Source organism: Streptomyces sp. BBFR51 (assembly GCF_044591655.1).
Lineage (GTDB): Bacteria > Actinomycetota > Actinomycetes > Streptomycetales > Streptomycetaceae > Streptomyces.
Map to the genome: position 1 here is coordinate 55,820 of NZ_CP172448.1, position 57,492 is coordinate 113,311.

General features: G+C 71.0%; 43 protein-coding genes and 5 pseudogenes (2 of these 48 only partly in view). 18 read left to right on the plus strand and 30 right to left on the minus strand.

Annotated elements, in window-relative coordinates; all coding sequences use genetic code 11:
• The 3 genes in view from ACGH7X_RS00300 to ACGH7X_RS00310 are tightly spaced (each overlapping or abutting the next) and all read right to left on the minus strand, a layout consistent with a single transcriptional unit that may run on beyond the window.
• Nucleotides 1-896, minus strand: the 5' portion of a protein-coding gene (locus tag ACGH7X_RS00300) for a saccharopine dehydrogenase NADP-binding domain-containing protein (protein WP_399880067.1). 256 nt of this gene lie to the left of the window's left edge; 896 of the gene's 1,152 nt are visible here — the first part of the coding sequence; it begins with the start codon at nt 894-896; its stop codon lies off the left edge, out of view.
• On the minus strand, nt 893-6,448 hold the full coding sequence (locus tag ACGH7X_RS00305; protein ID WP_399880070.1) for an amino acid adenylation domain-containing protein: 5,556 nt from the start codon (nt 6,446-6,448) through the stop codon (nt 893-895). Before ACGH7X_RS00305 ends, ACGH7X_RS00300 begins: the two co-directional genes overlap by 4 nt.
• Nucleotides 6,445-13,068, minus strand: a complete 6,624-nt coding sequence (locus ACGH7X_RS00310; RefSeq protein WP_399896667.1) for an amino acid adenylation domain-containing protein — start codon at nt 13,066-13,068, stop codon at nt 6,445-6,447. The genes ACGH7X_RS00305 and ACGH7X_RS00310 overlap by 4 nt, the downstream gene beginning before the upstream one ends.
• A gap of 275 nt (nt 13,069-13,343) precedes the next feature.
• Here ACGH7X_RS00310 and ACGH7X_RS00315 point away from each other — a divergent pair, with 275 nt between their 5' ends.
• On the plus strand, nt 13,344-15,008 hold the full coding sequence (locus ACGH7X_RS00315) for a (2,3-dihydroxybenzoyl)adenylate synthase (RefSeq protein ID WP_399880073.1): 1,665 nt from the start codon (nt 13,344-13,346) through the stop codon (nt 15,006-15,008).
• A 75-nt stretch (nt 15,009-15,083) separates the two neighbouring features.
• On the opposite strand, the gene ACGH7X_RS00320 is transcribed toward ACGH7X_RS00315, so the two are convergent.
• The 5 genes from ACGH7X_RS00320 to ACGH7X_RS00340 form a co-directional block, all read right to left on the minus strand.
• Nucleotides 15,084-16,658, minus strand: a complete 1,575-nt coding sequence (locus ACGH7X_RS00320) for an ABC transporter ATP-binding protein (RefSeq protein WP_399880076.1) — start codon at nt 16,656-16,658, stop codon at nt 15,084-15,086.
• Nucleotides 16,655-17,515 (minus strand): ABC transporter permease, encoded by an 861-nt coding sequence (locus tag ACGH7X_RS00325; RefSeq protein ID WP_399880079.1) that lies wholly within the window; start codon nt 17,513-17,515, stop codon nt 16,655-16,657. Before ACGH7X_RS00325 ends, ACGH7X_RS00320 begins: the two co-directional genes overlap by 4 nt.
• Entirely contained in the window at nt 17,512-18,462 is a 951-nt protein-coding gene (locus ACGH7X_RS00330; RefSeq protein ID WP_399880082.1) for an ABC transporter permease, read from the minus strand. The genes ACGH7X_RS00325 and ACGH7X_RS00330 overlap by 4 nt, the downstream gene beginning before the upstream one ends.
• Nucleotides 18,459-20,045 (minus strand): ABC transporter substrate-binding protein, encoded by a 1,587-nt coding sequence (locus ACGH7X_RS00335; RefSeq protein WP_399880085.1) that lies wholly within the window; start codon nt 20,043-20,045, stop codon nt 18,459-18,461. Before ACGH7X_RS00335 ends, ACGH7X_RS00330 begins: the two co-directional genes overlap by 4 nt.
• Nucleotides 20,046-20,195: 150 nt before the next feature.
• The gene (locus ACGH7X_RS00340; protein WP_399880088.1) at nt 20,196-20,417 is read right to left on the minus strand and encodes a ferredoxin; all 222 of its coding nucleotides are present in this window, start codon (nt 20,415-20,417) and stop codon (nt 20,196-20,198) included.
• 159 nt (nt 20,418-20,576) lie between these two features.
• Between ACGH7X_RS00340 and ACGH7X_RS00345 the strand changes: the two are divergent.
• The 3 genes and pseudogenes from ACGH7X_RS00345 to ACGH7X_RS00355 all read left to right on the plus strand — a co-directional run.
• Nucleotides 20,577-21,786, plus strand: a pseudogene (locus tag ACGH7X_RS00345) (FAD-dependent monooxygenase); the annotation flags it as partial.
• Between the two features lie 35 nt (nt 21,787-21,821).
• Nucleotides 21,822-22,055, plus strand: a pseudogene (locus ACGH7X_RS00350) (oxidoreductase); the annotation flags it as partial.
• Nucleotides 22,056-22,445: 390 nt separating this feature from the next.
• Nucleotides 22,446-22,904 (plus strand): SMI1/KNR4 family protein, encoded by a 459-nt coding sequence (locus ACGH7X_RS00355; RefSeq protein WP_399880091.1) that lies wholly within the window; start codon nt 22,446-22,448, stop codon nt 22,902-22,904.
• A 192-nt stretch (nt 22,905-23,096) separates the two neighbouring features.
• Here ACGH7X_RS00355 and ACGH7X_RS00360 read toward each other — a convergent pair.
• Nucleotides 23,097-23,586 (minus strand): annotated as a pseudogene (locus tag ACGH7X_RS00360) (transposase family protein).
• 172 nt (nt 23,587-23,758) lie between these two features.
• On the opposite strand from ACGH7X_RS00360, the gene ACGH7X_RS00365 reads away from it, so the two are divergent.
• On the plus strand, nt 23,759-23,929 hold the full coding sequence (locus tag ACGH7X_RS00365) for a hypothetical protein (protein WP_399880094.1): 171 nt from the start codon (nt 23,759-23,761) through the stop codon (nt 23,927-23,929).
• A gap of 85 nt (nt 23,930-24,014) precedes the next feature.
• A complete protein-coding gene (locus ACGH7X_RS00370; RefSeq protein ID WP_399880096.1) occupies nt 24,015-26,165 on the plus strand; it encodes an MMPL family transporter in 2,151 nt (716 codons plus the stop codon).
• Between the two features lie 208 nt (nt 26,166-26,373).
• Here ACGH7X_RS00370 and ACGH7X_RS00375 read toward each other — a convergent pair whose 3' ends face one another.
• From ACGH7X_RS00375 to ACGH7X_RS00385, 3 genes are all read right to left on the minus strand, one after another.
• Nucleotides 26,374-27,831: an ATP-binding protein gene (locus tag ACGH7X_RS00375; protein WP_399880099.1), complete on the minus strand. Its 1,458-nt coding sequence runs from the start codon at nt 27,829-27,831 to the stop codon at nt 26,374-26,376.
• A complete protein-coding gene (locus ACGH7X_RS00380) occupies nt 27,828-28,520 on the minus strand; it encodes a response regulator transcription factor (protein ID WP_399880101.1) in 693 nt (230 codons plus the stop codon). Before ACGH7X_RS00380 ends, ACGH7X_RS00375 begins: the two co-directional genes overlap by 4 nt.
• Nucleotides 28,521-28,586: 66 nt before the next feature.
• Nucleotides 28,587-28,850 carry a hypothetical protein gene (locus tag ACGH7X_RS00385; RefSeq protein WP_399880103.1) on the minus strand — a complete coding sequence of 88 codons (264 nt, stop codon included), beginning with the start codon at nt 28,848-28,850 and terminating at the stop codon, nt 28,587-28,589.
• A gap of 80 nt (nt 28,851-28,930) precedes the next feature.
• Between ACGH7X_RS00385 and ACGH7X_RS00390 the strand changes: the two genes are divergently transcribed.
• Both ACGH7X_RS00390 and ACGH7X_RS00395 read left to right on the plus strand, forming a co-directional pair.
• The gene (locus ACGH7X_RS00390) at nt 28,931-29,197 is read left to right on the plus strand and encodes a hypothetical protein (RefSeq protein ID WP_399880105.1); all 267 of its coding nucleotides are present in this window, start codon (nt 28,931-28,933) and stop codon (nt 29,195-29,197) included.
• Between the two features lie 46 nt (nt 29,198-29,243).
• On the plus strand, nt 29,244-29,648 hold the full coding sequence (locus ACGH7X_RS00395) for a hypothetical protein (RefSeq protein ID WP_399880107.1): 405 nt from the start codon (nt 29,244-29,246) through the stop codon (nt 29,646-29,648).
• A gap of 315 nt (nt 29,649-29,963) precedes the next feature.
• Here ACGH7X_RS00395 and ACGH7X_RS00400 read toward each other — a convergent pair whose 3' ends face one another.
• The 3 genes and pseudogenes from ACGH7X_RS00400 to ACGH7X_RS00410 all read right to left on the minus strand — a co-directional run.
• Nucleotides 29,964-30,287 carry a hypothetical protein gene (locus ACGH7X_RS00400; RefSeq protein ID WP_399880108.1) on the minus strand — a complete coding sequence of 108 codons (324 nt, stop codon included), beginning with the start codon at nt 30,285-30,287 and terminating at the stop codon, nt 29,964-29,966.
• Nucleotides 30,288-30,475: 188 nt separating this feature from the next.
• Nucleotides 30,476-31,132 (minus strand): hypothetical protein, encoded by a 657-nt coding sequence (locus ACGH7X_RS00405; RefSeq protein ID WP_399880110.1) that lies wholly within the window; start codon nt 31,130-31,132, stop codon nt 30,476-30,478.
• 329 nt (nt 31,133-31,461) lie between these two features.
• Nucleotides 31,462-31,611: pseudogene (locus ACGH7X_RS00410) on the minus strand (helix-turn-helix domain-containing protein); the annotation flags it as partial.
• A gap of 144 nt (nt 31,612-31,755) precedes the next feature.
• On the opposite strand from ACGH7X_RS00410, the gene ACGH7X_RS00415 reads away from it, so the two are divergent.
• Nucleotides 31,756-32,313 carry a DUF3291 domain-containing protein gene (locus ACGH7X_RS00415; RefSeq protein ID WP_399880112.1) on the plus strand — a complete coding sequence of 186 codons (558 nt, stop codon included), beginning with the start codon at nt 31,756-31,758 and terminating at the stop codon, nt 32,311-32,313.
• 119 nt (nt 32,314-32,432) lie between these two features.
• Here the strand turns inward: ACGH7X_RS00415 and ACGH7X_RS00420 are convergent, their stop codons facing one another.
• Nucleotides 32,433-33,002, minus strand: coding sequence for a DUF308 domain-containing protein (locus ACGH7X_RS00420; RefSeq protein WP_399880115.1), 570 nt, complete (start codon nt 33,000-33,002; stop codon nt 32,433-32,435).
• A gap of 212 nt (nt 33,003-33,214) precedes the next feature.
• On the opposite strand from ACGH7X_RS00420, the gene ACGH7X_RS00425 reads away from it, so the two are divergent.
• Nucleotides 33,215-33,826, plus strand: a complete 612-nt coding sequence (locus tag ACGH7X_RS00425) for a TetR/AcrR family transcriptional regulator (protein ID WP_399880117.1) — start codon at nt 33,215-33,217, stop codon at nt 33,824-33,826.
• Between the two features lie 45 nt (nt 33,827-33,871).
• Complete coding sequence (locus ACGH7X_RS00430; RefSeq protein ID WP_399880119.1) at nt 33,872-34,486, plus strand: TetR/AcrR family transcriptional regulator; 615 nt, start codon at nt 33,872-33,874, stop codon at nt 34,484-34,486.
• Nucleotides 34,487-35,186: 700 nt separating this feature from the next.
• Here the strand turns inward: ACGH7X_RS00430 and ACGH7X_RS00435 are convergent.
• Both ACGH7X_RS00435 and ACGH7X_RS00440 read right to left on the minus strand, forming a co-directional pair.
• Entirely contained in the window at nt 35,187-36,038 is an 852-nt protein-coding gene (locus ACGH7X_RS00435) for a MerR family transcriptional regulator (protein ID WP_399880121.1), read from the minus strand.
• A 119-nt stretch (nt 36,039-36,157) separates the two neighbouring features.
• On the minus strand, nt 36,158-36,373 hold the full coding sequence (locus tag ACGH7X_RS00440; RefSeq protein ID WP_399880124.1) for a transposase: 216 nt from the start codon (nt 36,371-36,373) through the stop codon (nt 36,158-36,160).
• Between ACGH7X_RS00440 and ACGH7X_RS00445 the strand changes: the two genes are divergently transcribed.
• On the plus strand, nt 36,366-36,512 hold the full coding sequence (locus ACGH7X_RS00445; protein WP_399880127.1) for a hypothetical protein: 147 nt from the start codon (nt 36,366-36,368) through the stop codon (nt 36,510-36,512). The two genes, ACGH7X_RS00440 and ACGH7X_RS00445, sit on opposite strands and share 8 nt — an antisense overlap.
• A gap of 31 nt (nt 36,513-36,543) precedes the next feature.
• Here the strand turns inward: ACGH7X_RS00445 and ACGH7X_RS00450 are convergent, their stop codons facing one another.
• Together ACGH7X_RS00450 and ACGH7X_RS00455 are read right to left on the minus strand one after the other, a co-directional pair.
• Nucleotides 36,544-37,848: an MFS transporter gene (locus ACGH7X_RS00450; protein ID WP_399880130.1), complete on the minus strand. Its 1,305-nt coding sequence runs from the start codon at nt 37,846-37,848 to the stop codon at nt 36,544-36,546.
• A 57-nt stretch (nt 37,849-37,905) separates the two neighbouring features.
• The gene (locus tag ACGH7X_RS00455) at nt 37,906-38,643 is read right to left on the minus strand and encodes a GNAT family N-acetyltransferase (RefSeq protein WP_399880133.1); all 738 of its coding nucleotides are present in this window, start codon (nt 38,641-38,643) and stop codon (nt 37,906-37,908) included.
• 385 nt (nt 38,644-39,028) lie between these two features.
• Here ACGH7X_RS00455 and ACGH7X_RS00460 point away from each other — a divergent pair, with 385 nt between their 5' ends.
• Nucleotides 39,029-39,682 carry a hypothetical protein gene (locus tag ACGH7X_RS00460; RefSeq protein WP_399880135.1) on the plus strand — a complete coding sequence of 218 codons (654 nt, stop codon included), beginning with the start codon at nt 39,029-39,031 and terminating at the stop codon, nt 39,680-39,682.
• A gap of 425 nt (nt 39,683-40,107) precedes the next feature.
• On the opposite strand, the gene ACGH7X_RS00465 is transcribed toward ACGH7X_RS00460, so the two are convergent.
• On the minus strand, nt 40,108-40,728 hold the full coding sequence (locus tag ACGH7X_RS00465) for a TetR/AcrR family transcriptional regulator (protein ID WP_399880138.1): 621 nt from the start codon (nt 40,726-40,728) through the stop codon (nt 40,108-40,110).
• Between the two features lie 193 nt (nt 40,729-40,921).
• Here ACGH7X_RS00465 and ACGH7X_RS00470 point away from each other — a divergent pair, with 193 nt between their 5' ends.
• Together ACGH7X_RS00470 and ACGH7X_RS00475 are read left to right on the plus strand one after the other, a co-directional pair.
• Nucleotides 40,922-41,509, plus strand: a complete 588-nt coding sequence (locus tag ACGH7X_RS00470) for a siderophore-interacting protein (protein ID WP_399880141.1) — start codon at nt 40,922-40,924, stop codon at nt 41,507-41,509.
• Nucleotides 41,510-41,520: 11 nt separating this feature from the next.
• Nucleotides 41,521-43,686, plus strand: a complete 2,166-nt coding sequence (locus tag ACGH7X_RS00475; protein WP_399880144.1) for a pyridoxamine 5'-phosphate oxidase family protein — start codon at nt 41,521-41,523, stop codon at nt 43,684-43,686.
• Between the two features lie 516 nt (nt 43,687-44,202).
• Here ACGH7X_RS00475 and manD read toward each other — a convergent pair.
• Nucleotides 44,203-45,444 (minus strand): D-mannonate dehydratase ManD, encoded by a 1,242-nt coding sequence (manD, locus tag ACGH7X_RS00480; protein ID WP_399880147.1) that lies wholly within the window; start codon nt 45,442-45,444, stop codon nt 44,203-44,205.
• A 166-nt stretch (nt 45,445-45,610) separates the two neighbouring features.
• Nucleotides 45,611-46,576 (minus strand): annotated as a pseudogene (locus tag ACGH7X_RS00485) (sensor histidine kinase).
• 389 nt (nt 46,577-46,965) lie between these two features.
• Here ACGH7X_RS00485 and ACGH7X_RS00490 point away from each other — a divergent pair.
• The 3 genes from ACGH7X_RS00490 to ACGH7X_RS00500 all read left to right on the plus strand — a co-directional run bounded on the left by ACGH7X_RS00490 (nt 46,966) and on the right by ACGH7X_RS00500 (nt 48,824).
• Nucleotides 46,966-47,127 carry a hypothetical protein gene (locus ACGH7X_RS00490; protein WP_399880150.1) on the plus strand — a complete coding sequence of 54 codons (162 nt, stop codon included), beginning with the start codon at nt 46,966-46,968 and terminating at the stop codon, nt 47,125-47,127.
• A 14-nt stretch (nt 47,128-47,141) separates the two neighbouring features.
• The gene (locus ACGH7X_RS00495) at nt 47,142-48,422 is read left to right on the plus strand and encodes an SLC13 family permease (RefSeq protein WP_399896670.1); all 1,281 of its coding nucleotides are present in this window, start codon (nt 47,142-47,144) and stop codon (nt 48,420-48,422) included.
• A gap of 96 nt (nt 48,423-48,518) precedes the next feature.
• Entirely contained in the window at nt 48,519-48,824 is a 306-nt protein-coding gene (locus tag ACGH7X_RS00500; RefSeq protein WP_399880152.1) for a DUF3040 domain-containing protein, read from the plus strand.
• A 630-nt stretch (nt 48,825-49,454) separates the two neighbouring features.
• Here ACGH7X_RS00500 and ACGH7X_RS00505 read toward each other — a convergent pair.
• The 7 genes from ACGH7X_RS00505 to ACGH7X_RS00535 form a co-directional block, all read right to left on the minus strand.
• Complete coding sequence (locus ACGH7X_RS00505) at nt 49,455-50,159, minus strand: DUF2470 domain-containing protein (protein ID WP_399880155.1); 705 nt, start codon at nt 50,157-50,159, stop codon at nt 49,455-49,457.
• Nucleotides 50,160-50,983: 824 nt separating this feature from the next.
• A complete protein-coding gene (locus ACGH7X_RS00510; protein WP_399880158.1) occupies nt 50,984-51,967 on the minus strand; it encodes an ABC transporter substrate-binding protein in 984 nt (327 codons plus the stop codon).
• Nucleotides 51,964-52,761, minus strand: a complete 798-nt coding sequence (locus ACGH7X_RS00515; protein ID WP_399896673.1) for an ABC transporter ATP-binding protein — start codon at nt 52,759-52,761, stop codon at nt 51,964-51,966. The genes ACGH7X_RS00510 and ACGH7X_RS00515 overlap by 4 nt, the downstream gene beginning before the upstream one ends.
• 53 nt (nt 52,762-52,814) lie before the next feature.
• Nucleotides 52,815-53,882 carry a FecCD family ABC transporter permease gene (locus tag ACGH7X_RS00520; protein WP_399880161.1) on the minus strand — a complete coding sequence of 356 codons (1,068 nt, stop codon included), beginning with the start codon at nt 53,880-53,882 and terminating at the stop codon, nt 52,815-52,817.
• On the minus strand, nt 53,879-54,976 hold the full coding sequence (locus ACGH7X_RS00525) for a FecCD family ABC transporter permease (RefSeq protein WP_399880163.1): 1,098 nt from the start codon (nt 54,974-54,976) through the stop codon (nt 53,879-53,881). The genes ACGH7X_RS00520 and ACGH7X_RS00525 overlap by 4 nt, the downstream gene beginning before the upstream one ends.
• A complete protein-coding gene (locus ACGH7X_RS00530) occupies nt 54,969-56,762 on the minus strand; it encodes a siderophore-interacting protein (RefSeq protein WP_399880166.1) in 1,794 nt (597 codons plus the stop codon). The genes ACGH7X_RS00525 and ACGH7X_RS00530 overlap by 8 nt, the downstream gene beginning before the upstream one ends.
• Before the next feature lie 32 nt (nt 56,763-56,794).
• Nucleotides 56,795-57,492 carry the 3' portion of an ATP-binding cassette domain-containing protein gene (locus tag ACGH7X_RS00535; protein ID WP_399880169.1) on the minus strand. It continues 442 nt past the right edge of the window, so 698 of the gene's 1,140 nt are visible here — the last part of the coding sequence; its start codon lies off the right edge, out of view; the stop codon is at nt 56,795-56,797.

The window sequence follows — 57,492 nt, forward strand, 5'->3', positions numbered from 1 at the left end:
GACAGCGCGAAGTCCATGACGTAGTAGGGCTTGCGTCCGGCCCGGTCGAGGTCGGCGGCGAGGATCAGCCGCTCCGCCAGGCGGTCCAGATCCTCCCCGGCCGCGAGGCGGCCGGGGAGGAGGTTGAGCAAGGCGCGTACGGCGGGGCCGGCGTGGACGTTGTACCAGTCGAGGCGGTCGGCGCCCAGGTCGCGGGCGAGGCGTTCGCTCTCGCTGCTGAGGTAGGGCTGCAGGGCGACCCGGCCGGGGAACGCCGGGTGCACGGTGTCCTCGTCGGCGCGCAGGGCGCGCGACACGCGGCGGCCGTCGCGGACGGCCGCCAGGGCCTCGCCGTAGGCGGCGCCGTCCGCGCCCCCCGAGCTGAGGGAGAGCATCAAGTCGTGCGCCACCGTCGGCGAACAGGGCTCCAGGCCCCCGCAGTACGCGGTCAGCGCGGCCACGCCGTCCAGGCCCTGCCCGGCCAGCCAGCGAGGCAGGAGGCTGGAAAGACCGGGCAGGGCTCCCGCCGAGAGGACGACGGTGCGGCCGTCGCGGGCCGGGTCGCCGCCCTTGAGAAGGTCCTCGGCGGCCGGGTCGTCGCCGGCCACGTCGACGCAGTGCGCGCCGGCGTCGAGTGCCGCGAGTGACACGGTGGCGCGGAGCCGGTAGGTGGGGCCGACGCAGTTGAGGACGATGTCGCAGCCCTCGGTGAAGGCGCGCAGGCCGTCGGGTGCGGTGGCGTCGGCCCAGAGCGTCTCGTCGTGGCCGCCGGGATTCTCCTCGGCGACCTCGCACAGGGCCGACGCGGTCCGGCCGCCCAGCCGCAGGCCGCGGTGGCCGAGGGCGCGCAGTTCGCGTACGGCGGCCCGGCCGACCGCGCCGGAGGCGCCCAGGACCCCGATCACGGGTTTGCTCATCGGGTGATCGCTCCCTGGGTCAGCTCGGCGAGGGTCTTGAGGATGCCGGGCGCGTGCTCGACGGACAGGCAGCTGTAGTGGTCGCCGCCGATGTCGACGATGTCCAGGTCTCCCAGGGTGAGTTCCTCCCAGTAGGCGGTGACGGCGTCCTTGCTGCCGGGGAAGGGGTAGGCGCCGTCGTGACGCAGGAAGGTGATGTCACCGGCGTAGGGCTCGGCGTCGTAGCGGGTGATGGCGAAGACACTCTGCCGGAACGCGAGGAAGAGCCGTGTCATGTGGTCGGGTTCGTAGGTGCCGGCCGACGCGGGCACCGCCTCGCACATCCGCGCGATACGGGTGGCGCGGGAGATGCCGGCCAGCTCCCGGAAGCATCCCGCGACGTCCTCGAACTCTTCGGGCAGCGCGGCGAGTCCGCCGTCCGGCACGACGCCGGGGCGGGCGGCCAGGACCGCGTCGGCCGCCGCGGCCACCCGGTACTGGTCGTCCGGGAAACCGAGGTCGGCCGGGTCGATGCCCATCATGACGGCGAAGGAGTACTCGGCCAGCAGCTCGTCGTCGAGCCGGAAGCGAGGGCTGTGGCTGCTGATGACGGTGAGGCTCTCCACCTCCGCCCCGGACTCGGCGAGGTTGCGCGCCACCTCGGTGGCGATCAGGCCGCCCAGGCAGTAGCCGACGACGTGGAAACGGCTGCGGCCGTCGGCGGTCAGGGCGCGGGCGTAGTCGGCCGCCATCTGCTCGATGAGCCCCTCCGGCGGGGCGTCGAGGAAGCCGTTCAGGTCCGGGACCTCCACGCCCACGACCTCGGCGAGGCCCGGTGAGCGGCGCCGGATCTCGGTGATCAGCGCCCGGTACGGCATGATCGTCGCAGTTCCGGCGTGGACCAGGACGGTGGTCGGCTCGTCGTCGGAGCGGGCGCCGTGCAGGTGGATCACCGGGTCCGTGCGCACGACACCGGCGGCCGGCGCGTCGTCGGTGCCCGCGAGCCCGCGCAGGAACGCGGCGAGTCCGGCGACCGTCGGGCGGCGCAGCATGTGGCGCAGCACGACCTCCCACTCCAGGTCCGCGGCCTGCGGTACGCGTTCACGCAGCCGCCCCACCATGCGGGCGACGAGGAGCGAGTCGCCGCCGAGGTCGAAGAAGTCGTCGTTGCGGGTGACACGCTCGACCGCGAGGAGTTCCGACCACAGCTCGGCGAGGCCGCTCTCCAGGTCGTCCATGGGCTCCTCGTCCACGACGGCCGGGCCGCTCTCGCGGGGCAGCCAGCTCCGCAGACGGGCACGGTCGGTCTTTCCGTTGGCCGTGCGGGGCAGGCAATCGACGACCTGCCACACCGAGGGGAGCATGTACTCCGGAAGCCGGGTCGCCGCCGAGCGGGCCAGCTCGCCCACCGGGACGTGGTGGCGGTCGTCCTTCAACGTGGCGAAGAAGACCTCCTGGCCGGTGAGGGCCAGGGCCTCCCCGGCGTCGGGCAACGAGGTGACCTCGGACGCGCCGTGCGCATCGAGGAGTTCGCGCCACTGTGCGTGGGTGAGGAAGGACTGCCCGGTGTGTTCGCGTACGTCGGTCCACGTCCGTCCCGCGACCTCGAGGAACTCCATGGAGACCAGCAATGGCAGGTTCTCGTCGCGGGTGTTCTCCACGAACACGAGCTGCCCGCCCGGCACCAGCAGTTCCCGCAGCCGGCCCACGGCCGCGTCCGCGTCCGCGGCGGCGTGCAGGGTATTGGCGCAGACCACCACGTCGAAGGTGTTGGGCAACAGGTGCTGGGCGCGCGGGTCCTCGTCGACGTCGAAGCGCTGGTAGCGGACCCAGGCGTGGTCGGCGAAGCGCTCGCGGGCTTCGTTCAGGAAGAACGCCGAGGCGTCGGTGAACAGGTAGTCGACGCCGTACTCGGCGAGGACGGGCACCAGTTCGCCGGTGGTGCCGCCGACGCCGCCGCCGACCTCCAGCACGCGCAGCCGCTCCTCGCCGGTGTGGCTCGCGGCGATCTCGCGCAGCGCGGCGACCACCGCGCGGTTGAGGTGCCGGATGGCGAGGTTGTCCCGGTAGGCGGCGTCCGCGGCCTCCGTCGCCGCGCCCGGGAAGAGCAGGTCCCGGATGCCCACCTCCCCGCAGACCAGCTCGGGCAGCCGCTCGGCGCAGGTGCGCATGACGGTGAGCAGTTCGGTGCTCCACCCGATCTCGTGCTCCAGGTCGGTGGCCAGCCGCCACCGGCGCTCCGCCTCTGGCGCGGAGACGGGGACGAGACCGGTGTAGGCGTCGTCGGTGTCCCGGTGGGTGAGCCGGTCCCGGGCGGCGAGGGCCCGCAGCCAGCGGCGCACGATGTGCCGGTGGCGGGGCGTGGCGCGCAGTGCCGTGCCCACCTCCTCCGCCGTTCGCGAGGCGGCGTCCGCGAAGACTCCGGAGGCGTCCAGGACACGGGTCATCTCCGCGAGAGCCACGTCCTCGAGGGCGGCCAGGAACTGCGTGAGCCGTGCGGCGTCGACGGCCTTGGAGGCTTCCCGTACGCCGTCGGCCGCGGCCGCGCGCGCCTGTGTCCGTGTCACCGGGGTTCCGGCGCGGTCGGTGTCCGCGTCCGCCGTGCCGTCCTTGCGGGTCGTCTCCACATACGCGGCGAGGCGCCGGCCTCCGGCTGCGGAGTCGTCGACGATGACGGCGCCTGCGGCGACCCCGGGGTGGGCCTGCACGGCAGCTTCGACCTCGGCCAGTTCGACCCGGTAGCCGCGGATCTTGATCTGGGCGTCCTCCCGGCCCAGGAACTCGATGGTCCCGTCGGGGAGGTAGCGCCCGAGATCACCGGTGCGGTAGAGCCGATCGCCGGTGGCGGGGTCGGTGAGGAACCGCTCCGCGGTGCGGCTCCCGTCGCCGAAGTAGCCCAGGGCGACGCCGGCGCCGCCGATGTACAGCTCGCCCGGGACCCATTCGGGCCGTGGCCGCAGGTGCCGGTCGAGCACGGCGAACGTCTGGTTGGTCAGGGGCTTGCCGTACGGGATGCTCGGGCGGGCGGTGTCCACCTCGCCGATCGGGTGGGCGATGGACCAGATCGATCCTTCGGTCGCCCCGCCGAGGGAGATGATCTGCAGCCCGGGGAGGAGTTCACGGGCCTGGTCCGGCAGGGCGACCGGTATCCAGTCGCCGGATATCAGCGCGAGTCGCAGCGAGGCGTCGTCCGTAGGGGGCTCGGAGCGCAGCCAGTCGCACAGCATGTGGAGCTGGCCGGGTACGGAGTTCCACACCGTGACGCCGAAGTCGCGGACCAGTTCGGCCCAGTGGGAGGGGTCGCCGCGCCGGTCGGCGTGGGGCAGGACGAGGGTGGCGCCGACGGCGAGCGGCGCGAAGAGGTCGTAGACGGAGAGGTCGAAGCCGAGTCCCGCGATACCGAGGACGCGGTCGCGTTCGGTGACGGTGAAGCGGCGATTGATGTCCTCGATCGTGTTGAGGGCTGCTCGGTGGCTGATCATCACACCCTTGGGCGTGCCGGTGGAGCCGGAGGTGTAGATGATGTACGCGAGGTCGTCAGGGTCGCGCCGTGCCGCGTTCGCACCGGGCGTGGCGGCGGCGTCCTCGGGGAGCAGGTCGACGGCGAGTGCCGTGACGCCCGTCGGAAGGTCGTCGATCTCGGCGAGCCAGGACTGGGTGAGGACCGTTCGGACGCCCGCGTCCGCGATGATCGTGTCCCGGCGGGCCGGTGGCTGGGCCGTGTCGACGGGCAGATAGGCACCGCCGGCCATGAGCGTGCCGAAGACGGCGACGACCTGCTCCCAGCCCTTGTCCGCCCAGATCGCCACGGGCTCCCCGGGACGCAGTCCGGACGCGGTCAGTGCCTCGGCGAGAGCGCTCGCCCGGGCCACGAGCTGCCGGTAGGTGAGAGCCAGTTCGGGGGTGCGGACCGCGACGGCGTCCGGTGTGGCCCGGGCCTGGGCGAGTACGGGTTCGTGCAGGAGGGCGTTCGGCAGGGGACGCTCGGTCGCGTTGACCGCGTTGCGGCGCGCCGCCTGTGCCTCGGGAAGCGGGATCTCGGCCGGTGCGTCCCAGGCGGCGTCGCCGGCCTCGCCCTCGGCCGCCAGGGCGCGCACGCATGACGTATACGCCTCGAACATGGCGTCGGCCACTCCGTGGGCGAGGGCGCCCTCGCGAATGTCCCAGGACAGGCTCAGCGTGTCGCCGCGGTGCATGACCTGGCAGTCGAGCCACACCTGCGGGGTCCGGGTCACGGCGTACGTCACCTCGGGGGGCACGCCCTCGGAGGTGGCACCGGTGCCCAGGGCGCTGGTGAAGACGACCGGCATCAGCACCGGGGCGCCGGCCCGGCGCGACAGCTCGGCGAGTACCTCGGAGCCGGTGAACAGGGGATGCGCGAGGTCTTCCAGGAGCTGCGCCCCCACGGAACGCGTCCGCTCCGCGAAGGTGGCCGGGTGGTCCAGGTCCACGGCGAGCAGTTCGAGCGAGGTGAAGTCGCCGACGAGGCCGCCGATGTCCTCGTGCAGGGCGGGCCGGTCCACCGTGGGCACGTTGAGCGTGAAGCGGCTGGTGCGCGACCAGCGGCCGACCGTCTCGGCGTAGGCGGTGAGCAGCGCCGATGAGAGGGTCAGTCCACGCCGCGCGGCCCGCTCGGTGAGGCGGTGCCGGTCGGCCGCGGGCAGCAGCACCTCCAGCCTGCGGAAGGTCACCGAGTCCGCGGGAGCCGGAGTGCGGGCCGTCTCCCCCGGGTCGCTCACGCCCGACTCCCAGGCTTCGGCGAGGGGCAGTTCGGGTGCGGGCGGCAGGGTGTCGAGCCGTTCGGTCCAGTAGGCGCGGTCGCGGGCGTGCGCGTCGGAGTCCGCGAGGGCGCGGCGGGCCAGAACGTAGTCACGGAAGGCGATCCGGGGTGCCTCAGAGAGGGGTTGATCGCCGTGGCTCCGCTGGAACTCCGCGAGGAGGATGCGCAGACTGGCGTGGTCGACGACGAGCATGTCGAAGGAGAGGTGGAGCACGGCCCGCTCCGCGGTCCGGCTCACGTGCACCTCGAAGAGCGGCCACCGGTCGGTGGGCGCCTCGCGTGCGGACAGCCGCGCACGGGTGTGCTCCACCTCCGCCTCGGCGGCGGCCGGCGAAAGGGCGGTCAGGTCGTCGGCCTTGACGACGAGGGCGGGTACGTCGGCCAGGACCTGCTGGTAGCCGTCGTGGTGGATGACGGCGCGAAGCATGTCGTGCCGCCGGACCAGTTCCCGCCACGACGCGGTGACGCGGTCCACGTCCAGGTCGGGGTATTCCAGTTCGACGTAGGCGTGGCAGCCGACACCGCCGTAGGCGTAGGCGTCGGTGCGGCCGATCAGGTAGGCGGCCTGGATGTCCGTCAGCGGGAAGGGCGCGTGGCGGTTGTCCGGGTCGGCCCGCAGGGTCGGTTCCTCCGCCTCCAGGTGGCGCAGGATGGCTTCCTTGTGGGTCCGCAGTTCGGTGCGGTGTCCGTCGGTGAGGCGGCCCTGGGGGGCGCGGAAACGCAGTTGTCCGTCCTGGGCCCACAGCACCACGCCGTCGTCGGTGTAACGGGCCAGCAGTTCAGCGATGTTCACAGCTCTCCGGTCTCGTAGGCGGTCCCGTGGGCCGCGAGCGTTCGAGTGATCTCCGCGGCGAGCGCGGCGACGGTCGGTGCGGCGAAGAAGCGCCGGGCAGGCACGGTGGCCCCGACTCGGCGCTCGATCGCGGTGAGCAGGCGCAGGGCGGTGAGGCTCTCGCCGCCCGCGGTGAAGAAGTTGGCGTTGCGGTCGGGCGTCCAGTGCGGCAGGTACTCGCTCCACAGGCCGGCGAGGGCCCTCTCGGTCTCACCGTGCGGCGGTTCGGCCACCGCGAGCGCCGCTTCCGGTCCGGCCAGAGCGGCCAGGGCTGTCCGGTCGACCTTGCCGTTCGCGGTGAGCGGCAGGGCCGGCAGCAGCTGGATGCGAGAGGGGACCGCGTAGACGGGCACTCGCTCGGCCAGCAGGGTGAAGAGGCTATCGGTGAGGTCGGGGTCCGCCGCAGGTGTGCCGGCTTCGACGGCGCCGACGGGGTCCGCGTGCGTCGGCTCGTGCGGTACGGCGAAGGCGGCCAGGCGCTTCGCGGTACGCTCCCCCACCGCCACGACGGCGGCTCGGGCGACGGCCGGGTGGGACTCCAGCGCGACCTCGATCTCGCCGGCCTCGATGCGGTGGCCGGCGATCTTCAACTGGCTGTCGAGGCGGCCCAGGAACTCCAGCAGTCCGTCTCCCCGGAACCGGCCCAGGTCGCCGGTCCGATACCAGCGCCGCCCGTCCTGTTCGACGAACTTCTGGGCGGTGCGGACCGGGTCGGCGAGATATCCGCGGGCCAGTCCCGCACCGCCGATCCACAGTTCGCCGGGCACCCAGTCGGGGCAGTCCCGTCCGTCCCGGTCGACCACGCGGTAGTGCTGCCCGGTCAGGGGACGTCCGTAGGGGATGGAGACCCACCGGGGGTCCAGCTCCTCGACAGTGAGCGTGTTCGACCAGACGGCGGCCTCCGTCGCACCGCCCATGGCGACGAAGACGCAGCGACGCGCGGTGCGTTCCCGCAGGCGGCCGGGTAGGTCGAGGCCGATCCAGTCTCCGGAGACCAGTGCGGTCCGCAGCCCCGTGAGGCGCCCGCCCTGCGGCGCCTCCTGCTCGTCGGCGTCGAGGAGCAGGTCGAGCAGGGCCGGGACGGTGTTCCATACGGTCACCCCGTGGCGGTCGAGCAGGCTCGGCCAGCGGGCCGGTTCACGACGCTGGTCCTCGGTGGGCAGCAGGAGGGAGCCGCCCGCGCCGAGCAGCCCGAAGACGTCGTACACGGAGAGGTCGAAGTCCAGTGCTGACAGGGCGAAGACCCGGTCGTCGCCGCCGATGCCGTGCCGGGCGGTGATGTCCGCAACCGTGTTCCAGGCGGCCGCGTGGGTGATCTGCACCCCCTTGGGCTCGCCGGTGGACCCCGAGGTGAAGATGACGTAGGCGAGCGCTTCGGGAGACGTTTCCAACGGTGCGGGTGGCGGCTCGTGGCGCTGCGTGTCCGTGACGGACAGGGCACGGAGAGCCGTTCCCTCCGGAGCGGGCCAGTCCCCCACGACGACGGGGAAGGCGGCGGTGGCGCGCACCCGCTCCAGTCGCGCGGCGGGCTGTTCGAGGCTCAGCGGTACGTAGGCGGCGCCGGCCGCGAGGACACCGAGGACCGCGGCGACCTGCTCCGGTCCCTTGGGCAGGGTCACCGCGACCAGGTCGCCCGGAGCCACGCCGGCGTCACCGAGCGCAGCGGCCGTGCGCAGCGCCCGGTCGGCGAGGGTTCCGTACGTCACCTCCTCCCCCGCGGTCGTGACGAGAGCGGTCCGGTTGGGGGCGGCCTTCGCGTGGGCGAAGAACGCCGCGTGCAGCGGGCGCGGGACCGCCGGTTCCAGGGCGGCCTCCCGTGCGGCGGCGGCCCGCCGTTCGATGTGGGGGGCGGGCAACAGGTCGGGCAATGGTGCGGCCCAGTCAGCGGCGACGACGTGCCCCAGCAGCCTTTCGTAGGCGCCGAACATCGCGTCCAGCACGTCCTCGGGGAAGAGTTCCTCGACGGCGTCCCAGGTGACGACCAGATTGCCGGACTCCTCGGTGACCTGGTTGTCCAGGCACACCTGCGGGGACTGCGAGATGCCCCAGACCTTCGCGGGGAAACCGGTGCCCGGTCCGGCCAGCGTCGCGTCACCGACGCCGATGGCGCTGGTGAACACGACGGGCGCGGCGGCGTCCACGGTGCCCGTCCGGCGGCCGAACTCCCTCAGCAGCCAGTCGATCGGGACATTGAGGTGGTCCAGGTCCTCCGCCTGGCGGTGCTGCAATGCCTTGGCCGCGGCCAGCCAGGACGCGCCGTCGCGCCGGTGTCCGGCCAGCGAGAGGGAGGTGAAGTCGCCCAACACCCGGTGGATGTGCGGGTGGACGTCGCGGCGGTTGAAGAGGGTGAGCGTGACGGTCAGCGCGTCCGTCCCGCTCCAGGTCTCCAGGACCTCCGCGTACAGGGCCAGCAGAACGGTGGACGGGGTGAGGCCGTGGCGGGCCGCCTCCTGCTTGACGGCCCGCCAGTCCTCGGCGGGCAGGCTCAGCCGGCGCCGGGTGAAGACGGGCGCGTCGAAGGTCGCCGGGTCCCGGTCGAAGGGCAGGGCCGGCGGGGGCGGGAGTTCGGACAGCCGCTCCTGCCAGTGGGCGCGGGCCCGCTCGGCCGACTCCGGGTCGGCGGGGCACCCGGTGAGGTAGTCGCGGAACGACACGTCGACGGGCGACAGTTCGTGCTCGGGGTCCGCGTAGAGCGCGTTCAGTTCGGCATAGAGCGTGGTGAGGGAGAGGGCGTCGAGGACCAGGTAGTCCAGGCCGACGCCGATGCGGGTGCGTGCGGCGCCGCCGTCGTCGTGGTAGCGCACCGCCTCGACCGCGAAGAGGGGCCACTGGGCGGGGTCGCGCACCTGCTGGGACAGGCGGGCGCGCAGGCCGGCCAGCGCCTCGGTCGCGTCACCGGCCGGGGCGTCCGCCACCGGTATGCGCAGGGGCGGTACGTCGGGCAGGACGCGCTGGTGTCCGTCCTCGACGACGGCGCGGAGCATGCCGTGCCGCCGGACGAGGGTGTTCCAGGCGCGCTCCAGCCGGTCGAGGTCGACGTCCGCGCCGTCGAACTCGGTGTAGTGCCAGGTGCCTACGCCGCCGAGGGTGAATCGGGGGTCGCGGCCGGTGTGGTAGGCGGCCTGGACGTCCGTGAGCGGGAACGGTTCGTGGGCGCGGCCCGGGTCGGGCACGAGGACCGACGCCGGGGCCGGTACGGGCTGTGCACCGGTGGCGGCCCGGGGGTGCAGCGTCTCGCAGAAGTGCTGCAGCACGGGGCGGGCGAAGAGGTCCGCCACGCGGGCGCCGGGGAATCCGGCGGCGCGCAGCCGGCCGATCATCCGCGTCGCGACGAGCGAGTCCCCGCCGAGCAGGAAGAAGCTGCTCTCCCGGCCCACTTCGGGCACGTCGAGCAGATCGGTCCACTCGGCCGCCACCGCGGTCTCCACCGGTCCGACCGGTGCCGAGGTGCGAGGGCCGTCGTCGTCGGCCGCCTCGGTCAGCGCCCGGCGCACGGCCGCCCGGTCCAGCTTGCCGTTGGCGGTCAGCGGCAGGTCGCGCAGGACGAGCAGGCGCTCGGGGATCATGTAGGCGGGAAGCCGCTGCGCCGCCCGCAGGCGTACCTGGTCGGGATCGGGTGTCTCGCCGGGGGCGGACACGGCGACGGCGAGGTGCCGTGCGGGCGTGTCGAGGACGCAGGCGACCGCGTGCAGCACGGCGGGGTCGTCCTCGATGGCGGACTCGACCTCGCCGAGTTCGATCCGGTGACCGCCGATCTTCACCTGGTGGTCGGCGCGGCCGAGGAACTCCAGCACGCCGTCGGGCCGGTAGCGGGCCAGGTCGCCGCTGCGATACCAGCGTTCGCCGTCGTACTCGACGAAGCGATCGGCGGTGCGCTCGGGGTCCGCGCGGTAACCGTTGGCCACACCGGGCCCGCCGATCCACAGCTCGCCGGGGACGAGGTCCGGGCAGTCGCGCCCCCGTCCGTCCACGACCCGGGCCCGCATGTTGCGCAGCGGAACACCGTAGGGGACGGACTTCCAGGCGGGGTCGGTCTCCTCGATCTCGAACACCGTGGAGTGGACGGCGGCCTCCGTCATGCCGCCGAGCGCCACGAAGCGGCAGCCGGGCACGAGGGCGCGCAGCCTTCGGGGCTGGTCGAGGCCGACCCAGTCCCCGCCGAGCAGGACCATGCGCAGGCAGTCGCCGAGGCCGTCGTCCTCCCCGGCTGCCATCAGCAGGTCCAGCAGGGCGGGCACGCACTGCACCAGTGTCACGCCGTGCGCGCGCACGAGGTGGGCCCAGTGGTGGGCGTCACGGCGGTGCTCCTGTCCGACGGCCACCACCTGGCCGCCGACGGACAGGGGGGCGAAGATGTCCCAGGTGGCGAGGTCGAAGTCGAGCGCGGAGATCGCGAGGGTGCGGTCCTCGGGGCCGGGGCCGAGCTGGTCTTCCATCGCCTCGACGGTGTTGACGGCCGCGCGGTGCGACACCTCGACGCCCTTGGGCAGCCCGGTGGAGCCGGACGTGAACAGCACGTAGGCGGGCAGGGCGGGGTCCGGCTGGACGACGGGGGCGGGCTCGTGCGTTCCGGCGTCCTCCAGGAGCAGCACCGGGGCCGCGGAGAACCCCTCGCAGAGCGGCGCGTGCTCCCGGTCGGTGAGCACGGCGGAGGCGCCGGCCACGGAGTGGATGCGTTCGCGGCGTACGGCGGGTTGTTCGACGCCGACGGGGGCGTACGCGGCGCCCGCGGCCAGGATGCCGAGGACGGCGGTGATCTGGTCGGCGCCCTTGGGCAACGTCAGCGCGACGGTGTCGCCCTCGCGCACGCCGTGGCCGCGCAGCAGCGCGGCGATCCTCCGGGCGGTGTCGGCGACTTCCCCGTAGGTGAGACTGTCGCCGTCGGTGCGGACGACCGCGACGCGGTCCGCGTCGGTCTCGCCCAGCCGGAAGAAGCGGGTGTGAAGGGCGCGGTCCGGTACGGGCGCGGGCGGCAGGGCCGCCACCGCGCGCCCCGGCAGGACGCCGGGGGCGAGCAGGCCGTCCACCGGCCGGGCCCAGGCGTCGGGGTCCGCGATCAGACGGGTGATGAGGCCGCGGTAGGCGTCGAACGCGGCGTCGGGCACTCCGGCCTCGAACACGCCGTCCCTGACGTCCCAGTTGAGGAGGAGGCCGCCGTCGAGTTCGGTGACCTGGGCGTCCAGATAGACCTGGGGGCCCTGGGAGATGATCCAGGAGGGGCGGCCGAAGGACTCCTGGACGTCCTGCTCGAAGATCTCACCCAGTCCGATGGCACTGGTGTAGACGACCGGGGCCATCACGGGAGTTCCCTCGGCGCGGGCGAGGTCGCGCAGGACCTCGACGCCGCCGTACGCGCCGTGGGAGATGCCTTCCTGGAGGCGTTCCTGAAGGCCGCGTGCCTGCCGGGAGAACGGCAGGGACGCGCTCATGTCCGCGTCGAGCAGGATCGAGCTGCTGAAGTCCCCGACCAGACCGGCCACGTCCGGGGTGAACATCTCCCGGTCGAACAGGGGGAGGTTGAGCAGGAAGCGCCGGCTGTCGCTCCAGGCGGCGATGACCTCGGCGAAACCGGTGGCAAGGGCCGCGGCGGGGGTGATGCCGTGCCGTCGTGCGGCGCTGATCAGTGCCGCCTTGTCGGCGGGGCCCAGCCAGTGGTGCAGGCGGCGCGCGTGGGTGAGCGTGGTGTCGGCGGCGCTGACCGGGGTCAGCGGGTCGACGGTGGTCGGCAGGCGCGGCGCGCGGGGCAGCTCGTGCAGGCGCTCGCCCCACCAGGCGGCGTGCTGCTCGCGTTCCGCCTTCCGTCGGGCGTCGTGCTTCGCGAGGTACGTGCGGTAGTCGAGGCCGAGTGCGCGGGGCTGGTCGTCGGGGCAGTCGTAGAAGCGGCGCAGATCGGACAGGAGGACACGCAGGCTCAGGGCGTCGCCGGCCATCATGTCCAGGTCGATCTGCAGCCGGGTCCGACCGTCGGGGAGGAGGCACAGGGCCGCGCGGAACACGTCGCCGGAGGTGACGTCGGGGCGGGCGTGGGTGTTGCGTTCGCGCAGCAGCTCCAGCTCGGTCACGGCGTCCTGCAGAGCGCGGTCACGCAGGTCGTGGACGGTCAGGGGGGCTCCCGGCGGGCCGACGCGCTGTCGGCCCTCCTCGTCGAAGACGGCCCTCAGCATGCCGTGGCGGAGCACGAGGGCGCGCAGCGCGGTGTCGAGCCGGTCGGGGTCGACCTCACGGCCGTCGAGCTCGACGTAGAAGTGCGCGGCGACGCCACCGAGCGGCTGGCCGTCCTGGCGGCCGATCCAGTAGGCGTGCTGCATCGTCGCCAGAGGGAAGGACTCCGCCGGTTCCTCGTCGGTGGGCGCCTGGAGCCCGGTGGTCGGACCGGCCTGCGCGGGGTGCGTGGGCGCCTCGACGGGATGCTCCCGTCCGAGCAGGGCCGTCCAGGCGTCGAGGGTCGGGGTGCGGGTCAGCTCCTGGAAGGTGACCGTACTGCCGGCGCGCCGCCAGGTGCCGACCAGGGACATCAACATCAGTGAGTCGAGACCGAGTTCGAAAAGGTCCCGGTCGTCTGGCAGCTCGTGCGGCGCCATCTCCAGCGCGCGTGCCACCGCTCCACGTACGGCGTCCGGCGCGTAGCGGGACCTCTCACCTTTCGCCGCTTGCGCTTGGACGACTGCTTCATCACTCACTGATGGGCCTTCCGGTCTGAGAGGGCGGGTGAAGTGGCCGTGTCGGCGACGGGGCTCCGTGCGAGGGACCGAAGCCACCCTAGATAGAAATGATTTTCATTTCTATACTTCACATCGTAGTCACACAAGGGGCGGCGGCGCCAGAGCCCTCGGCCCGGCGACGAGAGGCAGAACCCATGACCGAGACTGAACAGACCTGGTCCGAGGCGGAGTCGGCGCGCTACCGTGCCGCCGGCCACTGGGAGGGGGTCACCTTCGGCGCACGTCTGCGCCGGGCAGCGGCCGACCACGGGAGCCATGTCGCCCTGGTCGACGGGGACCGCCGGTGGACCTATGCGGACCTGGACGCCGAGGCCGACCGCGTCGCCCACGGACTGCACGGGCTCGGCGTCGCGCGGGGTGACCGCGTCGTGGTCCAGCTCCCCAACCGCGCCGAGTTCGTGCTCGTCTGGTTCGGGTTGCAGCGCCTCGGAGCGGTCCCGGTGCACGCCATGCCCGGCCACCGGCGCCGGGAGATCGGTCATCTGGTGCGCGTTTCGGGTGCGGTGGCTTGTGTGGTGCCCGACCGGCACGCACGGTTCGACTACCGTGAACTGATGCGCTCGGTACGGGCGGAAGACGAGACGAGCCATTCGCCGCAGACCGTAGTCGTGGTCGGCGATCCCGGTCAGGAGAGCGGATTCGTCTCGTTCGAGGCGCTGCGGGCGGCCTCTCCCTCCTCGCCCGGTCGAACCTCGCCGTACGCCCTGCCGACGCCGGGTGCCGACGACGGCGGAGCGGCCCCCGGCGACGTCGCCCTCCTGCTGCTGTCCGGCGGCACCACGGGCCTTCCCAAGCTCATCCCGCGCACCCACGACGACTACGCCTACAACGCCCGCGCGTGCGCCGAGGTCTGCGCCCTCGACGGACAGAGCGTCTATCTGGCGGTCCTGCCGCTCGGGTTCAACTTCGCCTTCGCCTGCCCCGGTGTGCTCGGCACCCTCATGGCCGGCGGCACGGTCGTGGTCGCCCCGGATCCCAGCCCGCAGACGGCGTTCGCTCTCGTCGAGCGGGAGGGCGTGACCCTGACCTCCCTCACGCCTCCGCTGGTCAACCACTGGGTGGACGAGGCCGCCTCCGGCTCCTGGGACCTCGGCAGCCTCGCCGTCGTGCAGGTGGGCGGCGCCCGGCTGCCCGAGCAACAGGCCCGGAAACTCGGCCCGGCACTCAGGGTGACCGTGCAGCAGGTCTTCGGCATGGCGGAGGGGTTGATCAACCTCACGCGGCTCGACGATTCCGAGGACCTCGTCTGCGCCACCCAGGGCCGTCCCGTCTCGCCGGACGACGAGATCCTGGTGGTGGACACCGGCGGCAGGCCCGTGCCGGACGGGTCGGCGGGTGAACTGCTCACCCGGGGCCCGTACACGCTGCGCGGCTACTACCGTGCCGAGGAGCACAACCACACGGCGTTCACTCCGGACGGCTACTACCGGACGGGCGACGTGGTGCGGCGGCTGCCGTCCGGGCACCTCGTGGTCGTGGGACGGCTCAAGGACCAGATCAATCGCGGTGGCGAGAAGATCGCCGCGGTCGAGGTGGAGGAGCATCTGCTCGTGCATCCGGCGATCACCGCGGCGGCGCTGGTGGGTGTGCCGGACGAGCGCCGAGGTGAGCGGACCGTCGCCTTCGTGGTCTGCGGCGGTGCAGCTCCGGGCGTGCGGGAGGTGGCCGCCCATCTCAAGGAGCGCGGACTCGCCGAGTACAAGGCGCCGGACGAGGTGGTCCAGGTGTCCGGCCTCCCCCTCACCGCCGTCGGGAAGGTCGACAAGGCGACGCTGGCGCGGGAGTTGCTCCGCCAGTGACGCACGGCACGGTGGGGCGCCCGCTTCAGTGCTGGGCGCCTCTCCGGGCCACGGTGTGAAGCCCTTCAACCGCGCCTACTTGGGCACGGTGAGGACCGGACGGCCCTTGTGGGCGAGCAGATTCCGGGTGACGGCGTGTTCCGGGTTCGCCAGGACGCGGTCGGCTCGGCCGGCTTCCACCACCCGGCCCTCGTCCAGGACGACGACCTGGTCCGCGCGGGAGGCCGCGGCCGTCAGGTCGTGCGTCACCATGACGACGGTCAGGCCCAGCGTCCGCCGCAGCTCGTCCAGCAGGTCCAGGACCCTGCCCCCCGTCTCCGGGTCGAGCGCCGAGGTGATCTCGTCACAGACGAGGACACGCGGCCGGGCGGCGAGAGTCCGTGCCAGTGCCACGCGTTGACGCTGGCCACCCGACAACTCCCCCGGTCGGCGTCCCAGTACGTCCGCGTCCAGCCCGACCAGCCCCAGTAGCCGCACGGCTTCGTCGGCCGCGTCCCCCGTCGACCTGCCTCCCAACCCCCTGAGTGGACGCGTGAGTGCGGCGCCCACGGACTCGCGTGGGTTGAGAGCACCGCGGGCGTCCTGTGCGACGAGTTGCACCGGAGCCCCACGCCTGCGTGGCGTGGCGTCGCCCCGCCACTCGACACTCCCCGCTGCCTTCGGGTGAAGCCCCGCAAGGCATCGGGCGAGGGTGGTCTTCCCCGACCCCGACGTTCCCACGACGGCGGTGCAGGAACTCGCCGAGATGGTGAGGGTGACGTCGTGCAGCACGGCGGACCGTCCGTGGGCGGCGTGCAGTTCCCGCACGAAGAGCCCGCCCGTCACCTCGGGTTCGACAACAGTGGTGCAGGGGGTCTCGCCAGGGGAACCGTCGTCCGAGGAAGCACCGGACGGCTGGACGGGCAACGGCGCGGCCTGCATCGCGTGCCCGACGATCCGCCCTCCTTCCAGACGGATCACGTCGTCCGACACCGCACCGAGCCACGCCGGGTCGTGGCTGACCAGCAGCGCGGCGCGGTCCCCCTCCCGCAGGGTCTCGGCCAGCAGAGCGCGCATTCCGTCCGCCAGGACAGGGTCCAGACCGCTGGTGGGCTCGTCGAGGACAAGCAGACCGGGCCGGCCCGCCAAGGCCAGCGCGAGGGCCACCCGCTGGGCCTGCCCACCCGACAGCTCCCGGGGCAGCCGCCTTCGGAAGTTCCTGTCGGCCGGCAACCGCACGGACAGCAGCAGTTCCTCCACCCGCGCGCGGACGCCCTCCGTCACGGTCGAGCGCAGTCGCACCGCCTCGGCGATCTGGGTGCCGATCCGCAGCGCGGGATTCAGCGAGGAGGCCGGGTCCTGTCCCAGGAAGGAGACGACCCTGCCCCGCAGCCTGCGAGCATCCGCCCGGTCGAACGGATCGAGGCCGGCCACCCGGACGGTCCCGGCGCGGACTTCCAGCCCCGGACGCACGTGCCCGAGCAGGCCGTGCGCCAGACTGCTCTTGCCCGACCCCGACCGGCCGGCGACACCCAGCACCTGCCCGGCAGCCAGCGAGAGGGAGGCATCGCGCAGGACGGGCGGTCCTCCGGCCGCGGGGCCCACCGTCAGCCCGCCGACCTCGGCGAGCGTACCGGCGTCCGGCGGGCCGGCGGTCACGCGGCCCGTCATACGGCACCCCGCGCCGCCCGGTCCGCCAGCCGCCCGGCCAGCAGGCCGACACAGACGGACAGCAGCACCAGCATCAGCGCCGGAGCGAGGAACGGCACGGCGGCCAGCGTCGCTCCTGGGACGTTCTCACTCACCATGCGTCCCCAGTCGGGAGCCGCCCCGCCCGGCCCGAGGCCGAGGAACCCGGCGGTGGCGGTGAGGTGGAGGGAGGCGACCAGGCGCAGCGCTGTGTCCATCAGAGCCGGTCCCGCGATGTTGGGCAGCACGTCGTGGCGCAGCACGGCCCAACGGCCGTCGCCACGGGACAGGGCGGCTTCGACGTACCCGCTGCCGAGGACGGTGTCCGCCGCGGCACGCAGCACACGGGTGGAGAACGGGGCGGTGGCCAGGGCTACCGCCGCCACCAGGGCGGCGTGGCTGCCGGGGAACCCCGCGGCCAGGACCAGGACGACCAGGAGGCCGGGGAGCACCGCCAGGGCATCCACGCAGCGGAGCAGCAGGTCACCCAGCCGGCGGGAGGCCAGGACCGCCAGAACGCCGGCGGCCGTCCCGACGGCTCCGGCCACCGCCGTACCGGCCAGGGCGGTGAGGACGATGGTGCGGCCTCCGGCGAGCACCCGGCTCGCCACGTCCCGGCCCAGCACGTCGGTGCCGAGGAGGAAATGACCGTCGGGCTGCTGAAAGGGAGCGGCGAGCTGCGCAGTGGGGCTGTGCGGTGCGACCAGCGGGCCCAGCAGGGCGAACAGGAGGACGAGCAGGGTGGCCGCCCCCGTGATCAGCGGAGGCCGGCGGCGTCGGGGTGTGCCCGGCAGGCCGGCGCGTAGCCGCCTCCCCGGTGGGGTGAGGACCGTAGTCATCGTCCGTGCCCTTCCCGTGCGCCCAGCAGACGCGCGCAGATGTCACCCGCGAGCAGCACCATGAGCATCACTCCGGCGAGCGCGGTGGCGATGCCCTGCACCATGGGTATGTCCCGTGCTGCGACGGCCAGTTGAAGCTCCCGGCCGATCCCGGGGTAGTCGAAGACGTTCTCCACCACCACCGCCGAGCCGACCAGCGCTCCCGTGGTGAGGGTGAGCGCCTGGACGGCAGGGCCCGCGGCGTTGGGCAGGATGTGACGGACGGTGAGCCGTACCCCGCGCACTCCGTTGAGCCGTGCGGCTTCGCAGTAGGGGCCGGCCGCGACGTCGGCGACGGAGACCCGCAGCAGCCTGGTGGCCACCGCGAGACCGACCGCGCTGAGCGTCAGGACGGGCAGGATCAGCGCGTGCGGCACGTCGAGGGGCGTGCCGCCCAGGGGGATGAGCGAGACCCGCGGCAGGATCTCCAGCCACACGGCCAGGACGGCGACGAGCAGCGCGGCGAGGACGAACTCCGGTACCGCGGCCAGGGTCTGGGCGGCCGTCGAGACGAAGCGGTCGGCGGCCCCGCCGCGCAGCCCCGTCCACAGGCCCAGCAGCGTGGCGAGCGGCGTGGTTACCGCGAGGGTCAGTCCGGCGAGGAGCAGGCTGTTCGGCAGCCGGGTCGACAGGACCTCGGTGACCGGCCGGTCCCCCACGAACCCACGGCCCAGGTCCCCCTGGACCGCATTCCCAAGCCAGTGCGCGTACCGCTCGCCGGCCGGCCGGTCCAGGCCCAGCTCGGCCCGGACGTCGGCGCGCTGCGTCTCGGAGGCGTCCACTCCCACGACCGCGCTCACGGCGTCCCCGGGGAGAACCGCCGTCGCCGCGAAGATCACGGCCGACAGCAGGACCAGCAGGACGGCCGCCCCCGCGAGGCGACGGCCGACGAACGCGGCCAGGTTCACGCCAGCGACGCCTGGGAGAAGGCGGGGAACTGTTCGAAGAGGTCGTCACGGATCCCGGTGACCCCCTTGGCCTGGGCGTTGAGGTTCGGCTTGAAGACCGGCAGCACCTGGTTGCCGTCCTCCCAGCGCGCACGCTGCGCCTGAGTGCCCAGCCTCTTCGCTTCGCGGCTGTCGCGCTCGGCACGGGCCTTGGCGACGAGGGCGTCGGTCGCGGACTCCTTCCATCCGAAGGCCGAAGGCGATCCGCCCGCCGTAGTCATCTGATAGGTCGACAGGGCGGGGACGGGCATCTGGTAGGAGCCGGCCAACGGCAGAGCCGCGTACGCGGGGAAGTCCGCGTACAGCTGTCCCGCGGGCAGTTCCCGAAGGGAGGCGCGGACACCCACCTTTTTCAGGTCCTCGACGAAGAGGGTGGCCATCTCCACCATGCCCGGCGTCTCGGGGCCGGTCGTCAGCGTCACCTTCATCCCGTCGGCCCCCGCCTCCTTGAGCAGCGTGCGGGCCCGCTCCGGGTCGTGGGCGCGCTGGGGCAGTCCCTCGGCATAGTCGGGGAAGCCACTGGAGGGCAGGTCGTTGCCGACCTGGGCGTTGCCGTAGAACACGGTCCTCACCATGGCCTGCCGGTCGACGGCGAGCTTGAACGCCTCCCGCACCCGCGGGTCGTCGAAGGGCTTGACGCTCATGTTCATCTGAAAGGAGAGACCGACGAGATACGGGCTCTTCGTGGGGACGAGTTCGACCTTCCCGTTGGCGTCGAGCGTGCGCGCGGTGACGGGTGACAGGTCGTGGGCGAAGTCGATCTCGCCGCTGGTGAGCGCGCCGGCCCTGGCGGTCGAGTCCGCGATCGACCGCAGCTCCAGGCCGTCCAGGTGGGGCACGTGGCCGTAGTGGTCGTCGTAGCGCTCGAACGCGGCCCCCTGGCCCGCGGTGAACTCGGTCAGCCGGAACGGTCCGCAACTGGGCATGCCCTTGCGGAAGGCCTTCGTGCCGTTCTTGACGACGAGGAAGTTGCCCTGACAGAGGATCATGCGGCCGTCGGCGATGGGCCGGAGCGTGGGCAGGACGACCTTCAGGTCACCGTCGGCCTTGGCGCGCGCGAGGTCGAAGTTGGCGGCGGCGAGCCGGTACACCGGCAAGGTGCTCTTGGCCGCGAGCGCGCTGAGAGAGTGCAGGATGTCGGCGGAGGTCAGTTCGGAGCCGTCGGTGAAGCGGACGCCAGGTCGCACGTGCAGTGTGTAGGTCGACAGGTCGTCGGAGATGTCGATGCCCTTGAGCACGCCGTAGCGCACCCCGTCGGCCCCGCTCGGGTCCAGGTTGCCGAGCGTGCCGTGCCAGGCGCGGGCGCGCACGAGGTCCAGTGCGGCGGGGCCGTTGAAGAAGTCGAGGGACTCGGAGGCGCCGCCGCCGACGAAAGCGGCTCGCAGTGTGCCGCCCGAGCGGGGCGAGGCACCCGCTTTGGCCTTCCCCTCGGAGCGGGGCTCGTCAATGGAGCACGCGGCCAGCAGCCCGGGTCCCACCACCAGAGCCGCGGCACCCGCCGCGCCCCGGCGGAGGAGGGCACGGCGATCGAACTGTCTGGACATGTTTCTCCTTGACGTTCTGCAGAGCTGAACCGAGCACCGCGAGATCTCCACGGCACATGAACTGAGGCCCGGACGAGGGGGAATGACGGGTGGACGAGGAGTGCGCGTACGGACGGCTGTACCGTCCACGGCGATCGGTCCGGCCGAGGACTACCGCAGGGTGAGAGCTCCGGACGGGCAGGACCACACGGCCTCACGTACGGCGTCCGACTGGGACTCCGGCGGCCGCTCGACGAGGACGAGCACGAGCCCCTCCTCGTCGTCCTGGTCGAAGACGGCGGGCGCGGCGAGCACACACTGTCCCGCCCCCGCGCACCGGCCCCGCTCCGCGCTGACTCTCTCGTGTCCGGATGCCTGGTCTGACAACGTCATGAGGCCCCTCCCCTGTAGCCGCGCACGTCATCGACGGCACGACAACCAGACCATAGACGAAAACGACTTCCATCTTCAACTAGTGGCCACTCCGCTGTCGGCCTCGCGGACACCCTCGAGCTCGTCCGGGCCGAGGAGACCACCGGGACCGAGGTGGAGCACGTCACGGTCACCGCGGGTGGGCAGGAGTACCGGGCGCGCTACCTTGTGGACTGTGACGGCGGGCGCAGCACGGTGCGCAGGCTTGCCGGCTTCGACTTCGTCGGCACCGATCCGCTGTTCACCGGGCGTGGCCCAGGTCGCCTTCGCCGACGACGGCCGGCTGGCACTCGGTTTCAACCTGACGGATCACGGCATGTATCTGCGCACGCCCTTCGAGGGGCACCTGGGCATGATGGATTTCGACGGTGGTGCCTTCGACCGCTCCACGCCGCTGACTCGCGAGTACCTCCAGGACGTCCTGCGCCGCATCACCGGCAGCGACGTGACGCTGACCGACGTGCGTCTGGCATCCAGCTTCACCGACCGTGCCATGCAGGCCACGACGTACCGTCAGGGCCGTGTGCTGCTGGCGGGCGACGCGGCCCACATTCACTCGCCGCTCGGCGGCCAGGGCCTCAACCTCGGCATCGGGGACGCCGCCAACCTCGGCTGGAAGCTGGCCGCGACCGTGCGCGGCACCGCGCCCGAGGGCCTGCTCGACACCTACACCAGCGAACGCCACCCCATCGGTGCCGCGGTGCTGGACTGGTCACGCGCGCAGGTGGCAACCATGAAGCCGGGTCGCAACGCGCCCGCGCTGCGCAAGCTCTTGCACGACCTGCTGGGCACCACCGACGGCACCACGCTCGCCTACCGCCGGACCACGGGCCTGTTCAACCACTACGACCTGGGCGACGCCCACCCGCTCGTCGGCCGCACCGCCCCCGACTTTCGCTTCGAGGACGGCACCCGCCTCGGTGAACTGCTGCGCTCGGGACAGGGCGTACTGCTCGACTTCGGTGCCGATGACGCCCTGCAACGCGCGGCCAAGAGCTGGCAGGACCAGATCCTGTACAAGGTCGGCCCGGCACGCAACGAACTCGGCTTCAGCGCCGTGCTCGTACGCCCCGACGGCGTCGTGGCCTGGACCGCCGCAGAAGACCGGAACCTCGCCGCCTTCGAGCAGGCCGCCACCCGCTGGTTCGCCGGCCCCCATGACCAGCCGCCTCCGGGCCGCGACGACACCACGCCCGCGGGCCCCGGACAGCCTTCGGTGCCCCTGTCCAGGTCATCTAACTCGTCCCGCCGGCCATGCGGACCACCCTGGTGGGGCAACAGGACAGCGAGACGGCCATGCCGCTGGAGGACTACCTCGCCGAGACCCTGACGATCCCGGACAGCGAGCCCGACGCCAAGGAGGTCCTCGTCCCGCCGCCCGTCGCCACAGCGGGACAGGAAGAGGTGAATCCGCACGCGCTGCCGCTGCAGGACTTCGCCACCGAGGTCATGCATCTGCTCGCACAGGACCCCACCCCGCACGAAATCCTCGTGAAGGGCGTCCTCACGCACCGCTGGGCCGAGCGCGACGGCACCTACGACGACCTCGTCGCCCAGCGCTCCCGTGCCCTGGCCATGCTCCCCGGCCGCGCCGGCTGACGCCCTCCTCCCGCTGCCTCCTCACTCGCAGCGATGTCTTCGACCACCACGACCCCGCACGAGTCAAGTGGCTCTGCGGAGTACGGTTCGACACCTGGCCCCACCCCGCACGGCAGACCCGCCACGGCCCCTACCAACCGCATCAACAGGCGGCCTGTCGTCGATCGTTTTGACAACAGGCCGCCCGCGCACGTTGCACGGCTTCCGGTGTCTGCGCATCCGTTGCCCTACCGGCAGCTCAGGGCGTTGTGCTGACGTTCGACGCAAGTCTGCTGGGTGCCCCGTGCATGTTCGCGGCCCGTGCCATGATCCGGCCTCATGAGTGACCGATCGCTTTCTGCCGTTTGGCTGGCCTCGTGGACCAGCAGGGTCTCGGAGACCCTCGAGCCAATGACAGACGAGTTCGAGCGCCGACACGGCTTTCCCGCGGGAGTCAACGCAGTCCGGCTGGCCGACGATGCCGGCCGCACCGCGGCTCGCACGCTTGCCCAGGTCAACTTCGTCCCTGCCGACCTGGTCACCTTCTACGACAACATCGGCGAGGTCACCTGGGCGGACGTCGGCAACGGCTACTTCGTCGACCCGGCAGCCGATGTCCTTCTGCGGTTCACGCAGTACGGCACTGTCGGTGTCGGCGCAGACCAGAAGGACCGCGGCCTGGTCATCGGCTCGAACGGTGGCGGCCTGTCCTATGTGGCCGGCACTGGCGGAACGATCCACCGGACGCGAACGGCGTCGCTGGACGAACCCGAGCTCGACCAAGTAGCTGATGACCTGCTGCAGTTTCTAGAACTGCTGGAACGCTCCCTGACACGGTTCGTCACCAACGGCGAGACGGGATGCCTGTAGCCGGTGACTCAGCAACTCACTGTGGCAGCTGCTGTTTCACCGGCAGCTCGGCGAAGCTGCGCAGTGTCCGCTCTCCGTGAGCAACACAGCCCGGCAAGGATGCAGAGGGAGAAACGCAGACCATTCCTTCCCTGAGTCATCTGAGCGTTAACCCGTAAATGATCTACGGCATGCTGGTTGAGTTGACCAGCATCATTCCCTCGGCCACCCGGCGAGAGCGAGGTTGCGGGGGCGGGCGATGCCGAGCGTGGCGTGGTGAACGCCGTCACCTTTGAGACGGCAGTGGCGGAGGATCTTCCAGGTCTTCATACGGGCAAAGACGTGCTCGACGCGGGCGCGGACCTTGTGGTGTGAGCGGTTGTGCTCCTCTTCCCAGGCCGGAAGGCCAGCCTGGCCTGGTGCACGGCGGTGCGGGATGATCAAACCCGTGCCCCGGTAGCCGCCGTCGGCGATCGCCGTGTTGCGGCCCGCCGCGGCCTTGATGCCGAACAGCTCCCACGCCTCGCACTCGTTGCGGTGGTTGGCCCAGGGTGAGGTCGGTACGCCAGTAGGCGGCGACCAGCAGCGCCCGGTCCTCCAACGGCAGGGCCCACCGTCGGCCCCTGCGGACCGGGACGGTGCCCTCGTAGCGGAGCACGGCACTCAGCTTGCCGAATTGCCTTGGGCTCTGCCCGCTGGACAGGGGCGTCCACGCGGGTTCCGAAGCCGTGACGACGCCAGCCGTTTCAAGATCATCGCAAGCAGGCCGGCCGCCTCTCCCTTGTCAGTACATTTCAAGGGCTGGAGCTGTGTGAGGGGCGTGGGCTGCTGTTCGATCTCGTCTACCGCGCGGAGGCCTGCGACGCCGCGGCCGGGTGGACCGGACGGGTCAACACCGTCACCGCCCGCACGGGCCGGGGGGGGACATCGACGCGTTGCTGATCCGGCCTGGCGGTTGTGTTGCCTGGGCCTTGCCTGCCGGGCAGGGCCTCGACGCCGTCACGCGGGTGCGTGCGCTGGGCACTTGGTTCGGCCAACCGGCCTGAGCAGCGTTCTAACGGTCGTCTCAGGTTCGCTCCATAGGAAGAGGCGTCCAGATAAGCGATGCAACCCGTATGCAGGAGGCTAGTGATGGCAGTCAACTCAGCGCCGTCCGGACAAGCGCCAGCCGGCCGGTTGGCAGGCCGGTGGGTGCCATGGTTGGTGATTGGCTTGTGGCTGGTGCTGGCGGCGGGAATGGTGCCGCTGAGCGGTAAGTTGAGCTCGGTCACCACCGACAGCGCCGTGGACACCCTTCCGGCCAGTGCCGAGTCCACCAAGGTGGCGGCGCTGGACGACAGTCTCCCCGGCGGTGAGGACAGCACGTTCGTCTTCGTGTACCACCGGGCCGACGGCTTGACCGCCGCCGACCGCGCGGCGGTCAAGCGCCACTACGACACCCTTGCCAAGCGGTACCCGCCGAAGACGACGACGGCGGACGACGAAGACGACGAGGGCTCACCGACGAGCCTTTCCACCGACCGCAAGGCGATGACGTTCACCCTCGATGTGAGCACGGCCTACGGCCCACCGGAGGAGATCGTCGGCCCGTTGCGTGACGCCGCGACGGACCGGCCCTCCGGCCTGGAACTCGACGTGACCGGCCCGGGCGCGATCGACGGCGACATGGATGCCGTCTTCGACGGCATCGACGAGCAGGTCCTGCTCACCACCATCGCCGTCGTCACGCTCCTGCTCATCCTCACCTACCGCAGCCCGGTGTTGTGGATCATCCCGCTGGTGACCGTCGGCGCGGCCGCACTGACCTCGATGGCGACCGTCTACCTGCTCGTCAAGGGCTTCGGCATCGTCGTCAACGACCAGAACTCGGCGCTGCTGACGATCCTGGTGTTCGGCGTCGGCACGGACTACGCGCTGTTGCTCATCGCCCGATATCGGGAGGCACTGCACCACCATGAGAACGTCCGGGTCGCGATGGTCCACGCGCTGCGCGGCGCGGCGCCGGCCATCGTCGCGTCCGCGGCCACCGTGGTCGCGGGCCTGCTCTGCTTGCTCGTCGCGGACCTGAACAGCACCAGCGGGCTGGGCCCGATCGGTGCGGCCGGCATCCTGTGCGCGCTGGTGGCCATGCTGACGCTGTTCCCGGCGGTGCTCGTGGTGCTCGGCAGGCGGATCTTCTGGCCGGCCATTCCGCGGTTCAGCACGGCCGTGGAGGAGAAGCCGAGGCTGTGGGGACGGCTCGGCACCGCCATCGGCCGCCGCCGGTGGGTGGCGACGCTCGGCTCGCTCGGAGCCCTCGGCGTGCTCGCCCTGGGGATGGCGGGCAACACCGGCGCCCTGAGGGAGCAGGACCAGTTCCTGTCCGCGCCGGAGTCGGTCACGGGCTTCACCGTTCTCCACCAGCACTTCCCGGAGCTCGGCGGCCAGCCGATGACGGTCTTCACGCGGCCGGCGCACCAGGAGCGGGTGCTCGACGTCGTCAAGGACACGCGCGGCGTGGCCCTGGCCGTCCCGGAGCAGACCAGCGGTGGCTGGGCCAACATCTCCGTGTTCCCGAAGGACGCGCCGGACACCGCCGCGGAGTACGACACGATCAAGCGGGTGCGCACCGCCGTGCACGCGGTGAGCGGGGCGGAGGCGATCGTCGGCGGGCCGAGTGCGGAGAACCTCGACACCGAGGTGACCACCAGGCGCGACGAGAAGTTGGTGATCCCGCTGGTGCTCGCCGTCGTCCTGATCGTCCTCGGGTTGCTGCTGCGCGCGGTCCTGGCCCCGCTGGTCCTGATGGCCACCGTGATCGTCTCATTCGCCGCGGCCTTCGGCGGCAGCGTGTTCGTCTTCGACACGATCCTCGGGTTCAAGGGCATCGACTATTCGGTGCCGCTGCTGGCATTCCTGTTCCTGGTGGCGCTCGGCGTCGACTACAACATCTTTTTGACCAGCCGGGCCCGGGAGGAGACCGTGCGTCTCGGCACCAGAGAGGGCATGCTCAAAGCCCTCTCGGCCACCGGTGGCGTCATCACCTCGGCTGGCCTGGTCCTGGCGGCCACGTTCGCGGTCCTCGTCACACTTCCGCTGGTAATGCTGGTCGAGGTCGGGTTCCTGGTGGCCTTCGGCGTGCTGCTCGACGCCCTGCTGGTGCGGTCGGTCCTGGTGCCGGCCCTCACCTTGCTGATCGGCCGGCGGATCTGGTGGCCGAGCCGGCTGTCCCGTCCAGCGGCGGAGCTGCCGGACGGTCAACAGTCGCTCGCCGACGACGAGGAGCGCGCGCTGCAACGGTAAGCGCGGCGGCACGGACGAGATCCGGGACGGGGAACCAGGCCCGTCCCGGATCTCGTCGTGGCACGACGGTCGCCGCCCTTTGGTCCTGCGCCACACGCCGGGGCTGGAGTCGACCCATCACGGTGTCCTGACCCGACGGCGAGCCGCGCGGGGCAGGCCGTGGCCGAGGACCGCCGTCCCTCGTCCCGCGCCGCGCCGCCGGGGCGGGTCAGGACGCCGCGGTGTCCTCCCCGGCGGCGAGCCGCGCGACCGGGGCGGGCGGGGCGGGCGGGGCCGTGGCCGGAAGGTCGACCCGGAGCAGCGCGCCACCGCGCGCGGAGCGGGCGACGGTGGCCCGGCCGCCGTGGGCGTCGACGACCCGCTGTACGATCGACAGCCCCAGACCGGATCCCGGCAACGCCCGGGCGCTGTCGGCACGGTAGAACCGGTCGAACACCCGCGGTGCGTCGGCGGCGTCGATGCCCGACCCTGCGTCGTCGACCTCGAGCACCGCCGACGCGCCCTCGGCACGAAGCCGGACCTGGATCGGCTGGTCCGCGGGGGACCACTTACCGGCGTTGTCGATGAGGTTGAGCACCGCTCGCTCGAGCGCAGCGGGACGCCCGCTCACCCACACGGAGGTCACATCCAGCGCCACCTCGATGTCGGGCATGCGGGAATCCGCCCGGGTCGCGGCGGCCACCACCACGTCGGCGAGGTCGAGCACCTCACTGCCCTCGTCGCTGACGTCACCGCGCGCCAGGTCGGAAAGCTCGGCGACAAGGGTGCTCAACTCGGCCACCTGGGCGCCGAGATCGTTGAGCAGCCGGGTCCGGCTCTCCGCCGGCAGTGCGCTGTCCAGGGTGCCGCGCCGATCGAGCCGGATCAGCAGCTCGACGTTGAGGCGCAGGCTGGTGAGCGGAGTCTTGAGCTCGTGGGCGGCGTCCTCGGCGAGCAGCCGCTGGGCCTGCCGGGAGTCCCGGAGCGCGGCGAGCATGTCGTTGATCGACTGGATCAGCCGCCGGATCTCCCCACCGCCCTCGTCCGGGATGTCGGCGTCGAGCTCCCGGGTGTGCGCGACACGTACCGCGGCGACGGTCAGCCGGTCGATAGGTGCCAGCCCGGTCCGCGCCACGGTCCGCCCGACAAGGGCGCCGCCGACCACGCAGAGCAGCCCGATCAGCAGCATGCCGAACCCGAACCGGTTGACCGGGCCGTCGTCGACGGCGCGGGCCACCTGGACCGCGCCGTCGCCCGCCCGCAGCGTGTAGATGAGGTACCCCTCGTCGCTGTCGCTCGACTCCAACAGGTCGGCCGACGCGCCCTGCGCCACGCGCCCGGCGTGCTCGCTGACCGGGGGCAGCGCGGGTTGGCCGGCCGGCGTCCGGATCGAGCCGTCGCGCAGGATGACCCGCACCAGTCGACCGGACCCGGGATACGGCGGTAGCTGGAACTGCGCCAGACCGGCGCGCTCCGCGTTCGTCGCCAGGACGCGGGAGTCGGCGCGCAGCTGATCCTCGGCGGTGTCCCGCAGCTCCCAGTCCAGTAGCTCACTGGCCACCTGGAAGGCCACGAACACGCTGACCGCGATGGCCGTCGCCGCGATCACCGTCAGCCTGGCCCGCAGGGACCGCCGGCGCCACCATCGGGTCAGCCGGCGCGGTTCCCGCCCGGCGTGCCTGCTCACGGAGGAGTCTCCCGCAACGTGTACCCCAGGCCGCGCAGCGTGTAGATCAACCGCGGCTCACCCTCGGCCTCCATCTTGCGGCGCAGGTAGCTCACGTACACCTGGAGATTGTTGGCGGTGGAGCTCATGCCGAAGCCCCAGATCGCCTCGAACAGCGCGTCACGGGTCAAGACCCGGGTCGCGTTGCACACCAGGACCTCCAGGAGGGAGAACTCGGTCCGGGTCAGGTGCAGGCGCCGCCCGCCCCGACACGCCTCGAACCTGTCGGGATCGAGCCGGACGTCGGCGAACGACAGGATGTGCGACTCCTCGTCGGCCGGCGTGCGCCGGCGCAACAGGGCCCGCACCCGGGCCAGCAACTCCTCGGTGGCGAACGGCTTGGGCAGGTAGTCGTCGGCGCCCGCGTCCAGCCCCGTGACCCGGTCGGAGACCTGATCACGGGCGGTCAGCATCAACACCGGCAGATCCCGGCCTGCGGCCCGCAACCGCCGGCAGGTCTCCAACCCACCGAGGCGGGGCATCATCACGTCGAGGAGCAGCAGATCCAGCGTGTCGCCGTCGGCCCCACCGAACTCGTCGAGCACGGCGAACCCGTTGGCGACGGTGCTGGTGTCGTAACCCTCCACCTGGAGCACCCGCTCCAGCGACTCACGGATGGCCGCGTCATCATCCGCGATCATGATCCGCACGCGGGCCCGCCCCCTTCCAGTCGATGTTTTTACCGCGCATTGTCCCCGATCAACCTGAGACCAGGATTAGAGCGTCGCTGGGGACCGCGTTCTGACCGCAACGATGTCAGCGGCATCCTCAATCGCCTGGAGAGCTGCCGCCGGATCGACCGCCAGGCCGACCCCGCCAATCGGCGCCGCAACGTCGTCACCCTTACCGCCGCCGGCAGGCAGCACCTCGAGGAACTCCAACAGCACGCCGATGCCGTCCAGGCCGAACTGCTCGCCGGCCTCGACGCCGTGGAACGACGACAGCTTCACTGCCTGCTCGCCAAGCTGCTCGACAGCCACAAGCCGCAACCGGCGTAGGTGACCTCCACTGCGCAGGTGGCCTCTACCTCGACGGATCGACCAGCAAGCGCAGGCGACAGATGAAGCCGATCACCGGAGACCCCTCGCGCGGAGCTCGAAACCTGTCCGATTTGTCGAGCATCGCCTGGAACGCCGACCAGACGGCCACTGGCCAGGAACTTCCCGCCGACGCCTTCACCATCCGGTACCCGGATCTGGACCCTGCCTGGGACTTCGATTTCGACGATCGTGAAGAGACGGCTCGCACGCTCCCCGCCTTGACCGCCCTGTATTCGTACGGACAGCAGTCGGTAGCATCCCGTGCATCCGACAGGGGCCAAGCCTGAGCTGTCCCACCGAAACCGCTACTCGAGTCCTCACCGGAAGGCCATCATGAGCTGGGACGTGATCCTCCTTCGCCTGCCCGACGACGTCACCTCGGCGCAGGAGATTCCCGCCGACCACACCCCGGACCCGCTCGGCCGGCGACACGACGTACTCGCGGCTGTCACCCGGGTCGCTCCCGATGTTGACCTCTCGGACCCCGCTTGGGGTGAACTCTCCGGCCCCACGTGGTCCATCGAGCTCAACATCGGATCAGAAGACCCGGTGGACTCCGTCATGCTCCACATCCGGGGCTCCGGCGACGACGTGCTGACGACCGTCCTCCGACTTGCAGAGGCGCTGCGATGCAAGGCGCTCGACTGCACCGAAGGAGACCTGATCACTCCGCGGCAGACGTCGGGCTGGCCTGCCTTCCAGCAGTTCCGCGATCAAGTGACGGGCCCCTCCCTGTGATACCTCCCGGTCAGCGCCGGTATCCGCTCCATGCACACCGAAACCCGACTGGGGGCCTTCTGCCCGGCCCGATGGTCACGTCCGACGAGGAAAGGGTCTTCCCCCAGCAGAGTCGCGAAGGCCGCCATCGCTCGGAAACCGACGAAGTCGTGGCCCAGCACGGTCCGCTGACACTCCGTCATGACCGCCAAGGTCAGCGGCGTGCCTGCGCCACGTTGGCGAAGGCCAAGTCCAGGACGGTCAGGACCTGCCGATCGAACCGCTCCAAGGCTGACCGAGACTCGTTGCCCACGCGCACCACGAAGCGTCCACCGGTCAGGAGGGATCGGTGAACGAGATCGGCTTGCCGGTGGCGTGGGCGTATGCAATCTCCCTGCTCGTGGACTCGCCGACATACCCACCTGGGTTGACGACCAGAACCCGGTCTGCCAGGTCGATCTTGCGCAGGTGCAGGGCGTCCAGCGCGGTCTTCTGCTCGTTGGTGATCAACTCGTCTGCTTCGTGATCCTCGGCGCGCCGGAATACGCCTGGCGCGACGACGATGACACCTGCGAAGGTCAGATCCCGGTTCGCCGCACTCATCTCGTCCACGAACCGGGTGGAGCCGCAGATGCAGACAATCTCAGGTCGGTCGGGCACGGCTCAGTCCTTCGGATCGAACGGGAAACCGCAGTGTGTGCGTAGACGTCACGGACACGCATACGGGCCAGCAGTTTGAGCGGCGAGATGGACGCCACCACGCGGCTGCCGCGTCGCAAGTGGAAGGTGCGGCTCACCGCGGTGAGGGCACGATCATCGGCCTGGCCGCGGCTGAAGCCGATTCGCTCCTATGACCGCGGTGTGCTGTCCGAGCGCCACGTGGTGAGACGAGGGTGCCCGCGCAGTTCGGCGCGGCCGGTGGCCCACAACAGGGTGAGCCAGGGATCCGCGCCGTCCGGAGCCTCTGGAAACAGACGGGCGAGCACTCGCGAGCAGAGAGCGGAAGGCGGGGTCCAGGCAAGCCCGAAGCCCTCCGCCACATCGTGCATGTGCACCAGCGTTTCCTGCAGCGCCAGCGCCGCGAAGCCTTCGGGGTCCGACACCCCGGCGGCGTGGTGAGCGCGGACCCGGGGCGGCGTCGTACGCACCATGGCGACGAGCAGCGCGCCGCACGCCTCCAGCACCTGCACCAGGCCGGCCGGACCCGCGTCACGCTCCGCGTGGGCGAAGACCATGGGTCCGTCCGGCCTCTTCTGGCTCAACGCGAAGGGCACATGGGTGTCCAGCGGCGGGCTCTGCGGTCCCATCTGCACGGCGTAGTACAACAGGTCGTTGGCGAGATGCTCGACGGTCTCCCAGCAGTCCCACTCCAGCGAACCTGCCTTACCGCCCCACCCCTCCGGGGGCGCCGTCCGAAGGACGCCCGCGGCGAGCCGCACGGCAAGGTCGACGTCGTCCGCGGTGACGGGAGACAAAACTGATCCGGTTTCGACCGATCGAGACATGACAGCACCGTATCGCGGCGGAAGAAGGCAATCACATCCGTGAGGTGCCTCTTCGTGTGATCGCCGCGGGAGTGCTGGAGCGGCGTGAGGAGCCGGGCGAGGGGTTACTGTTCCGCCGGCGGAGGTAGGCGTGCAGGGCCCGGGGCGGTGGATCGGGGCGCGCCGTCCGGACGGGCGGCGCGGACGGACCGCAGGGCGGCCCAGATGTGGTCGGTGCGGCGCTGGTTGGTTCCCCACGGCTCGTCGTCGCCGACCGACTACCGGCCGCGGTAGGTGATGCCATGGGGTGCGTCGGTAGGTGGCTGGCAATCGGTCGGCGCGACGCTGTTCGGCTCAGCAGACGGGGGACGGCCTCCCGACCACCGAGGCTCGAGGCAGGCGAGCCCGATCTCGTTGAACCGGTGGACCACGTCGCGGACGGTGTCCTCGTCCGCCCGGACCAGCCGCGCAATGACCGGTGCAGGAGGCCACTTGGACAGGGAAAACGCAACTTCGACATGGCCCGCGGAGGCCGCTACCTTCAGTCCGGTCTTCGGCTACCACGCACGGTCGCACGGGAATTGCCTCACGTGTAAGCGACCGAACCGAGTCCACACCCAGGCACCCCGATCAAGGAGAGACGCATGCCCCATTTTGCGCTGTACACCTTCGGCGTCCTGAAGTCACCTCTCGCGGATCCCGCACCTCTCATGCACGAGTTCTACGACCGTGGTGAGGCCGTCTACCGGCAGATCAGTCAGCACCCCGGGTACCTCGCTCGTGCTGAAGTCTCAGACGGCGACCGGGGCATGCTGTTCGACGCGGACTGGGGTGCATGGGGAGAGTTCGCCGTACCGACCTGGTACGGCAAGGGCCGTACGGCGGAGACCACCGCGCTGGCCGCGACCCTCTCACTCTGGACCGACCTGCGCCCCGCCCTGGACGCCGTCTACACCGGTCTGCACCGTGAGGCACTGAACAGGCGTTACGACTGGTTCGAGAGGACAAGGCACCCGAATTACGTGTGCTGGTGGGTCTCCGACGGCGTGATACCCACCTGGCGGGAAGGTGTCTCCAGGCTGGAGCACCTCCACGACCACGGCTCCGTGCCGCACGCCTTCACCTTCCACCACTCATTCACCCCGGAGGGAACTCCGTCCAGGAACAAGGGCATCGGGCCGAAGAGCGACCAGGTTCGCTGACAAGGACGCCCGAACGACTGGGTCAGCTGTCAAACGCCTAGATTGTTGGGCGACCATAAGGAGTCACGGCGGCGCGCCGATGACGTTTACATTGACGTCGTAGGTGTGGTTGCTCATGGTCAGGCGTCGTTGGCGGCCTTGGCGGCGCGGCCCAGGCGCAGGGCCGAGATGAGGAAGAAGATGCCGCCGGGGATGGCGTAACCGACCGCGCTGGAGAGCGAGGGGTCGTCCGCGCCGGCGGACGCGACGAACGACGCCCCGGCCAGCACGGATATGCCGCCGCTGAGGATCATCGGCCACTGGCCGCCCATCTTGCGACGGGGAACGGCCACGATCAACTGGACGAGCCCGGACACGATCGCCCAGGCTCCCCACACCCGCAGTACCGCGGGGATGCCGGACGTGGCGGCGATGCCCACGCTGACGGCCGCGACGAGGCTGACCGCCATGTTGACGTAGAGCAGCACCGGCGACCGAGTCTCGCGCGAGGCGTTCGCGTCGACGACGGCCGCGCCCACGTCGAACAGCGGGTACACCACCAGCAGTACGGCCGCTACCGGGGTGATCTCCTCGGCCATGGTGAACATCACCAGGGCCCAGACGATGGCGAACGCGAACCGGACGAAGTACAGCCTCCGCAGGGCGGAGGCGGTCCCGGTGGTGGAGGACGGAGCAGCGATAGTGGTCACGTTGATCCCTTTCGGTGGATAACGAACGAGGGAGCAGTTCAGGGGTTGTTCTGGTCGGACGTCCTGATCAGGTCGGCCCGACAGCGCCCTGGGCTCGCCGAGCCGAAGAGACGTTGACTCCGCCTCGGCGAGACTGAACGTTCTGTTCGCTCAGATTGGCAAGAGCGGGATGGCTTGTCAAGACCGAACGTTCTACCCGCTAGGATGACGGCATGGTGCGCAGCGAATCCGAGAGACGGCCGTCCGAAGCGCGATCCCGGCTGCTCAAGACGGCCGGCCAGGTGTTCTACGCGGAAGGGATCCACTCCGTCGGCGTCGACCGCATCGTCGCGGAGGCGCAGGTGACGCGGGCGACCTTCTACCGTCATTTTCCCAGCAAGGAGACGCTCGTCGTCGCCTACCTGGCGGAGGCCGACCGCGCCATGCGCGGCCAGGTCGACGCGGCCGTCGCCGCGAAACTCCCGGCCGCCGACACCATCCGGGCGCTCAGCGCGTCCATCGCTCAGAGCATCCAGTCACCCGACTTCCGAGGCTGTGCCTTCCTCAACGCCGTCGCCGAGTACCCCGACGCGGATCACCCGGTGCACATGGCCGTCCTCGCGCACCGCCAGTGGTTCCTGGACACCCTCATCGGACTTCTGGCCAGGATTGAGGAACAGTCCGCCGAACCCGCCGCCCACCACTACGTGATGATGCGCGACGGCGCGATGGCCGCCGGCTGCCTCTTCGATCCAGCACTGGTGTGCGAGACCTTCCTGACAGGCGTCGAAAGGCTCCTCGAAGTTCACGCGTCGCGCTTCTCTGCCCGTCCGGACCACATCTAGCGCGACGACCGAACGTTCTATCTCCTGCTTTGATAACCTGGCAGGATGAACCCCAGCCCAGAAGGTGGAGGCACCTCCGAGGCGCGAGCGCGGCTCCTCGACACGGCCACCAGGATCTTCTACGCGGAAGGAATCCACTCCGTCGGCATCGACCGCATCACCGCAGAGGCGAAGGTGACGCGGGCCACGCTGTACCGGCACTTCACCGGCAAGGAAGACCTCGTCCTCGCCTACCTCAACCAAGCCGACCAAGGAATCCGAGCACAGACCGCCGCTGCTCGGGCGAGCAGCGACTCAGCCGTCGACCAGGTCCAGGCCGTCGCCCAGTCCATCGCCGACAGCATCCAGTCCCCCGGTTTCCGCGGCTGCGCCTTCCTCAACGCGGCCGCCGAATACCCCGATCCCGCCCACCCCATCCACCAGTTCGTCCTGGCCCACCGCCAGTGGTTCCTGAACACCATCACGGACCTGCTCGCGCAAACGAGCGAGGCGCCCGCCGACCCGCCCGCACGGCACCTCGTCATGCTCAGGGACGGCGCCATGGCAGCCGGCTGCCTCTTCGACCCCGAACTCGTGTCCAACACCTTCTTGGGGGGCGTCGAAGGACTCCTCCGGAAACGAGGCGTGGAGGACCCGTTCGACGGGGTCCCCCGCACGTGACGGTCCCGCACTGACGGAGGCCATGACCGCCCGCCGTCGCGTCGTCCATCCCGCCATACTGGGCCGACTCGACCGCAGGCCGGATCCGACCGACCGGCGCTCGCGCATCCTGCGACCGACTTCCGAAGGCCGCGCCGGCTCGACGCAATCTCCGACATGCGCTCCCTGGAACCTGCCGCACGGCCGGCCGACTGGAGCGGCTGCGACGTCCTCCGGCTTGCTCGGCTGCTGGTCCGGCTCCCTGCCGCCTTCGACGCGCGCTGGACCGGACAGACACGTGCGCAGACCCGTCCGAGGGCGCACACCGCCCCCGCAAACCCCGGCCGTCTGATCGGCAGCTCTGACGGCCCGACAGAAAGACTGCCTGGGACGGCTGTTACGCAAGTGGTGAGAATCCGGTGGCTCACGGTGTGGGCCTCGGGCGTCCTCAACCTCCCCTCTGAAAGGTCAAGGAACCCTCACCCACGTCTGTTACGTCCCTCTCCGACCGGCGAAGAGCCGTGTATCGGGGGCTGCTTCGCGACGCTGTGCAAGTCTCCATCGACCGCCACCCACAGTGCGACGTCGCGTTCGCCTGTGGCGGCTACCTGCGTGCGGGCTTGTGCCTCGTACGTATCTGCGTGGTAGGCGGGAAAAGCGGCCGGTCTCGTGTACAGGCGCAGGGGCGGCTGACTGGTCCGTCCGTGCCTGCCGTAGGCGATCAGCCGTCGTCCGGGGTGTCCTGGTCGTCCTGGGCGAGGAGTTCTGCCGTGAGTTCCATGCATCGCATCCGGGCGGGAGAGAAGTCGTACGGCATTTTGGTGACCGCTTCGAAGGCGCTCAGCTGGGCGTCCTCTTCGCCCGTCAGGTCGGCGTCGTAGATCTCGAAGAGCTTCTCCTCAGCCGCGTCCACCCCGTCCGCCTCGATGGCCTGCACCAGCGCCTTGTGGTGGGCACAGTGCTGCGCGGCGAGTTCGTCGACCCGTGGGTCATGGGGGTCGACGCTGTCGTCGAGGGCGGCGTCGGCCGCATCGAGGCGGTCCGCGTCGGCCCGCAGGTCGGGGTGGGTGGCCAGCACGATGAACACGCTGGCCTGGGCAGCGGCTCCCAACGGCCCGAAGATCCGTTCCGTGACCAGCAGGGCGTCCAGGTCAGAAGGGCGCAGTGCGCCCGGGGGCAGGTGGCTGAACCGGTTCGTCACCAGTTGGGAGAGCAGACCCAGCGGGCTGCCCACGGCCCGCAGGCGCTCGACTGCCGCGCGCTGACGCTTGATATCGGCCTCCTGGGCGGCCAGGGTCTCCTCCAGCCGACCGAGGGTCTCCTCCATGTCGCGGGCTCCGTCGAAGGCGGCCCGCATGTCGTCCAGACTGATTCCGGCCTCCGCCATCTTGCGGATCCACAGCAGACGGATCATGTCGTCGTAGCCGTAGCGGCGCCGACCGTCACCGCCACGCTCGGGCTCCGGCAGCAGACCGATCTGGTGGTAGTGGCGGATGGCGCGCGGGGTGGTCCCGGCGAAGGCGGCGGCATCACCGATCTTGACCTGGCGGGGAGACGTGACGGAGGGGTACATCGCAGAGCGAGCCTTTCTTGCGGGTGGTGCCTCGACGACATCACATGCCGCTACGGCAGGTGCAACAACACGCATCCCGTCACCACCGAGAGCCAAGCACGGGGGCGGCCTTCGTCTGATCACGTGTTCCGGCCGAGGTGCACGTGACCGAGACGAAGGCCGTGAGGGTGAGTCTGCTGTCTGATGCCCGCCCACAGGGCGTTCCCTGAGAGCGCGAGTACGGCTGCGATCAGCTCCAGCAGGTCCTGTTCGTCGTTGAAGACTCGGTGTGAAAGGAGGCGTTCACCGCGCTCGTCGACCACCACGCTGTGATGGTGTTCCTTGCCGATGTCCACTGCGGCCGACATCTGGGGCACGGTCGCCTCCGCCAACACGTCGTCACACATCGATCCCGCAGGCGACCTCGCCGGCACCGGGATCGACGACGACTTCTGGGCTGCCTTCCAGCAGGGCTACCGCGAAGGACACGGTTGATGGGTGCACCAGCCTGCACGCCCTGCCGAGTTCATGTTCCTTCCCTCTGGCGCGTGTCGCTTTCGGTCAGTTCCCGGACGTGTGGAATCCCGGACGCGGCGACCCACAGTACGCTCAGCGCGGCCCCCGCCGTGCCAATCCACAGGGTGGGCCGAAGACCGAGCGCGGTGCCCAGTGTGCCGGCCATGACCGCGCCGAGCGGACGCACTCCGAAGTTGGCTGTCTGCACCACGCCCATCACGCGGGAGCGCAGCGTGGGCGGGATGACGGCGATCAGATAGCTGTTGGCCGAGATGTCCAGGACCGCGACACCGCAGCCGGCGCCGAGCTGCGCAGCAGCCAGCATCGCGATCACCTGCGGGGCCGGGCCTTCGGCCAGGGGCACCAAAAGCAGGGGCAAGCTGAACCACAGGAAGCCGGTGACGACGGTCGGGCCGATGCCGATGCGCCGCACCACGCGCGGTGCGGCGTACGCACCGGCCAGCCCGCCGATCCCGAGCGCGGCGACCACCGCACCCAACGCTCCAGCTGTCAGCTCCAGTTCGGTGGCGCCGTACAGCACGAAGAGAGTCATCAGGAAGGTATGACACAGACTCAGTGTGGACACGCCGGCCAGCAGCAGGGCGGGGGTGCGGTTCGCTGTCACCCACCGCAGTCCGGCCAGCAGCGCGGCCCGCTCACGCGGTGCCGGTGGCGCCTCCCGCGCACTGATGCGTCCCAGGCACACAGCAGACACCAGATAGGTCGTGGCGTCCACCAGCAGTGCCAACGGCGCCGACAGCGCCTGAACCAGTGCTCCCCCCGCGCCTGGCCCGGCCACCGCGGCCGCGGACCTGCTTCCGGAGAGCAGTGCGTTGCCCTCGACGTACCGCTCGGCGACGACCACGGACGCGTATACGTGGTGATTGCAGACCCGGAACAAGACGGTGAGCACCCCGACGACGAACTCGGTCACGAACAGGTGAGCCAGCGTCAGCACCTCGCCCGCATACGCCAGCGGTACGGAGGCGACCGCGACGAACCGACCGACATCCGCGACGATCATCGCCCGGCGCCGGTCGTTCTGTCGGTCCGCCCAGGCCCCGCCGGGTATCGACAGCAGCAGCGACGGAAGCAGAGCCGCCGCAGTGAGCCAGCCCATCTCGGTCGCGCCCGCGTCCAGCAACAGCACGGCGGCCAGCGGTATCGCCAGGATCGTGACCTCGTCGCCGACCAGCGACACGCTCTGCGCGCTCCAGTACAGCCGAAAGCCCCGCTCCCTCAACAACCCCGCCCGGGACGGCGCGTCCCCCGTGTTTCCTCGACAACGGGCCGTCTTCATCCTGACTCTGCTCATCAGGAGGCCCGCACGATTCGCACGGTGGCGTCAGACACGCCGGCGGCGCCGGGGCCTCTACTGCCCGCCATCCTCCACCCGCCCTGGTCCCCGAGCACCCCTCCCGGGCAATCGCTCGCCGCTACGGTCCCCTTCGAGGTCATCGGTCGACCTGGTGGACGGCAATGGGAGGGTCAGCAGCATGATGCGGGAGACGGGCTCACCGTCGGCCGGCCGCCAGTGACCGACCTGGCGGTAGCCCCACGCGGCGTAGGCGGCGTGCGCCGGTGCCGCCTCCGCCTCGGGCCGCATCGCCAACGTGACCCGCTCCACTCCCATCCCTTCAAGCAGATGGGCATGCATCTGAGCCGCCATCCCCTGTCGCCGCCACTTGGCGCGGACCGCGAGTTCGACGACGCCCAGGGTGCGCTCACCCGTCTCGGCCCTGAAAGCGGGCGTCGTCTCCTCGTCCATCGCCGTCCACCAGCCGGTCTCGGATGGCAAGGGGTAGCCGAAGGCGTAGCCGATCGGTACGTCGCCACAGTGCGCGACGACGAGGCGGGCCCGGGGAAGGAAGATCTCCTGAGCGAAGCGGTCCAAGAACTCGGCGATCTCCTTCGGGCCCTCACAGTACGGCGGATCGGCCCAGATCTCCTTGTACATCGGCAGCACCAGGTCGAGGTGCACCGCGCACTCCAGCCCCTCCCACCGCTCCAGCCCGATCGACGGCCGGCCCATACATTCCCTCCCGTGGAAAGTTGGTGTGCTCAGCGCAGGGGCCTCGGTGCCCGCCTGAGGGTCCATGAGGGCGATCATGCGTGCGGTCCTTCCGACGTCGAAGCGAGTTCCGGCACTGGTGCGAACACTGGCAGCGCCACAACAGCCCTCTTGCGCCTGTCCAGGGCCGATGGGACGACGAAGCTCCGCGAGGGACGCGGCCCCGGGGCTGCGTCACCCCCTCGGCTAAAGCCCGCTCATCGTCTGCTGACAGCACGCCGGCGAAAACCTGAAAGGTTGCAGGGTGCCCGGCGTAACACCGACCGCGCGCCGAGAAGGCGTTGAGGTCCGGCGCGTAGGGCCGCAGGGAGGCGTGATCGGCGCGCTGATCGTCATGGGACGGGACCCCTGGACACCGCCTACGACTACGACCCGATTGCGTTCCTGGATTCCGCGTAAGATCATCCCACGAGGGGATGGTGGCATGACCATGAAGGACTACCGGTGGTGCGCGGCGACCGCGGCTGCCTTGGTGCTGACCGGCTGTGGCAGCGGCGCGGAGAGCGACAGCGGGAGCGGCAAGGCGGTGGCGCTCACCAAGGGACAGGTGCGGGAGGCGCTGCCGGACGGCGAGGCCATGTCGGGCTGGAAGGAGTCCGCTCGGCCCACGGCCGTCAAGATGGACGAGCTCTACCGTCGGGAGGCCTGCCCCATCAAGGGCAACGCAGGCTGCGAAAACTCCCGCTTCTACGGTGTCTCGACCTTCCGGCACGACGACAACGCCGGCTACGTCAGCTTTCTGGTCATCGCCTACGACAGCGAACAGGCCGCCCGGGAGGCCTACGACGTGCTCTGGGAGGGCTACTACGGCAAGAAGGCGGGACCGGCGGCGAAGCCGTTCGAGCTGGGGCCGATCGGTGACGAGCGTGACGCCCGGTTCGGGTCCTCCGGTTTCCAGGGCGAGCCCGGCGCCGTGACTCAGACCCGGGTCGGCACGACGCTCCTGTGGACTGAGACGGCTTCCATGGGCAAGGGCGGCATCGACGAGGACCGTGTCCGGGACTTGGCCAAGGTGTGGGCGGAGCGTGCCCGCCAGGCGCAGAACGGGGACGCGCCTTCCGCCACGCTCGGCGGCTGACGGGGCGGCCTCGAGCGCGCATCAGGCACCACGGGGCTCCGGCGAACCGTGAAATGGGCACTCGACCAGGCGCGTCGGCGCGGGACGGCCGCTATTCCAGCCACGCCCTGTCAACGGTCATTGAGATGCCGCCGACCGGTAGCAGCCTGATGTCGTCGATGACGATGAGATCGGCTCGGCAGGTCCGGGCGGCCGGCTGGAGTACCGCGACACGGCGTTGCGCCTGCTCACCGCTCTGGCACAGACATGCCTCACGGAGAAGTCATCTTTCGACGGCGTGACCGGCGCGTCGCTGTCGCGACGCCAGCAGGCGTTGTCACAGCGGCGAGGCGAAGGCAGGCCCGCGTAGTCGTGGCGACGCACTGGTTGGCGCGTGGTCCAGCCCGTCCCTGCGTACTCGCAGCAGCGGCGAGTCGCGCCGGCGGCTACTGATCCCCCTGCAGATATCGGGAGATCATGGCGACCAGCTCCGTCTCCAGCCTTTCCACCTGGATGGGTTGGGCGGCTGCCATGAGCTTGTGGGTGTTCATCTCGACGGTCCCCACGACGAGTTCCGCAGCCATGTCGAGATCCTGGACCCCGACGTCCGGATGTCGGGCGAGCACCTCGCGTACCTGACCCACCCGCGCCTTGCCGTGGCGGTCGATCGCTTCGATCAGTTCGCTGGAGACCGGTGCTTCCTCGATCATGATCCTCAGTAGTTGCGGATCGTCGTGATGGTGGTCGATGGCGTCGCGGACCAGGGACCGGACCACCTCCTTCAGGCTGCCTGGGGTCGCGTCCAGCTCATCGGCCCCCGCCCACGCACCGCGATCGATGTGCCGGACCAGCAGCTCGGCGAGGATGGCGTCCTTGTTCGGGAAGTACTGGTACAGCGAGCCGATGGACATGCGGGCGCGTTCGGCGATCCGGTTGGTGGTGCCGGCGGCATAGCCGTACTCGGCGAAAACGTGAGTAGCCGCAGTGAGGATGCGCTCTCGGGTGAGTGCGGCGCGTACCTGTTGGGGTCTGCGACGTGGGGTGAGTCGGCGGTCGGCGGATGTCATCCCGTTGATCCTTCCGGGCGGCGAAAAGCGAGTAGCAAATAGCTGAGCTTTTACTCAGAATAGTGCCATGAACTGCGGAAACAAGTTGCATCGATGGCTCGGAGCGCATCGGTGATCCCCAGGGTGAGCGTCCCCGGGGAACGCAGGATGATCACTTGCGAGGTGCGGCGGTGTGAGCCGGTGTCAGCCGGTTGTGCCCGCGTCACCCTTGGTGGCCCCGGCGGCGGACCGCCCATGGGTAGGCAATCTGACCATCCGTGCCCTGCGGCACGCGGAGCAGGAGATCGGCATCGAGTTCGTCCTGCGCGGCGACTCCCCCATGTCCTCGTGGGTACGCCGGGTCCGTCCGGGCGATCCGGCCGGGATCTTCGACCTGGGCACCATGTATCGACTGCCCCGGCACGCTCGGGGACGGCCTCTGGTGGGCGACGAGACCGCGCTGCCGGCGATCCTGTCGATCCTGGACAGTGATCCGAACCCGCCGCCCACGGAGGTCATCGTGGAGGTGGTGAACGCGGCCGATGTTCGGTCCGTCCTCATGCCGACCGGGCTGCACAGCCACTGCCTCAGCCGCGACGTCGAGAGCGTGCGGCCCGGCATCCGCGCGCTGGAGGCGGTTCGATCCGCCGAGTCACCCGAAGGACCCGTTCACACCTGGGTGGCGGGCGAGTCCCGGCTGGCCACGGGCACCCGGCGGCACTTGGTCAACGACCGCGGCGTACCCAGGCGAGACGTCTGCGTCCACGGCTACTGGCGACTGGGCCGGTCGACCCCCGGCTGAAAGGAACTCTCATGCAGCAGCACACCTGCCAACCCCACTCGTTGCACCGGCTCTCCTCCGTGGACGATGTCGAGGCGGTCGTAGGCCGTCCAGCCGCGATGATCACGCGTAAGCAGACCAGCGTCCTCGACGCAGGCTGCCGCAGTGTCCTGGCCCACAGCCCCGTTGCGGCCTTCGGCTACCGAGACGCCGACGGCACCCCCGTGACCACCTTCGTCGGTGGCGCCCCCGGGTTCGCGCGTGTCCACTCCCCGCGGCGGTTTTCGTTCCCCGTGCCTGGGACGGCGGTCGCGCCCGGTCCGGTCTCGCTGTTCTTCCTGCTCCCTGGTGTGGGCGAGGTGCTGCGCGTCAACGGTGCCGCATCCGTCCTCAAGGACGGGGAGACCGCCGTGGACATCACCGAGGCGTACGTGCACTGCGCACAGGCCGTCATCCGCTCCGGCCTGTGGGAGCCGCCCGCCCCGTCTCGGGCAGCCGGGCCGAAACCCGACGAGGGGCCGTTGGCCGGCCCTGGCGTCAGGGACTTCCTCGCCTCCTCGCCTTTCCTGGCCATCTCCACCTGGGACGCCGAAGGCGGCAGCGACACCAGCCCGCGCGGGGAGCGGCAGGCGGTGGCCCGCATTCTGAGCGGCCGCACCCTGGTCCTGGCCGACCGCAAGGGCAACAAGCGCGCGGACACCCTGCACAACCTGCTCCAGGACGACCGACTCTCACTCGCCGCGCTCGTCCCCGGCCGCAGCGGCGTGTTGCACGTCCACGGTCGCGCCGCGATCACCGACGACGCCGCGCTGCTGCAGACGATGGCGCTGCGCGGCGTGCCACCGCACCTCGCGCTCCTCGTCGACGTGGAGTACGCCGAGGTGAGCGGCAACAACGCTGTCTCCGGAGCCCGCCTGTGGACGCCTGAAGGACGGACCGGCCACGATTCGGCACCCGACATGATGGCTCTGGGCACCGCCCACCTGGCCGCCAACGCAGCCGAGTCCGGGCGCGCGTCCGCACGGCTGATCAAGCTCATCACCGCCATTCCGGGCATGAGTTGGCTGATGCGGAAAGCGGTGGACCGCGCCTACGTCTCCGGGCTGCGCAAAGAAGGCTATGACGACGTACGCGCCCCCGTTTCCGCTCACCGCGGCGCAGCGGCTCGGGGCGAGGCTGCGGTGGAGCGCCCGCTACGGCCTGTGCGCATCTGCGAGATACGTCAGGAGACGCCCTCCACCCGCACCCTCGTACTCGAGGACGCGGCCGGAGAACCCGGGCCGTTCGACTTTCACCCCGGGCAGTTCTTCACCCTGGCCACCGACATCGAAGGCCATCCCGTACGGCGTGCCTACTCGGCCTCTTCGGTCCCCGGCACGCCCCGGCTGGAACTCACCGTCAAGCACGTGAAGGGCGGACGATTCTCCACGCACGTCCACCGCGGCCTACGGCCGGGAGACCGCCTCGCGGTACGTGGTCCGTCCGGCACCTTCCACACCCAGGCACAGCACCCTGACGAGTTGGTGCTCGTCGCGGCGGGCAGCGGCATCACGCCCATGATGAGCATGATTCGGACCCACCTGTCCGGCTCGGCGGCCGGCAGGATCCGCCTGCTCTACAGCAGCCGAAGTGCCGAAGACCTCATCTTCGGCGACGAGTTGACCCGCATGGAGTTGGACCATCCGGACCGGCTGGCGGTCACCCACGTCCTGACCTGCCGCGACGGCCGACTCGATGCCGAAGGCGTCCTCCGATGGGTGACCGGCCTACCTCTGTCCGACACCGCCCATCACTTCGTCTGCGGCCCCGAAGCGCTGATGGACACTGTCCGAGACGTATTGCAACGACTCGGTGTGCCGGACGAGCGCATGCATCAGGAACGCTTCACCGGTGGCACAACCGCCCCTACCACCACGGCACCCCAGGTAATGAGAGTCGAGGAGGACGGGAGCGTCGTCGGGACCGCCATGGTCGAACCCGGCCAGACATTGCTCGATGCCGGTCTCGCAGCGGGGCTGCCCATGCCGTACTCGTGCACGGTCGGCCACTGCGGCGAATGCATGGCGCGCGTTCTCAGCGGAGAGGTCACGCAACCCGAGCACACCTGCCTCACCCCGGAGCAGAAGTCCGAGGGCTATGTGCTGCCGTGCGTCGGCGGCCCGCTGTCGAAGGTGTCGCTCGACATCTCCGAAGACTGACGCGGACGAGGACCTGAACTAGGCCGTCTTGGTGGACTCCACCATGTGTCTGCCCACCAGCACTCAGCCGGAGCCGGCAAGAGGGGCCCGGCCGGCGAACCGGACGACCACGCCATCGGCCGCTCCCGCGGTGGACGCCCACAAGGATTCACCTCATTGCCGATTGCCGACCACCCCTGCCGACCCCTCGCATTCGCCCATGCCGCACGCCAAGCTGGCGACGCAGCCTTCACCGCCGTCTTGGCCCACCTGCGCGTCTCCCTACTGCGAGGACGGCCTCGCGGTAGGGAGATGCGGCCGGACCTGGTCCCGGCCGACGAGGCGCACTCCCCCACGCCACCCGCGCATGCGCGGCGTCCGGGCGGTGATCCCCATTCGATCCGGCGCTTGGTGACCTGCCGCTGCACCGCCCTTCTCACAACCGAGCGTGGTCAGGCTGGCCGGCCGATGGGCCGGATGGTGAGGGTGTTGAGGTCGACGCCCGCCGGCGGGTCGAGGGCGAAGCAGCGCAAAGCCTCACCAGTCGTGGACGGTCCCGTCACTGAGACGGTTCACGGGCAGGTAGGCGGGCCGGTAGGGGAAACGGGCCGCCGCCCCGTCGTCGAGTTCGACGCCGAGGCCGGGAGCGTCGCCAGGGTGCAGGCGCCCATCCTCGAAGCGGTAGGAGGTACGAAACACCTCAAGCGTGTCGGGGGCGTGGCGCATGTACTCCTGGATGCCGAAGTTGTGCACGGCGAGGTCGAGATGGAGGGCGGCCGCCATGCCCACGGGTGAGATGTCGGTGGGCCCGTGCATGCCGGACTTGATGCCGTAGACGGCGGCCAGGTCGAGCAGTTTCCGTACGGCGGTGATGCCGCCGGTGTGGGTCACCGCCGAGCGGACGTAGTCGATCAGCCGTTCCTGGAGCAACGTCGTGTAGTCGTGGACGGAGTTGAAGACCTCCCCGATGGCCAGCGGGGTGGTGGTGTGCTCCCTGATCAGCCGCAACGCGCCCTGGTCCTCGCCCGGTGTGGCGTCCTCCAGCCAGAACAGGTCGTAGGGTTCGAGGTCCTTGCCGAGCCGTGCCGCCTGGATGGGCGTCATGCGGTGGTGTCCGTCGTGCAGCAAGGGGAGTTCGGGACCGAAGGTGTGCCGTACGGCCTCGAACACCGTGGGCATGTGGCGCAGGTAGGCGCGGGTGTCCCAGGTCTCCTCGGTCGGACGCGGGTGGGCGGTGCCGGTACGGCGGGCCGGCTCGTAGTCGTAGCGCTGCCCGTCCCCCGCGGCGGAGGCGGCAACGCCGTAAACGGAGTCGAGGCCGGGAATGCCGCTCTGGATGCGAACCGCCCGGAACCCGTCCGCCAGGTGCTCGCGCACCGAGTCGAGCAGCTCCGGCACGTCCCGGCCGGAGGCGTGACCATAGGCCAGCGCGCCCGTTCGGCAGGCGCCGCCGAGGAGTTGGTACACGGGCAGACCGGCGGCCTTGCCCTTGATGTCCCACAGGGCGACGTCCACGGCGGCAATGGCCGCCATGGTGACCGGGCCCCGACGCCAGTATGCGCCCCGGTACAGGTACTGCCAGGTGTCCTCGATGGCGTGCGCGTCCCGCCCCAGCAGCAGAGGGGCCACGTGTTCCCGCAGGTACGCCTCGACGGCCAGTTCACGCCCGTTGAGGGTGGCGTCGCCGAGGCCGGTGAGCCCGTCCTCGGTGGTGATGCGCAAGGTGACGAAGTTCCGGCCTGGACTGGTGACGACGACATCGACGGAAGTGATCTTCACGGGGACCGTCCTCGGTTCTCTCGGGAGCGGGAAACGGCGGCCGGGCGGTGTGACGACCGGTGTTCCACCCGGCTCGTGGGGTCCACCCGGCCACGACCACCCTAGGCCGCCTTCGAACCGGGCGGGACGGCTGGATCTTTGACGACGCGGCCCGAGGTCGGGAACCTCACCCGGTGACCGGGCCGGTCACCACGGGGCGGTCGCGGACGGGCACGGTCAGGCGGACCTCGGTACCACCACCGGGCGTGGGGGTGAGTGAGGGCTCGCCACCGATGAGCAAGGCGCGCTCGCGCAGGCCACGGATACCCTCTCACTCGCCGGCACCGCCCGTGCCCCGGCCGTTGTCGCGGATCCGGAGGTCGACGTGGTCGTCCTCCGTCCGCTCCAGTGGGTGAGGTCGACCCGGGTGGCGGCGGCGTGGCGGCCTGCGTTGATCAGGCTCTCGTGGGCGACGCGGTACACGACGAGGTCCGCGTCGTCGCTCGATGCGGGCAGGCGGGGCGTGATGCGAGGGCACACGGACATCGACGGACCGGGGAACTCCGCCGCGAGGGAGCACAGGGCGCGGGCCAGGCCCAGTTCCTTCAGGACGCCGGGGAGCAGGCGGCGGGCGATGCGCCGGATGCCGTCGAGGCCGGCGCGGGTGCTCTCCCGCACTTGGTGCAGTTCCTCGCGTACCGGACCGGGCGCCCCGTCCGCGACCTGTTTGAGGTCGAGCAGCACGGAGGCGAGGGTCTGGCCGATGCCGTCGTGGAGTTCGCGTCCGCCCAATGCCGTTCGGCCGCCGGCGCGTTGAGGGCGCGGGCCGCGCCTGCGACACGCTCGGCCTCCAGTCGGTCGGTCAAGGCGTAAAAGGTGCTGACCAGTTCGGCGGCCTCGCCGTGGCCGCCGACGGCCGGCCGGGCCGCGACGCGTCGGTCGCGTTCATGGCAAGGCTGCGCCGCCGCAACGGTCCCAGACCGATGCACAGCAGCAGGGTGTTGACGCCAAGGATTCATGCCAGGCCGATCGCCGGGACGGTCTCCCCCGTGGCCGGGGCCGGCTTCGACACGGTGGCCGGTCCCAGCAGCAATGTGGAGTCGACGACGAGCGCCACGGCGTTGAAAAGGGTGATCCTCCAGAACAAGGGCACCTCGGGCCGCCTTTCTGACGTCCCTGATCCCAGCGGCCGCCCGACCGGCCGTCAGCCTCAGCGTGAGCGGCCCGAGTCGTGGACGTCCATAGGCCCTGACACCCATTTCTCCTGCTCACAAGCCTGTCTACAGGTCGGACCCGGCCGCAATTGGGTGGCGTCCCCGATGGCGACAACGCGTCAGATGAGCGAGGGTCTGGGCAACCCCCTTTTCCGGCCCAGTGAGCGTCGTGCGGATTTCTGGCCGCCAGCGACGTGCTTGTCTCTGGTGCTCCCCGGTTCTCGACGGCCGTACAGCCCGCGTCGGCCTTCCCGAAGGCTCCGGGCCCGGCTCGCCGGCGGGCGAAGGACGCCGCTGGCCGGTCGACCACGAGAGGAACCCGGCAGCCATGAAATCAGAGCCGCAGAAACTGGGCTGGTTCAAGGAGTTCGACGACCCCGAACCGTCGGCACGCAGGTCGCGCCGCCCGGTGGCAGCCCCGACGGGCCGTCCGGCGGATGCCCGGGCGGCCACCGCCGACCGGTACCGCGCGGGGGAGGACACTGGGTGAGCATCACGACTTGGATGGCCATCGCGGTTTTCACCGTCGTGTTCGTACTTATCGCGACCGAGTGGGTGAACCGGGTCGCCGCCGCACTGGGCGGCGCGGTGGTGATGCTGCTCATCGGCGCGACCGACGCCGAGCACGCCTTCTTCTCCGAACACGCCGGCGTCGACTGGAACGTCATCTTCCTGCTGCTCGGCATGATGCTGATCGTCTCCGTGCTGAAACGGACCGGGATCTTCGAGTTCATCGCGATCTGGGCCGCGCGCAAGGCCCGGGGCAGACCGTACCGGCTCATGGTCCTGCTGATCGTGGCGACGGGTGTCCTGTCGCCCTGGCTGGACAACGTCACCACCGTCCTGCTGATCGTGCCGGTGACGATCTCGGTCTGCCGGCGGCTCGGAGTGCCCGTCGTCCCGTATCTGATCGCCGAGGTGATGGCCTGCAACATCGGTGGTGCAGCCACTCTGATCGGTGATCCGCCCAACATCATGATCGGGTCCCGCGCGGGACTGTCCTTCAACGACTTCCTGATTCACATGACGCCGATCGTCATCGTGCTGATGATCGTGTTCATTCTGATGAGCCGTGTGATGTTCCGGGGGGCGTTCCACTACGACCCCGAACGGGCCGCGTCAGTGATGGAACTCGATCCCCGGGACGCCATCAAGGACGGCCGGCTGCTGGTGGTGAGCGGTGTGGTGATCACCGCCGTGATGGCCTGCTTCGTCCTGCACACCGTGCTCCACCTGGAGCCGTCCGTGGTGGCCATCAGCGGTGGGCTGCTGTTGCTCGCCGTCTCCCGGGTCGGGGCGGGTGACGTCGTCAAGGATGTGGAGTGGGAGACGCTGGCGTTCTTCGTCGGCCTGTTCGTCATGGTCGGCGCAATGGTGCAGACCGGAGTCATCGGCGACCTGGGCGAGGCGGCCGCCAAGGCGGCCGACGGCAATCTCTTCGGGACCGCGATGGCCCTGGTGTTCGGCTCGGTCGTACCGTCCGCGATCGTCGACAACATCCCGTTCGTGGCCTCGGTCAGCCCGATCGTCGCAGAGATCGTCTCGTCCGCCGGCGGCCTGGAGGAGGCGGGGATGCTCTGGTGGGCCTTCGCCCTCGGCGCCGACCTCGGCGGAAACGCCACGATCATCGCGTCCTCGGCCAACGTGGTGGTTGTCGGCATCGCGGAGCGGGAGGGCCACCACATCTCCTTCTGGCAGTTCAGCCGCTACGGACTCGTCGTCACCGCCGTCACCGTGACGGTGGCGGCAGCGTACGTCTGGCTCCGCTACTTCGCCCTGGCCTGACCGTGCCGGCCCGATCCCGTGAGGAGAGCAGATGGCAGCAACGACCGCCCACCACAAGGCACGCCCGCGACCCGGCGCCGGGAGGAGGGAGGAGCCATGCCCCGGTCACCTGACCGACGGCTCAGAGAGATCGAGGAGCGACTGCGGCGCGAGGACCCCCAGCTGGCCCGGGCGCTGGCGACCGGTCGTCCGCACGAGCCGCGCGAGCCGCGCGAGTACCGACGCCCGGCGCTCTGGCTGCTGTTGGCCGTCGCGCTCGCACTGTTCGGCGCGGGCATCCTGCTCGCGCACGGACTGCTCATCGCCGCGGGGCTCGTCCTGGCCGGAATCGCCGGGGAGTTGCTGTCCCCGGGTCCCGGTCCCGACGCGCATGGCCGCGGCGATCGGCCGGCGGATCCCTGACTCCGGGAACCGTCGGCGCTCGGAGCCCCCGGTCCGCTCGCACCCGACGCGCGGACGGTCCCGCGCGAAGGGTTCGGTCGCTCACTCCCTGAGCCTCCGGGGCAGCCTGGGCGGCCGGGGAGGCCTCGGCTGATTCCTCTTCCGTGATCGCCCGGCCCGCCGCCGCAACGAGGCGGGCCGGGCGATCGAGGCGGCCGAGTGTCTCGCGATCACTCGCCGCGAAGCCTCTCGCTCACCGTCCGGCAGGGGCGCCGTGGCGGACAGTGCCGATGTCTCCATGTGACCCGCTGACGACGACGCGCCGCACGGTCCGGCCGAGTCGTCTCCACGCAATCGGACAGCCCTTAGCGGCCGATCTTGTCCATGTCCCTCATGATCATGCCACCATCCCCTCGGCGGATGGTCTTACGCGGAACCATTTTCGCGAAGAGGGTTTCGCCCACGAACCGGGATCGTCAGCGGCCGTCCACCGCTCGGCGCACTCACGACCGGCCGCCACGACCCTGTGCTCCGCCCCGGCGTCGGCCGCGGCCGGAACGGAACCCGGCCGGGGGTGTCCGCAGCACGTGCAGGACAGGCACCTCTGCCGACCGTGCCGAGCGCGTCAACCAATCGACGTCGGAGAGGAGTTCAGGTCAGCAGGTGCCGCGTGTGGGAGAGGCGGCGAGACGTGGCCAGCAGGGCGTGGATCTGAGGGCCGACGTGGTCGATGTGCCGCACGGTCTTGTGGAAGGGCAGCCGGACGTCGCGGTGGCCCCGCGCGCGTTCGAGTCGCAGCGTCAGCCCGTAGCGGTCGATCCCCACCGGGACCACGCGCCGCACTTCCCTGCCCGGCAGCGGACGCACCAGGCGCAGGAGCAGGGGGACGAGTTCGGGGTGGTCGTCGACGAGGTGGGTGAGCAGGCCCGCCTCGCTCGTCGCCAGGGGGTCGAGGTCGGTCGCCTCCAGCTCCTGGAGCGGCACATAGGTGCACCCGGCGGCGTCCTCCAGGACGCACTGGTCGAACTCCATGCAGGTGCTCTCGGCGGAGTCGGGGTCGTACGGCGCGGCCAGCAGCCCGGTCAGGGTGACGCGGGCACGCAGCCGGTCGCGCACACGGGTGGGGGCGATGTCGGTCAGTTCCAGGCGGATCGGCACCCGTCCGGCCGGCGGGGCACCGGGGCCCTCGGGCGGCGCGTGCAGATGGACGTGGCCCATCACCCCGGCGCCGTCGAGGCGCCGGACTTCGGTGTGCCGGCCGTCGGTGACCACGGTCATCGAGTGGGCGGCGGCCAGGATCGAGCGGGCGCGTTCGGCGGCTGTCGGCGCGACGGCGCGCAGGGGGGTACGACGCATCCGGCATCCTCTCGGAGGTCAACTACTTAGGCTTGCCTAACCTAACCTATCCGAGCCTCGTCGTCTGGAAGGCGGCGCCGGTACGCGGAGGGCCCGCCCCGGCGCGTCGAGGAGCGCGGGGCGGGCCGTCCGGACGTCGCGTCGGCGAAGGTGCTCACCCCTGCCCCTCGCCGATGCCCCACAATCGACGGTTCCCCGCCGATGCCGCCCCGGGCTCACGCCGAGTGGGCCCGCAGCAGTGAGGCCGTGCGGCATCCTGACGCCGCCGCACTGGAGGCGCTACTGCCGGGCCTGACGGACGGCACTGCACCGCCCCCGCCGCGGGTGCCGTGCTCGTCTCGTCGACCAGCGGCTGCATCGGCCGGGCCGGCTCCTGCTGACCGCCGCCCTCACGGGCGGTCCGAGAACTGCGGGCTTCGGTCCGAGCGGCCAGGTCCGGGTCGCTCCGGTGACCCCGGCGATCGGCGGTGCGGCCATCACGTTGTACGAGATCGTGGAATATGTCCCGATCCAGCACACACCTCCGACCGCCTGCGGAGCCGTGTGGTCAGCTTCCTCACCGCGCACGGCATGACGTGCGACGTCCGCGGGTACGTCGAAATCGCCCTGGTGGCACATTGGTTCAGCCCCGCCGGACCGGCTGTCGTCAACGGCGCCTTCAGTGCCGTCGCGGCAGTCCACGTCGCATTGCTCGTACCGGGGCTCCGTGAAGCGACCTCCCGCGGGCTGAGGGAAGCCGGCACCGCTCCCTCCGGCCCGCCCGACGGCCCCGAGGGCGGCCGGGCGGTTCACCCCTTCATGACGAAGCCCGGGGCCGGTGATGCCTATTCGGCCTGGAGGTCCTTCAGTGCGTCCTCGACACGGTCGAGGGTGTAGTTGGCGTCGGTGTAACCGGCCACCGTGTTCTTGCCGCCCACGTAGACGTGTCCGGCCTTCACCGCGGGCAGCTGCTTGTAGAGGGAGGTGGCCTGTATGTCCTTCATGAAGGCGTTCACCTCGCCGCGCAGGTTGGAGTCGATGAAGAGGACGTCGGCGTCACCGACCGCGGACGCCAGCTTCTCGTTGGAGAGGGTGGCCTCCGGCTCCTTCTGGTCCTTGACGATGTCGCTTTCCTGCTTGGAGTAGGTGAAGCCGAGGGGCACGAGCAGGGTGCCCTGCATGTTCTTCTCGCCCCAGGCGTAGAAGTTGTTCTCCTCGTACGAGCCGACGACGCCGACGCTCTTGCCCTTGACGACCTTCGCGTACTTCTCCGCAATGCCCTTCTGGCGCACGGCGAAGGCCGTCTGCAGCTCGTCGGCCTTCTCGGGCACACCGAGGGCGTCGGCGACCTCCTCCGTACGCTGCGTCCACTTCGCCCGGTCGCCCCCGCGGAGCGTGAAGGTGTAGACCGGTGCGATGTCCTTCAGCGCCTCGGTGGTCTCCTCGTCGTACACGTTCGGCGCGAAGATCAGGTCCGGTTCGAGGGCGGCGATGTCCTCCAGCTTGGGTTCCTGCTGGGCGACGACCGGGACCTTCTCGGCCTCGGCGGCCTGGTCCTCGGGGATGATGCCCTTCTCGAAGGCCCCTTGGCCGACCAGCTCGAAGCCCAGGTCGAGTACCGGCTGAGTGGCCGCGTAGTGCAGGGTGACGATGCGCTTCGGGGTGTCGGGCACCTTCACCTTCGCGCCGGTGGCGTCGGTGACCGTGCGGGTGGTGGACTTCGCGTCCTTGCCGTCTGCGGAGGCGCCCTCGTCGGAGGAGGAGCAGCCGGACAGGGCGAGGGCGAGTACGGCGGCGCCCGTGACGAGCGTGACGGGGGTGGACTTCATGGTGCGACCTTCCGGAGTTGCGGGGCAGCGGGCGCCGGGCGGCGGCCCTGGTGCCGGGTGATGATGTGAGGACCGCCGTTGACCGGGTCCTCGATGATGGTGGCCTGGATGTCGAAGACGTCTGCGAGGAGTTCGGTGGTGAGCACCTCGGCCGGGGAGCCCTCGGCGACGATGCGGCCGGCGGACATCACGACGAGGTGCCCGGCGTAGCGGGCCGCGTGGTTGATGTCGTGGAGCACGGCGACGACGGTGCGGCCGGCGCTGTGGTTGAGATCGGCGAACAGGTCGAGCAGGGAGATCTGGTGCGAGACGTCGAGGAACGTCGTCGGCTCGTCGAGCAGCAGGATCGGGCTCTCCTGGGCGAGCGCCATCGCCACCCAGGCGCGCTGTCGCTGCCCGCCGGAGAGTTCGTCGACGGGACGGGTCGTCAGTTCCGTCATCCCGGTCTGCTCCAGGGCGTGGCGGACGCTCAGCTCGTCCTCTCGGCTCCACCGGGAGAGGACCGACTGGTGCGGGTAGCGGCCCCGGCGCACGAGGTCGAGGACGGGGATGCCGGCCGGGGTCACGGCCGACTGGGGAAGCAGACCGAGCCGGACGGCCAGGTCCTTGGCCCGCATCCGGTGGATGTCCTTGCCGTCCAGGTACACGGTGCCCGCGGCCGGCTTGAGCAGGCGGGACAGCGAGCGCAACAGGGTGGACTTGCCGCAGGCGTTGGGGCCCAGGATCACCGTGAACTCCCCGTCGGGGATGCCGACGGTCAGGTGGTCGCCGATGACCCGGCCGTCGTAGGCCATGGTGATGTCGTCGGCGCGCAGCGAGGTGGCCGGCGCCGGGCGGGCGGGGGTGCTCACAGGGTTCCCTTCCGGTTCTCACGGACGAGGAGGGTCAGGAGGTAGAGGCCGCCGACGGCGACGGTGACCACGCCGACCGGGAGGGAGACCCCCGGTACGGCGTGCTGGGCCACCAGGTCGGCGCTTGCCAGGATGAGGGCGCCGGCGCAGGCGGCGGGCGCCAGCGCGGTGCCGGACGCGCCCGCGAGCCGCCGGCCGACGTGCGGTGCGGCGAGCGCTACGAAGGAGATGGGGCCCGCGGCCGCGGTGACCACCGCGACGAGGACCACGCCGCCGAGGACGAGCAGCAGCCGCAAGCGGGCGGGCCGGACTCCGAGCGCGGTGGCGACGTCCTCCCCCAGGTCGAACAGGGGCAGGGCGCGCTGGAGACCGGCGCAGACGACGAGCGTCGCGACGGCGCCGACGACGAGAGCGGGACCGGTGTGGCTGAAACTGACGGCGTTCAGGGAACCGGCGCCCCACACGGCGGCGATCTGGGAGATGTCGGAGTCGGCGACGAGGTAGAGGTACGTCTCCAGCGCCACCAGCATGGCGTTGAGGCCGATGCCCACGATCACCAGGCGGAAGCCCGCAGTGCCGCCACCGCGGGAGAGGAACACCACGAGCAGGGTGACGACGAGGCCGCCGGCCAGGGCGCCGCCCGAGACGGCCGCGAAGCCGGAACCGACGAAGGTGATCACCGCGACGCCGCCGGCCGAAGCTCCGGCGGTGAAGCCGATGACGTCGGGGCTGCCGAGCGGGTTGCGGGTGATGCACTGGAAGAGCGCACCGGCCACGCCGAGCATCGCCCCGAGGACGACGGCGGCCACGGCGCGCGGCAACCGCCACTGCGTGATGAACAGTTCGCTGACGCGTGTGCCGTCGCCGGTCAGCGTCCGGAAGACCTCCACCGGGGAGTACGTCACCTTGCCGAGCATGAGGGCGGCCACGGTCACGCCCGCCGTCAGGGCGAGCAGGGCGCTGCACGTGGCGACGGAGCGCACGGGTACCCGTGCCGAGACGGGCACACGGCCCGGCGCACGGACGATCAGGTCGCCCTGGTCGGTCGTCATCCACGCGGTCACTGGGTGTGCACCTTCCGGTTCGAGATCAACCGGATGAGCACGGGAGCGCCGACGAACGCGGTCACGACGCCGACTGGCATCTCCCGCAGCGACAGCGCCACCCGGGCCACGACGTCGGAGACCAGCAGGACGACGGGGGCGGCCAGCGCGGACAGGGGGATGATGCGGCGCTGGTCATTGCCGACCAGGAGGCGGCAGGCGTGCGGCACCATCAGTCCCAGGAAGGTGATGGGACCGGCGATGGCGGTGGCCGAGCCGACGAGCAGGGTGACGGCGACGATGGTCAGCAGCCGCACCCGCCGGGTGTCGACGCCGAGGGAGGCGGCCGTGTCCTCGCCGAGCGCCACCGCGTTGAGCGGGCGCACCAGGGTGAACGCGAGCAGCAGCCCAACGACGAGGTATCCGCCGACTCCGCCGAGGTCGGCGAGCGAGCGCCCGGCCACCGACCCGGCGGCCCAGGACCGGTACCCGTCGAAGGTGGTGACGTCGAACAGGCGGATGGCGGTGGTGAGCCCGCCGAGTACCGCGGCCAGTGCCACACCGGCGAGGACCATGCGGACCGGGGTTGCCGGCCCCTTCCCGGCGGAGGCGAGCAGCAGCAGGGCGACGGTGGCCAGTAGGGCGCCGGCCAGCGCGGGCAGCACCAGGGCGCTGGTCGAGGTGGAGAGTCCGGCCCACAGCGCGAGGGTCACGCCGAGCGCCGCACCGCCGTTGACGCCGAGGATTCCGGGGTCGGCGAGCGGGTTGCGGGTGAACGCCTGGATGAGGGAGCCGGCCACGCCCAGCGCGGCGCCGACCGCGATCGCCACGACGGTGCGCGGCAGTCGCGAGTCGAGCACGATGGCGTCGGCCTGCCGGTCGCCGTGACCGAGGACGGCGTCCACGACCCGGCCGGGTGCGATGCCCTCGGCACCGACGAACAGACTGGCCGCGACGCACACCAGCAGGGTCACGGCGAGTCCGGCGAGGACGAGGCGCATGCGCGCCGACATCGCGCCTTCCGCGGCGGGGCGCGGTTCGGGCAGGGCCTCTTGCGCGCCGGACGCGGACGTGGAGTCGTCCTGGGCGAGCGCGGCCCGGGTGGGCTCAGGCATGGGCGACGGTGACCGTTCCGAAGGGACCGAAGCCCCAGCCGAGTACGGTGCGTTCGACCGTGCGGGCACCGGCCTCGCGCAGCAGAACGGCGACCCGGTCGCTGGAGCGCAGCGGGGAGCCGGTGACGGTCAGGCTGGTGAGCACGTGCTCGGCGGTGTGGTCGTCGACGGCGGCCTTGTCGCTGGTGCGCTCGAACAGGACGAGGGCGGGGCCCGCGGAGAGAGCCGCTCGCAGCAGGTCACGGCACGCGTCGTCGTCGCGGCCCTCAAGGGCGGCCACGAGGACCGCACAGTCGTGGGCGGGCCATGCGGCCACGTCCGTGCCCGGCAGGTGCACGGTGCGGCCCCGGGCGATCCGCTCGGCCACGTGGGCCGCCGCCTCCCCGCCGACGGCGAGCGTGCCGGCGTCGCGCACGGCGGGGACGTCGGGCAGCAGGTCGAGGACGTACGTCAACTGCTCGGCGGCACGGTCGTGGTGGGCGGCGTCGAGGACGGGGTCGGCCGCGCGCCGATCCCGCCAGGACAGCTTGCCCAGACGCTCTGCGTGGCCGCCGGTGCGCAGCACGTCCAGGAGGTCGACGAAGGCCAGCGCCTCCCGGTTGGCCGGGTTGTCGAGGGAGAGTTCGTCGTGGGCGGAGTCCTCGCACAGCACCGCGCCGAGCGGGGTGTTGCGGAAGTGGTCGCCGTCGCGCTCCAGGAGGCCGAGCGCCGTCATGCCGTCCAGCAGCGGGGCGAGCCGGGCCGCCGGTACACCGGTGTCGGCGGCGAGGTCGTCCAGGCCGGTCGCGCCGTAGGAGACGGCCGGGTTGATGCCGAGCGTGACGGCGACCCGGGTGATGACGGGCGGCGCGAGTTCGGTCATCTCGTGGATGTGCAGCAGCAGGTCGGCGGAGGTCTGCTCGCCGTCGTCGGCGGCGACGGGCGTCAGACTCTCGGCGTTGTCCCGCGGGGCCGTCTCCTCGCGCACCGCTGTGGTCTTCGGGCGCCGCCAGTAGCCGGTGACCTCGACGTCCTCCTTGGGCAGTCTCCGTTCGTTCCGCAGGTAGCGGCGAATCGGGGCGATGGTCATGGCCTCGCCGGCGACCCAGGCGTACACGCGCCCCTCAGGCAGGTCCACGCGGCGCACCGCGTCGAAGAGGCGGGTGCCGGTGCCGGCGGGTTCGTCGCCGCGGACCAGCCACTCGACGCGCACATCGGCCCGGGTCCCGACCCGCTGGCGGTCCTCCTCGGCGGCCACCTCGATCACGACGTGTCCGCGGGTGCCCTCGGGCGCCTCCTCCAGCCAGCGGGCGATGGCGGGCAGCGCGGTCTCGTCACCGGCGAGCAGGTGCCAGTCGGCGTCGGTGTTGATCCCGGCGCAGGACTTGGGTCCCGCGAAGTGGATCTCGTCGCCCGGCCGGGCCCCGAACGCCCAGGAGGCGGCCAGGCCGTGGACGTGGCGGACCACGTCGACGGTGAAGGTGCGGGTCTCCGGGTCCCAGGAACGGACCGTGTAGTCACGGGTGTTGCCCAGCACCTCGGGGTTCCAGGCGAAACGGTTCTCCTCCTGGGTGCCGATGCGCGGCAGTTCACCGTCGGCGGGGGGAACGACGAGTTTGACGTGGTCGTCGAAGCCCTCGGAGCGGAACGCGGGCCGGTGATACCCCTCACCCATGACGCCCTCGGTGAGCTCGTCGCCGGTCAGGGTGATCCGCCGCATGTTCGGCGTGACGTCGACGACCCCGGCCACCTTCGCACGGCGCATCACGATCGGGAAGATCTGGAGGGGGCGGGACGAGCGAGGCATGGGAACTCCGTGAAGATCAGACACAAGTAAGGTTAGCCTAGCCTAATTTGAGCCACGCCCGGACGGTCGTGACGCTTTCGCAACCCCCCGGCCGGTCTCAGCGGGGCGCCGGAACCGAGGGCCGCCAACCGCCCTCCGGGTCGGGCCGCAAGCCGGACCAGCTCCACCACAGTTCGGCGTAGCGCCCACGCCGCGAGCAGTTCGGCGTGCGTGCCGCTCTCCACAACGGCCCCCTGGTCGAGGACCAGGATCCGGTCGGCCCGCTCGGCCTGGGCGAGGCGATGCGCGACCAGCAACGTGGTCCGGCCACGGGTCGCCGCCTCGGCGGCCTCCTCCAGCACCCGGGCGCCGGCACTGCCCGCCTCGGCCGTCGCCTCGTCCAGCACCGCGACCGGAGGGTCGGCCAGGGCGAGGCGGGCCAGCGCCAGGTGCCCCGCCTGCGCGGCCGTCAGGCGGTGGGCGCCTTCGCCGACCCGGGTGGCCGCGCCGTCCGGCAGGGCACGCACCCAGTCGAGGGCGCCGACGGCGCCGAGCGCGGCCAGGACCTGCTCGTCGTCGGCCGTGGGCCGGCCGAGCCGCACGTTGTCGAGCAGTGTGCCGTGCAAGACGTGCCGTTCCTGGCTGAGCAGGCCGATGTGACGGCCCAGCACGCTGTCGCCGATCCGCTCGAGTCGCGCCCCGCCCAGCCGCACCGTGCCGACCGTCGGCCGCAGCACCCCGGCGGCCACGG

Excerpts from the sequence above, each read along its gene's own strand:
- ACGH7X_RS00310 (WP_399896667.1), bottom strand. The coding sequence starts at position 13,068 with ATGGCGCCGCACGAGCTGCCAGACGACCGGGACCTTTTCGAACTCGGT.
- ACGH7X_RS00315 (WP_399880073.1), top strand. The coding sequence starts at position 13,344 with ATGACCGAGACTGAACAGACCTGGTCCGAGGCGGAGTCGGCGCGCTAC.
- ACGH7X_RS00320 (WP_399880076.1), bottom strand. The coding sequence starts at position 16,658 with ATGACGGGCCGCGTGACCGCCGGCCCGCCGGACGCCGGTACGCTCGCC.
- ACGH7X_RS00325 (WP_399880079.1), bottom strand. The coding sequence starts at position 17,515 with ATGACTACGGTCCTCACCCCACCGGGGAGGCGGCTACGCGCCGGCCTG.
- ACGH7X_RS00335 (WP_399880085.1), bottom strand. The coding sequence starts at position 20,045 with ATGTCCAGACAGTTCGATCGCCGTGCCCTCCTCCGCCGGGGCGCGGCG.
- ACGH7X_RS00340 (WP_399880088.1), bottom strand. The coding sequence starts at position 20,417 with ATGACGTTGTCAGACCAGGCATCCGGACACGAGAGAGTCAGCGCGGAG.
- ACGH7X_RS00355 (WP_399880091.1), top strand. The coding sequence starts at position 22,446 with ATGACAGACGAGTTCGAGCGCCGACACGGCTTTCCCGCGGGAGTCAAC.
- ACGH7X_RS00370 (WP_399880096.1), top strand. The coding sequence starts at position 24,015 with ATGGCAGTCAACTCAGCGCCGTCCGGACAAGCGCCAGCCGGCCGGTTG.
- ACGH7X_RS00390 (WP_399880105.1), top strand. The coding sequence starts at position 28,931 with ATGAAGCCGATCACCGGAGACCCCTCGCGCGGAGCTCGAAACCTGTCC.
- ACGH7X_RS00395 (WP_399880107.1), top strand. The coding sequence starts at position 29,244 with ATGAGCTGGGACGTGATCCTCCTTCGCCTGCCCGACGACGTCACCTCG.
- ACGH7X_RS00405 (WP_399880110.1), bottom strand. The coding sequence starts at position 31,132 with ATGTCTCGATCGGTCGAAACCGGATCAGTTTTGTCTCCCGTCACCGCG.
- ACGH7X_RS00415 (WP_399880112.1), top strand. The coding sequence starts at position 31,756 with ATGCCCCATTTTGCGCTGTACACCTTCGGCGTCCTGAAGTCACCTCTC.
- ACGH7X_RS00425 (WP_399880117.1), top strand. The coding sequence starts at position 33,215 with ATGGTGCGCAGCGAATCCGAGAGACGGCCGTCCGAAGCGCGATCCCGG.
- ACGH7X_RS00430 (WP_399880119.1), top strand. The coding sequence starts at position 33,872 with ATGAACCCCAGCCCAGAAGGTGGAGGCACCTCCGAGGCGCGAGCGCGG.
- ACGH7X_RS00435 (WP_399880121.1), bottom strand. The coding sequence starts at position 36,038 with ATGTACCCCTCCGTCACGTCTCCCCGCCAGGTCAAGATCGGTGATGCC.
- ACGH7X_RS00445 (WP_399880127.1), top strand. The coding sequence starts at position 36,366 with ATGTCCACTGCGGCCGACATCTGGGGCACGGTCGCCTCCGCCAACACG.
- ACGH7X_RS00450 (WP_399880130.1), bottom strand. The coding sequence starts at position 37,848 with ATGAGCAGAGTCAGGATGAAGACGGCCCGTTGTCGAGGAAACACGGGG.
- ACGH7X_RS00455 (WP_399880133.1), bottom strand. The coding sequence starts at position 38,643 with ATGATCGCCCTCATGGACCCTCAGGCGGGCACCGAGGCCCCTGCGCTG.
- ACGH7X_RS00460 (WP_399880135.1), top strand. The coding sequence starts at position 39,029 with ATGACCATGAAGGACTACCGGTGGTGCGCGGCGACCGCGGCTGCCTTG.
- ACGH7X_RS00465 (WP_399880138.1), bottom strand. The coding sequence starts at position 40,728 with ATGACATCCGCCGACCGCCGACTCACCCCACGTCGCAGACCCCAACAG.
- ACGH7X_RS00475 (WP_399880144.1), top strand. The coding sequence starts at position 41,521 with ATGCAGCAGCACACCTGCCAACCCCACTCGTTGCACCGGCTCTCCTCC.
- ACGH7X_RS00490 (WP_399880150.1), top strand. The coding sequence starts at position 46,966 with ATGAAATCAGAGCCGCAGAAACTGGGCTGGTTCAAGGAGTTCGACGAC.
- ACGH7X_RS00495 (WP_399896670.1), top strand. The coding sequence starts at position 47,142 with ATGGCCATCGCGGTTTTCACCGTCGTGTTCGTACTTATCGCGACCGAG.
- ACGH7X_RS00500 (WP_399880152.1), top strand. The coding sequence starts at position 48,519 with ATGCCCCGGTCACCTGACCGACGGCTCAGAGAGATCGAGGAGCGACTG.
- ACGH7X_RS00505 (WP_399880155.1), bottom strand. The coding sequence starts at position 50,159 with ATGCGTCGTACCCCCCTGCGCGCCGTCGCGCCGACAGCCGCCGAACGC.
- ACGH7X_RS00510 (WP_399880158.1), bottom strand. The coding sequence starts at position 51,967 with ATGAAGTCCACCCCCGTCACGCTCGTCACGGGCGCCGCCGTACTCGCC.
- ACGH7X_RS00515 (WP_399896673.1), bottom strand. The coding sequence starts at position 52,761 with ATGGCCTACGACGGCCGGGTCATCGGCGACCACCTGACCGTCGGCATC.
- ACGH7X_RS00525 (WP_399880163.1), bottom strand. The coding sequence starts at position 54,976 with ATGCCTGAGCCCACCCGGGCCGCGCTCGCCCAGGACGACTCCACGTCC.
- ACGH7X_RS00530 (WP_399880166.1), bottom strand. The coding sequence starts at position 56,762 with ATGCCTCGCTCGTCCCGCCCCCTCCAGATCTTCCCGATCGTGATGCGC.